Annotated in this window: 51 protein-coding genes and 1 pseudogene (1 of these 52 running past the window's edge); 32 read left to right on the top strand and 20 right to left on the bottom strand. The window is 46.3% G+C overall.

Annotated features, from left to right (window positions below):
• A protein-coding gene (locus tag EBI00_RS16195; RefSeq protein WP_241557052.1) for a helix-turn-helix transcriptional regulator crosses the window boundary here: on the bottom strand, positions 1–422 show its 5' portion. The gene continues 223 nt to the left of window position 1, outside the view; the window shows 422 of its 645 coding nt (coding positions 1–422); its start codon is at positions 420–422; the stop codon falls past the left edge of the window.
• 164 nt (positions 423–586) lie between these two features.
• A complete protein-coding gene (locus EBI00_RS14365; protein WP_123096646.1) occupies positions 587–1,045 on the bottom strand; it encodes an Lrp/AsnC family transcriptional regulator in 459 nt (152 codons plus the stop codon).
• A 162-nt stretch (positions 1,046–1,207) separates the two neighbouring features.
• On the opposite strand from EBI00_RS14365, the gene EBI00_RS14360 reads away from it, so the two are divergent.
• The 3 genes from EBI00_RS14360 to EBI00_RS14350 all read left to right on the top strand — a co-directional run bounded on the left by EBI00_RS14360 (position 1,208) and on the right by EBI00_RS14350 (position 4,195).
• Positions 1,208–2,152 (top strand): DMT family transporter, encoded by a 945-nt coding sequence (locus EBI00_RS14360; protein WP_123096645.1) that lies wholly within the window; start codon positions 1,208–1,210, stop codon positions 2,150–2,152.
• Between the two features lie 39 nt (positions 2,153–2,191).
• Positions 2,192–3,391, top strand: coding sequence for an amino acid aminotransferase (locus EBI00_RS14355; RefSeq protein ID WP_123096644.1), 1,200 nt, complete (start codon positions 2,192–2,194; stop codon positions 3,389–3,391).
• Between the two features lie 120 nt (positions 3,392–3,511).
• The gene (locus EBI00_RS14350) at positions 3,512–4,195 is read left to right on the top strand and encodes a hypothetical protein (RefSeq protein ID WP_123096643.1); all 684 of its coding nucleotides are present in this window, start codon (positions 3,512–3,514) and stop codon (positions 4,193–4,195) included.
• 82 nt (positions 4,196–4,277) lie between these two features.
• On the opposite strand, the gene ettA is transcribed toward EBI00_RS14350, so the two are convergent.
• Together ettA and EBI00_RS14340 are read right to left on the bottom strand one after the other, a co-directional pair.
• Positions 4,278–5,939, bottom strand: coding sequence for an energy-dependent translational throttle protein EttA (gene ettA / locus EBI00_RS14345; protein WP_123096642.1), 1,662 nt, complete (start codon positions 5,937–5,939; stop codon positions 4,278–4,280).
• Between the two features lie 112 nt (positions 5,940–6,051).
• Positions 6,052–6,957, bottom strand: a complete 906-nt coding sequence (locus EBI00_RS14340; RefSeq protein ID WP_123096641.1) for a DMT family transporter — start codon at positions 6,955–6,957, stop codon at positions 6,052–6,054.
• Positions 6,958–7,118: 161 nt separating this feature from the next.
• Between EBI00_RS14340 and nrdR the strand changes: the two genes are divergently transcribed.
• The 12 genes from nrdR (at position 7,119) to EBI00_RS14275 (ending at position 18,588) form a co-directional block, all read left to right on the top strand.
• Positions 7,119–7,631, top strand: a complete 513-nt coding sequence (gene nrdR, locus EBI00_RS14335) for a transcriptional regulator NrdR (RefSeq protein WP_123096640.1) — start codon at positions 7,119–7,121, stop codon at positions 7,629–7,631.
• Positions 7,628–8,782 carry a bifunctional diaminohydroxyphosphoribosylaminopyrimidine deaminase/5-amino-6-(5-phosphoribosylamino)uracil reductase RibD gene (gene ribD, locus EBI00_RS14330; RefSeq protein ID WP_123096639.1) on the top strand — a complete coding sequence of 385 codons (1,155 nt, stop codon included), beginning with the start codon at positions 7,628–7,630 and terminating at the stop codon, positions 8,780–8,782. Before nrdR ends, ribD begins: the two co-directional genes overlap by 4 nt.
• Before the next feature lie 293 nt (positions 8,783–9,075).
• Complete coding sequence (nusB, locus tag EBI00_RS14325) at positions 9,076–9,576, top strand: transcription antitermination factor NusB (protein WP_123096638.1); 501 nt, start codon at positions 9,076–9,078, stop codon at positions 9,574–9,576.
• 448 nt (positions 9,577–10,024) lie between these two features.
• On the top strand, positions 10,025–11,071 hold the full coding sequence (locus EBI00_RS14315) for an ABC transporter substrate-binding protein (RefSeq protein WP_123096636.1): 1,047 nt from the start codon (positions 10,025–10,027) through the stop codon (positions 11,069–11,071).
• Between the two features lie 50 nt (positions 11,072–11,121).
• Positions 11,122–11,901 carry an ABC transporter ATP-binding protein gene (locus EBI00_RS14310; RefSeq protein ID WP_123096635.1) on the top strand — a complete coding sequence of 260 codons (780 nt, stop codon included), beginning with the start codon at positions 11,122–11,124 and terminating at the stop codon, positions 11,899–11,901.
• Between the two features lie 12 nt (positions 11,902–11,913).
• The gene (locus EBI00_RS14305) at positions 11,914–12,699 is read left to right on the top strand and encodes an ABC transporter permease (RefSeq protein WP_123096634.1); all 786 of its coding nucleotides are present in this window, start codon (positions 11,914–11,916) and stop codon (positions 12,697–12,699) included.
• 220 nt (positions 12,700–12,919) lie between these two features.
• Positions 12,920–13,990, top strand: a complete 1,071-nt coding sequence (locus EBI00_RS14300) for a CNNM domain-containing protein (RefSeq protein WP_123096633.1) — start codon at positions 12,920–12,922, stop codon at positions 13,988–13,990.
• 129 nt (positions 13,991–14,119) lie between these two features.
• The gene (locus EBI00_RS14295; protein ID WP_241557051.1) at positions 14,120–15,583 is read left to right on the top strand and encodes an FAD-dependent oxidoreductase; all 1,464 of its coding nucleotides are present in this window, start codon (positions 14,120–14,122) and stop codon (positions 15,581–15,583) included.
• 93 nt (positions 15,584–15,676) lie between these two features.
• Positions 15,677–15,970 (top strand): DUF6172 family protein, encoded by a 294-nt coding sequence (locus EBI00_RS14290; protein ID WP_123096631.1) that lies wholly within the window; start codon positions 15,677–15,679, stop codon positions 15,968–15,970.
• A 152-nt stretch (positions 15,971–16,122) separates the two neighbouring features.
• On the top strand, positions 16,123–17,073 hold the full coding sequence (gene thiL, locus EBI00_RS14285) for a thiamine-phosphate kinase (RefSeq protein WP_123096630.1): 951 nt from the start codon (positions 16,123–16,125) through the stop codon (positions 17,071–17,073).
• 64 nt (positions 17,074–17,137) lie between these two features.
• Positions 17,138–17,620, top strand: a complete 483-nt coding sequence (locus tag EBI00_RS14280; RefSeq protein ID WP_123096629.1) for a phosphatidylglycerophosphatase A family protein — start codon at positions 17,138–17,140, stop codon at positions 17,618–17,620.
• Between the two features lie 275 nt (positions 17,621–17,895).
• Positions 17,896–18,588 carry a hypothetical protein gene (locus EBI00_RS14275; protein WP_123096628.1) on the top strand — a complete coding sequence of 231 codons (693 nt, stop codon included), beginning with the start codon at positions 17,896–17,898 and terminating at the stop codon, positions 18,586–18,588.
• A 37-nt stretch (positions 18,589–18,625) separates the two neighbouring features.
• On the opposite strand, the gene EBI00_RS14270 is transcribed toward EBI00_RS14275, so the two are convergent.
• Together EBI00_RS14270 and EBI00_RS14265 are read right to left on the bottom strand one after the other, a co-directional pair.
• Positions 18,626–19,432, bottom strand: coding sequence for an amino acid ABC transporter permease (locus EBI00_RS14270; protein ID WP_123096627.1), 807 nt, complete (start codon positions 19,430–19,432; stop codon positions 18,626–18,628).
• A gap of 98 nt (positions 19,433–19,530) precedes the next feature.
• A complete protein-coding gene (locus EBI00_RS14265; protein ID WP_123096626.1) occupies positions 19,531–20,319 on the bottom strand; it encodes a transporter substrate-binding domain-containing protein in 789 nt (262 codons plus the stop codon).
• Positions 20,320–20,533: 214 nt separating this feature from the next.
• Here EBI00_RS14265 and EBI00_RS14260 point away from each other — a divergent pair, with 214 nt between their 5' ends.
• The 7 genes and pseudogenes from EBI00_RS14260 (at position 20,534) to EBI00_RS14230 (ending at position 28,703) form a co-directional block, all read left to right on the top strand.
• The gene (locus EBI00_RS14260) at positions 20,534–21,379 is read left to right on the top strand and encodes a hypothetical protein (protein ID WP_123096625.1); all 846 of its coding nucleotides are present in this window, start codon (positions 20,534–20,536) and stop codon (positions 21,377–21,379) included.
• Between the two features lie 23 nt (positions 21,380–21,402).
• Positions 21,403–21,879, top strand: coding sequence for a GNAT family N-acetyltransferase (locus EBI00_RS14255; protein ID WP_123096624.1), 477 nt, complete (start codon positions 21,403–21,405; stop codon positions 21,877–21,879).
• A gap of 22 nt (positions 21,880–21,901) precedes the next feature.
• Positions 21,902–22,453, top strand: a complete 552-nt coding sequence (locus EBI00_RS14250; protein ID WP_123096623.1) for a DJ-1 family glyoxalase III — start codon at positions 21,902–21,904, stop codon at positions 22,451–22,453.
• Between the two features lie 273 nt (positions 22,454–22,726).
• The gene (gene carA / locus EBI00_RS14245; RefSeq protein ID WP_123096622.1) at positions 22,727–23,857 is read left to right on the top strand and encodes a glutamine-hydrolyzing carbamoyl-phosphate synthase small subunit; all 1,131 of its coding nucleotides are present in this window, start codon (positions 22,727–22,729) and stop codon (positions 23,855–23,857) included.
• 23 nt (positions 23,858–23,880) lie between these two features.
• Positions 23,881–27,096: a carbamoyl-phosphate synthase large subunit gene (gene carB / locus EBI00_RS14240; protein ID WP_123096621.1), complete on the top strand. Its 3,216-nt coding sequence runs from the start codon at positions 23,881–23,883 to the stop codon at positions 27,094–27,096.
• On the top strand, positions 27,096–27,572 hold the full coding sequence (gene greA / locus EBI00_RS14235; protein WP_123096620.1) for a transcription elongation factor GreA: 477 nt from the start codon (positions 27,096–27,098) through the stop codon (positions 27,570–27,572). Before carB ends, greA begins: the two co-directional genes overlap by 1 nt.
• Before the next feature lie 136 nt (positions 27,573–27,708).
• Positions 27,709–28,703: pseudogene (locus tag EBI00_RS14230) on the top strand (lipoate--protein ligase).
• A 169-nt stretch (positions 28,704–28,872) separates the two neighbouring features.
• Here the strand turns inward: EBI00_RS14230 and EBI00_RS14225 are convergent.
• Positions 28,873–29,502 (bottom strand): DUF1349 domain-containing protein, encoded by a 630-nt coding sequence (locus EBI00_RS14225; protein WP_174714933.1) that lies wholly within the window; start codon positions 29,500–29,502, stop codon positions 28,873–28,875.
• Between the two features lie 258 nt (positions 29,503–29,760).
• Here EBI00_RS14225 and EBI00_RS14220 point away from each other — a divergent pair, with 258 nt between their 5' ends.
• Positions 29,761–30,900: a Fic family protein gene (locus tag EBI00_RS14220; RefSeq protein ID WP_123096618.1), complete on the top strand. Its 1,140-nt coding sequence runs from the start codon at positions 29,761–29,763 to the stop codon at positions 30,898–30,900.
• 26 nt (positions 30,901–30,926) lie between these two features.
• Here the strand turns inward: EBI00_RS14220 and EBI00_RS14215 are convergent, their stop codons facing one another.
• A complete protein-coding gene (locus EBI00_RS14215) occupies positions 30,927–31,571 on the bottom strand; it encodes a hypothetical protein (RefSeq protein ID WP_123096617.1) in 645 nt (214 codons plus the stop codon).
• 823 nt (positions 31,572–32,394) lie between these two features.
• Between EBI00_RS14215 and EBI00_RS14210 the strand changes: the two genes are divergently transcribed.
• The gene (locus EBI00_RS14210; RefSeq protein WP_123096616.1) at positions 32,395–32,616 is read left to right on the top strand and encodes a type II toxin-antitoxin system Phd/YefM family antitoxin; all 222 of its coding nucleotides are present in this window, start codon (positions 32,395–32,397) and stop codon (positions 32,614–32,616) included.
• Positions 32,617–32,845: 229 nt separating this feature from the next.
• Here the strand turns inward: EBI00_RS14210 and pgi are convergent, their stop codons facing one another.
• From pgi to dksA, 8 genes are all read right to left on the bottom strand, one after another.
• Positions 32,846–34,492: a glucose-6-phosphate isomerase gene (pgi, locus tag EBI00_RS14205; protein ID WP_123096615.1), complete on the bottom strand. Its 1,647-nt coding sequence runs from the start codon at positions 34,490–34,492 to the stop codon at positions 32,846–32,848.
• 10 nt (positions 34,493–34,502) lie between these two features.
• Positions 34,503–35,369, bottom strand: coding sequence for a pantoate--beta-alanine ligase (gene panC, locus EBI00_RS14200; RefSeq protein ID WP_123096614.1), 867 nt, complete (start codon positions 35,367–35,369; stop codon positions 34,503–34,505).
• Complete coding sequence (gene panB / locus EBI00_RS14195) at positions 35,366–36,193, bottom strand: 3-methyl-2-oxobutanoate hydroxymethyltransferase (protein WP_123096613.1); 828 nt, start codon at positions 36,191–36,193, stop codon at positions 35,366–35,368. The genes panC and panB overlap by 4 nt, the downstream gene beginning before the upstream one ends.
• Before the next feature lie 3 nt (positions 36,194–36,196).
• Positions 36,197–36,679, bottom strand: coding sequence for a 2-amino-4-hydroxy-6-hydroxymethyldihydropteridine diphosphokinase (gene folK / locus EBI00_RS14190; protein WP_206612594.1), 483 nt, complete (start codon positions 36,677–36,679; stop codon positions 36,197–36,199).
• Positions 36,680–36,693: 14 nt separating this feature from the next.
• Entirely contained in the window at positions 36,694–38,157 is a 1,464-nt protein-coding gene (pcnB, locus tag EBI00_RS14185) for a polynucleotide adenylyltransferase PcnB (protein WP_123096611.1), read from the bottom strand.
• Positions 38,158–38,724: 567 nt separating this feature from the next.
• Positions 38,725–40,119, bottom strand: a complete 1,395-nt coding sequence (locus tag EBI00_RS14180) for a sigma-54-dependent transcriptional regulator (RefSeq protein ID WP_123096610.1) — start codon at positions 40,117–40,119, stop codon at positions 38,725–38,727.
• Between the two features lie 112 nt (positions 40,120–40,231).
• Positions 40,232–41,107 (bottom strand): tRNA glutamyl-Q(34) synthetase GluQRS, encoded by an 876-nt coding sequence (gene gluQRS / locus EBI00_RS14175; RefSeq protein WP_123096609.1) that lies wholly within the window; start codon positions 41,105–41,107, stop codon positions 40,232–40,234.
• A gap of 10 nt (positions 41,108–41,117) precedes the next feature.
• The gene (dksA, locus tag EBI00_RS14170; RefSeq protein WP_123096667.1) at positions 41,118–41,552 is read right to left on the bottom strand and encodes an RNA polymerase-binding protein DksA; all 435 of its coding nucleotides are present in this window, start codon (positions 41,550–41,552) and stop codon (positions 41,118–41,120) included.
• Between the two features lie 168 nt (positions 41,553–41,720).
• Between dksA and EBI00_RS14165 the strand changes: the two genes are divergently transcribed.
• A complete protein-coding gene (locus EBI00_RS14165) occupies positions 41,721–42,887 on the top strand; it encodes an aminotransferase class I/II-fold pyridoxal phosphate-dependent enzyme (protein ID WP_123096608.1) in 1,167 nt (388 codons plus the stop codon).
• Between the two features lie 21 nt (positions 42,888–42,908).
• Here EBI00_RS14165 and lptG read toward each other — a convergent pair whose 3' ends face one another.
• Both lptG and lptF read right to left on the bottom strand, forming a co-directional pair.
• The gene (lptG, locus tag EBI00_RS14160; RefSeq protein WP_123096607.1) at positions 42,909–43,994 is read right to left on the bottom strand and encodes an LPS export ABC transporter permease LptG; all 1,086 of its coding nucleotides are present in this window, start codon (positions 43,992–43,994) and stop codon (positions 42,909–42,911) included.
• Positions 43,991–45,118: an LPS export ABC transporter permease LptF gene (lptF, locus tag EBI00_RS14155; protein WP_241557054.1), complete on the bottom strand. Its 1,128-nt coding sequence runs from the start codon at positions 45,116–45,118 to the stop codon at positions 43,991–43,993. Before lptF ends, lptG begins: the two co-directional genes overlap by 4 nt.
• A gap of 118 nt (positions 45,119–45,236) precedes the next feature.
• On the opposite strand from lptF, the gene EBI00_RS14150 reads away from it, so the two are divergent.
• The 4 genes from EBI00_RS14150 to EBI00_RS14135 all read left to right on the top strand — a co-directional run bounded on the left by EBI00_RS14150 (position 45,237) and on the right by EBI00_RS14135 (position 50,633).
• The gene (locus EBI00_RS14150; protein ID WP_123096605.1) at positions 45,237–46,697 is read left to right on the top strand and encodes a leucyl aminopeptidase; all 1,461 of its coding nucleotides are present in this window, start codon (positions 45,237–45,239) and stop codon (positions 46,695–46,697) included.
• A 268-nt stretch (positions 46,698–46,965) separates the two neighbouring features.
• Positions 46,966–47,355, top strand: a complete 390-nt coding sequence (locus EBI00_RS14145) for a hypothetical protein (RefSeq protein WP_123096604.1) — start codon at positions 46,966–46,968, stop codon at positions 47,353–47,355.
• 141 nt (positions 47,356–47,496) lie between these two features.
• Positions 47,497–50,280, top strand: a complete 2,784-nt coding sequence (locus tag EBI00_RS14140; protein WP_123096603.1) for a valine--tRNA ligase — start codon at positions 47,497–47,499, stop codon at positions 50,278–50,280.
• 104 nt (positions 50,281–50,384) lie between these two features.
• Positions 50,385–50,633 carry a cold-shock protein gene (locus EBI00_RS14135; protein WP_123096602.1) on the top strand — a complete coding sequence of 83 codons (249 nt, stop codon included), beginning with the start codon at positions 50,385–50,387 and terminating at the stop codon, positions 50,631–50,633.
• A 4-nt stretch (positions 50,634–50,637) separates the two neighbouring features.
• Here EBI00_RS14135 and EBI00_RS14130 read toward each other — a convergent pair whose 3' ends face one another.
• Positions 50,638–51,060, bottom strand: a complete 423-nt coding sequence (locus EBI00_RS14130) for a CBS domain-containing protein (protein WP_123096601.1) — start codon at positions 51,058–51,060, stop codon at positions 50,638–50,640.
• A gap of 95 nt (positions 51,061–51,155) precedes the next feature.
• Here EBI00_RS14130 and tadA point away from each other — a divergent pair, with 95 nt between their 5' ends.
• Both tadA and purL read left to right on the top strand, forming a co-directional pair.
• Positions 51,156–51,653 (top strand): tRNA adenosine(34) deaminase TadA, encoded by a 498-nt coding sequence (tadA, locus tag EBI00_RS14125; protein ID WP_123096600.1) that lies wholly within the window; start codon positions 51,156–51,158, stop codon positions 51,651–51,653.
• Positions 51,654–51,762: 109 nt separating this feature from the next.
• A complete protein-coding gene (purL, locus tag EBI00_RS14120; protein ID WP_123096599.1) occupies positions 51,763–55,662 on the top strand; it encodes a phosphoribosylformylglycinamidine synthase in 3,900 nt (1,299 codons plus the stop codon).
• Positions 55,663–55,721: 59 nt separating this feature from the next.
• Here the strand turns inward: purL and EBI00_RS14115 are convergent, their stop codons facing one another.
• The gene (locus EBI00_RS14115; protein WP_123096598.1) at positions 55,722–56,573 is read right to left on the bottom strand and encodes a LysR family transcriptional regulator; all 852 of its coding nucleotides are present in this window, start codon (positions 56,571–56,573) and stop codon (positions 55,722–55,724) included.
• A gap of 107 nt (positions 56,574–56,680) precedes the next feature.
• On the opposite strand from EBI00_RS14115, the gene EBI00_RS14110 reads away from it, so the two are divergent.
• Positions 56,681–57,544 carry an urea carboxylase-associated family protein gene (locus EBI00_RS14110; RefSeq protein WP_123096597.1) on the top strand — a complete coding sequence of 288 codons (864 nt, stop codon included), beginning with the start codon at positions 56,681–56,683 and terminating at the stop codon, positions 57,542–57,544.
• Positions 57,545–57,671 lie beyond the last annotated feature (127 nt).

The following is a 57,671-nucleotide window of genomic DNA, read 5'->3' as shown; positions in this document are numbered from 1 at the left end:
GTCATTTCATTTAACAGCAAACGTTTGATGATGTGGTTAATGGCGATGAGCTGCTCATCTTTGGTCATCGGCATAAGACGCTTTGAGGCGCGCTGTCGGTTTCCCTTGGCGATATCCGTCTCCTGAGTAAGTGCGGCATTGTCTAAAGTTGCTTGAGACGTGTTTTGCAGAGCGCTGAGCTTAGTGAGATGTTTCGGTTTGCCTGTCGACTTATCCGTCGCGTCTTTATCGACTTTTTTGAGCGCTTTTGTCTTTTTTTCAGCACCGTCTTTAAGTGCTTTTTCCGTCGCGTCAGGGAGCACTGCAATGTCTTTTTGAGCCTCTTGTTTGGCTTTTTTCTTTTTTTTTGAGCCGGATTTCTTCGCTTTGGGTTTGTGTTCTTTTAGTGGGCGAACACTGTCTAACTGTCCTTTCATCTTCATGTCATTGGCTCCATGGTCTGTATTCTTGCAAAACGGTTTGTACACACTAAAAAATTAATATGACAGATAGGTAACAATAGAAGAGAAATGCTACTTTATCCATCAAATACCTCCCATGAGTAGTGTATTTTCATTCCATTGCTTTTCTAGCGCCTTGGTATTGTTTAGCTTTTCTTTAAAGGCAAGGGCGCGTCGCTTTTAATGGCTCGTATGGCAAAGTTGCTGTGAATGTCTTTTACATAAGGCAGGCTTTGAATCGTCTTTAGTATGCCTTCGTAATCGACAAGGTCGCGAGACACAATTTCGAGCCTGTAGTCGGCGTACCCCGACACCAAGTAAGCGCTAATCACATTGGGTAAACTCGCCACACTTTGTTCAAAAGCATCACTGGCATCACCGGTGTGGTTGTTTAAACGTACTTCAATAAATACCGTCATGGATAATCCCACCTTGGTACGCTCTAAACTGGCTTTGTAGCTTTTGATGACACCAAGCGTTTCGAGTTGTTTGACTCGACGTAGGCAAGGCGAAGCCGATAAATGTATCTGTTCTGCCAGCTCCACATTGCTTAAGCGGCCATTGTCCTGCAGTAAGGTGAGGATTTGAATGTCTGTATTGTCCATCTTTAAATTAGCATACCTTGTAATTTATTTTCTCTAAATAAGCATACTGTGCCAAAAAATCTCTATTTCGAGGCGATAATGGCAAGGACATGCTCGTGATTCTCTTCCTATAATGAACGCATCAAAGACGATTTGAAACTGGTATTTTTAGCAGGATGGATCATGAATAATATTACCCACAGTAAAGCGGTACCCACGTCAGACTATCGGCGTATCGCCACAGGGGGCGCTTTCCAGCTTGGATTGCTTGCCGCCTTTGTGACGGCCTGTATTTGGGCAAGCTGGCTTGTGAGTGTCAAGATGGGGGCGCAGTCGATGCTGACCACTTTTGACCTCGCTTTGATGCGTTATGGTGTTCCTGCGCTTGTACTGATGCCGTTTTTATATCGTGCTCGCCATCGAATGCTTGTTGTCCCGAAATGGACCTTGTTCGGCATTGTATTGGGTGCTGGGGTGCCTTTTTTCTTTTTGAGCTCGGCGGGTATGAAGTATGCGCCGGTTTCGCATGCGGGCTTACTAATCCCTGGTATGTTTCCTCTGTTCGTGACGGCTATTGCCGTGGTGGTGTTTAAAGAGCCACTGAGTCGTCCTCGTTTAATGGGGTTGTTGGCGATTTTAACCGGCGTGAGCGCATTATTTTTGTTGTCTTTTTGGTCACTTGACGGTGAGGTCTGGAAAGGTGATTTGTATTTTATCGGGGCCAGTTTTTGTTGGGCGGTATTTACGATCAGTTTGCGAGTCGCAGGCCTTCCGCCATTGGCGGCCACGGGATTATTGGGGCTGGTCTCCACGACCTTGTTGCTTGTTCTATTAGCAACGGGCTTGGTGACCTCTGGAATGGGCGCCGTTAGCATGGGAGAGTTGGCGGGGCAGTTTTTTGTGCAAGCCGTATTAGTCGGGCTGTGTACGGGGTTTAGTTATGGCTACGCAATCAACTCACTTGGGGCAGAACGGACTGCGGCCATGGGAGCTTTAACGCCTGTAATGGCATCACTTCTGGCCATTCCTTTACTGCACGAATCCATTGGAATCGCGGCCGCTGTGGGTCTGTGCTTTGTTTGTGTCGGTGTGGTGTTTGCCAGCGGCATTGTGAAGTCGTCACGTTAATCGACACTCTCTTTTCATCAACGTTTAATGGAAAATTTTATGTTTAATACGCTCAGTCCTGCTGCTATTGACCCCATTTTGTCTCAAACACTCGCCTGTCTGCAGGACCCGCGACCTAATAAATTGGATTTGGGTGTAGGCGTCTATCGCAATGAAAATGGCAAGACTCCTGTGTTGCAAGCGGTTAAGACGGCTGAGATTCGCTTAGTTCAAACTCAAGAAAGTAAAAGTTATGTTGGCATGGCGGGTTGCGAGCGTTTCAACCAAGCCATGATATCGCTTTTACTAGGGGAAGAGCGGCAGGCACAAAATCAACGAGATGCACGGGTTGTTGGTGTTCAAACACCGGGTGCGAGTGGGGCGTTGCGATTAATGGCGGATGTTATTGCTATCGCTAACCCTAATGCGACCGTATGGATGAGTGATTTAAGTTACGCAAACCATGCACCTATTATGAGAACTGCTGGTCTTAATGTGGCGTATTATCCTTATTTTGACCCAAAAACAAAAAGCGTCAATGAGCCCATAATGCTGTCTGCTTTATCAGCATTAGGCACAAATGACGTCGTACTATTACATGGCTGTTGTCACAACCCAACTGGTGCCGATCTCAGCTATGGTGCTTGGCAAGCATTAACGGATATGGCCAATCAACAAGGCTTCTTGCCCTTCATAGACATGGCATATCAGGGTTTTGGCGATGGCATGGAAAAAGATGCGGCGGGCTTTCGTTATCTTGCTGAGCGTGTGCCCGCGTTTTTGGTTGCCAGTTCCTGTTCTAAAAACTTTGGCTTGTATCGAGAGCGTACTGGCATTGCCGTCGTGGCGTCAGACAGTGCCTCAAAAAGTTTGTGCATTAAAGGCCGCATTATGGAATGCGCACGCAGTACCTATACCATGCCACCAGATCATGGTGCGGCGGTTGTGCGTACCATTCTTGAAGACCCAGCGCTCAAGGCTGTCTGGTTATCGGAAGTCTCAGAAATGAGACAACGAATTCATCGCGTGCGGGCGGCTCTAGTGGCGTCTTTACAGCATCAAACAGGTCACCATCATTTTGACTTCATCGGTCAGCACAAAGGTATGTTTTCTGTGATTGGTGCGAACAAAGAGCAAGTTATGCGATTAAGGGAAGAGTTTGGTGTTTACCTTGTGGATGGAGGACGAATCAATCTCGCAGGATTAAAAGAAAGCGACATTCCTTTCCTAGCCAAAAGCTTGTCTGTGGTGATGGTGTAGATACGCATTAACGCCTAAGCGATCGACAAGTTTGCTTTTCCTCAATGAAAAATCTTGTATATTAGCGACTTTATTTGCCGTCACTCTCTTGTGTGGTGACTCTTTTTAAAGGGCTCCTTGATGAATTTTTCAGAATATTCCGCCGTTCTCAACGCATTTAAACACGGTGCTTTTGTGTCTATTCAAGAGAGTTATGACGCGATTTGTCATGCGCAAGATCAGTTGATTGCAGAATTAACGAGTAAAGGTGCGGTAATTAAAGGATGGAAAGTCGTTGAAGATTCTGGTGTTTTTATCCTTTCGCCTATTTTTGATTTTCAGATTTTTCAGCATCAAGGGACGCGGATATCGAAAAGTGACCTATCCGGTATTGAAGTGGAAATCTGCTACCAGTGCAGCGTCCCACTCTTGGCAGGTGATATTGACTACGCTGTTCGTGGTTGTCAGCCATTTGTCGGCATTGAAGTCATACGCCCTAAAATTAATCCCCACAGTTACCCATCCTGCGATTTTTATTTTAACTATGGCATCCTTGTTTCCGATCTCCCCGTATCGGGGGACTTTTCGCTAAAAAGTGGTCATCAGAGCCATACTTATCAGTACTCGACCAGCGCTACCGATTTTTTCGAACAGAAAAAGGCGGTGCTGTTGAAGGGTGTACAAGAATGTGTTCGTCGAGGCTACATTGACGAATTCTTCTTCATGACGGGTAGCTTGAACGGGTTGATTGGAACCGATATCTGCGAGGGTAAAAATGAAGTGATTGGAACAAATGGCACACTAATTAGCGTGGACATTGTGTAGCGCTTTTTGATTTTTAAAAAACCGCTTACCTTCCGGTAAGCGGCTTTCCATTCTCAAAACCAACCAATTCTATCAAATAGAATTACGCATCAATACGTTTGTATTTGATACGTGTTGGTGTGGCGTCGTTGCCGGTACGTTTTTTGTAGTCGGCTTCGTATTCAGCGTAGTTACCTTCGAAGAAAACGGCTTTAGAATCGCCTTCGTATGCAAGGATGTGTGTTGCGATACGGTCTAGGAACCAACGGTCGTGGGAAATAACAATCGCAGAGCCTGGGAAGGCCAGTAGCGCGTCTTCCAGTGCACGTAAGGTTTCAACGTCTAGGTCGTTGGTTGGCTCATCCAGTAGCAAGACGTTGCCGCCTTCTTTAAGCAATTTTGCAAGGTGCAAACGGTTACGCTCACCACCAGACAAATGTTTAACCAGTTTTTGCTGATCTGACCCTTTGAAGTTAAAGCGACCAATGTAAGCACGAGATGGCACTTTGTAGTTGTGCACCGTGATCATGTCTTGGCCGTCAGCGATTTCTTCGAAAACCGTTTTGTCGCCATCTAGTTCACGCATTTGATCAACGTAGGCAAGTTGCACCGTTTCACCTAATGTCACTGTGCCAGTGTCTGGTTTTTCGATACCAGCGATCATTTTGAATAGGGTTGATTTACCCGCACCGTTACCACCGACAACACCGACGATCGCGCCTTGTGGCACCACCATGTTGAAGTCTTCTAGTAGCATCTTGTGCTCGAAGCTTTTGCTTACGCCTTCGATTTCGATGACTTTATTACCAAGACGTGGTCCTGGTGGAATGTACAACTCGTTGGTTTCGTTACGATCTTGGAACTCTTGAGAGTTCATTTCCTCGAATCGAGCCAAACGGGCTTTGGATTTAGACTGACGCCCTTTGGCCCCTTGGCGAACCCATTCAAGCTCCGATTTAATGGCCTTTTGATGAGACGCTTGCTGTTTCGCTTCGGTTTGTAGTCGAGCGTCTTTTTGCTCTAACCAAGACGAGTAGTTACCTTCGTATGGAATACCGTGACCACGGTCCAATTCCAAAATCCAGCCAGCAGCGTTGTCTAGGAAGTAACGGTCGTGGGTAATCGCCACAACAGTGCCTGGGTAATCTTTCAAGAAGCGCTCTAGCCAAGCAACGGATTCCGCATCCAAATGGTTAGTCGGCTCATCGAGAAGAATCATGTCTGGCTTGTTCAACAACAAACGACAAAGCGCCACACGACGACGCTCACCACCAGAAAGGTGTTCTACTTTGGCGTCCCAAGGTGGAAGACGGAGCGCATCGGCAGCCACTTCAAGGGCACGCTCTAGGTTGTGACCTTCTTTCGCTTCGATTAAGGCTTCAAGTTGACCTTGCTCTTTTGCGAGCGCATCAAAGTCCGCATCGGGTTCCGCGTATTCTGCGTACACGGCATCCAAACGCGCCATGGCTTCGATAACGTCAGAGAAGGCTTCTTCAACAATACCACGCACGTTCTTTTCTGGATCAAGATGCGGTTCTTGCTCAAGGTAGCCGATTTTGATGCCCGGCATGGGGCGTGCTTCACCGTTATGCTCGGTATCCACACCCGCCATAATGCGTAGTAGCGTCGATTTACCAGATCCGTTAAGACCCAATACACCGATCTTAGCGCCTGGGAAAAATGAAAGAGAAATGTCTTTTAAGATTTCGCGTTTAGGTGGAACAATTTTCCCAACGCGGTTCATGCTGTATACAAACTGAGCCATAAAGAATCAACTTATCCTATGATTAAAAAACACCCTGTGTCTCGTCAAAAAAGAAGGCTGACGACCACAGAGCCGATTACAAATGAGTATGCTAAGAATAGCACAGGGATTGTCATTTCAGAATAATCAACGCGGCGCCAGCGACAACGAAAAACGCCCCTACCCAAGCACCAAGCGCAGGTCGTTGTCCTGTGGTCAGCCATAAACCGGGCAGAATCAGTACGGGCACAACCGCCGACAATGTGGTGACGATGCCGACGTTGGCGTTACCGACTCCCCAAACGAGAACGCTCATGCCAATCACCATACCAATAGTCGCTAGGGTAGCAATGCCCATAAAGTCGATGCGTGTGAGTTGATCAAAGGGGATGGCACCGACAGGGCGCTTGTGTCGATAGAAAATGCCATAAGCCAGTATCAGTGCCAGCGCCCCCGTTCCCACTCGTAGAGCCGAAACCGCAATGGGGTCAGCGCCGTCGAGCAAAGCCGGCTTGCTAAGCAAGGCGCCACTGGCTTGCCCAAGAGCGGCACCAAGCGCAAGCAAAATGCCGATACTTAATTTGCCTTTGGTTTGTTCCCAAGCATGAAGACTGTTTCTACGGCCGAATAAAATGGCAATCACTACCCCTGTTAGCACTAAACTGCAGGCAAATAGCTGACTAAACGACAGGTTTTCCCCTAAAAGCAACCAGCCTAATAAAATCGACATGGGGGCATTGGTGGCAAACAGTACCCCAGTGCGTCGCGGGCCAAGGCGGTGTACCGCCGAGAACAGCATGGTATCGCCGATAAAAATACCCAACAGCCCCGACAACATAATCATCTCGGTATGTTGCCATAAAGCCAAGCTGAATCGTTCCGTGATCAGACAAATCAACAGCAGTATGACGCTGGCAATGACAATACGCACCGTATTGAAAAGCATGGTGCCGAAACGCTCAATTAATCTTGGGGCCATCAGGCTGGAAATGGTCCAGCAGAGTGCGGCAACCAAGCCCGATAATTCTGCAAACGGCATAGATATCCTTATGATCCAATTCTTGAGACAAGCGAAGAATAGACGCCTGTGCGTCGTGTCCCTCGGTAGCTATCTTGCAATGGGGTTGGTATGATTTGTTGCAAAATACGATGGCCTAAACTCAGGCATTCTTACACCAAGTTAGTAATATTGGAAGCGCCATGCGATGCCCTTTTTGTGGAACCCTAGATACTAAAGTAGTGGACTCTCGGCTGGTGTCGGAATCCGCACAAGTGCGCCGTCGGCGTACTTGTATTCACTGTCATGAACGCTTCACCACCTTCGAAGTCGCCGAGTTACAAATGCCCAAGCTGATCAAGAGCGACGGCAGTCGAGAAGTGTTTGATGAAGACAAACTGCGCAACGGCATTTTAAAAGCCATTGAAAAACGCCCTGTCAGCATCGAAGCCATTGAAACGGCGATCACGCGCATCAAAGAAAAAATGCAAGCGACTGGCGAGCGAGAGTTGCCTTCTCGCTGGACGGGGGAAGCTGTGATGGAAGAATTGCAGCGCCTCGATCAAGTGGCTTATGTTCGCTTCGCTTCGGTATATCGTAGTTTTAAAGACATCAGCGAGTTCCGTGAGGCGATTGATCGTCTAGAAAACCACAGCGCCACTGTTTTAGACACAAAGCAAACTCCTTCAGAATCCATCAAAGAAGACAAAAAATGACCCTTAATAACCACGAGTATTGGATGGCAAAAGCGATTCAACTGGCACAGCAGGGTCTTTATACGACTCATCCCAATCCACGAGTAGGCTGTGTTTTGGTAAAAGATGACCAGCTAATCGGTCAAGGTTTTCATGCCAAAGCGGGCGAGGGGCACGCGGAAGTGAACGCCTTAGCGGATGCCAAACAGGCCGTAGACGGCGCAACCGCGTATGTCACCTTAGAACCTTGCAGTCATCAAGGTAAAACCCCGCCGTGTGCTGACGCCTTGATCAAGGCCGGCGTGGCGCGTGTTGTGTACGGCATGCAAGACCCAAATCCTGAAGTATCTGGTAAGGGCTTGGCAAAACTAAAAAAAGCGGGGATTGAGATTATCGGCCCCGTTCTAGAAGCGGAATGTGAGGCGTTGAATCCGGGTTTTATCAAACGCATGCGCGAAGGGCTGCCTTTTGTTCGCGTCAAGTTGGCCATGAGTTTGGATGGTCGCACGGCGATGGAGTCGGGTGAAAGCCAATGGATTACCGGTCCTGAAGCGCGTCTTGATGTGCAACGCTTGCGCGCGCAAAGTGATGCCATTGTCACCGGTATAGGGTCTGTTTTGGCGGACAATCCGAGCATGACGGTTCGTATCGATAATAACGACCAAGACGCAGACCCTAAAAGCGTGCGTCAGCCGTTACGTGTGATTATGGACACGGCTTTGTCTATTTTACCGGAAGCGAAAATCCTCTATCCAGCCCATCAGGTTTGCGTGTTTTCTGTGGCAGAAGAGGTCGAACCAGAACATCAAGACGTTCTTTGTAAAAAAGGCGTGACGGTACGTTTTGCGCCACGGGGTGAAGACGGTCGACTTGATTTACTTGATGCGATGGAGCAGCTTGCCGATCTTGGGATTAACGAAGTCTTGTTAGAAGCCGGGGCCGAGCTGGCTGGCGGTTTTTTGCAAGCCGGATTAGTGGATGAAATTGTCGTGTACATGGCGCCGAAATTACTGGGTTCCAGTGCTCGGCCATTATTCACACTGCCTCTTGAGACGATGAGTGAAGCGGTGGAGTTAACCCTAACATCCGTTAGTCAAGTAGGCCAGGATGTGCGCTTGGTGTACTTGCCAAGCTACCTAGACGAAGATAGTGAAGAGGACGATGACGAATAGTCGAGCGCTGAGTCATTGCTTTTTCGGTGTTTTTTAATAAAACCGCGAGAAATCGTTTTTTCTTGCGGTGATTTAGAAAACTTTGCCGAGAAACCTAGAATAAATGTTGCTATAATCGCCGCCCAAGAGAAAGAACATATCTGTACTTTTGGCCATCATGACCGTAGGTACTGCCTAGTAATCCAAGTCTAATCGTCAAGTTAATAGGCAGCTTTCTTACCAGCAAAAGTACTTCCAAGCAGGCGAAAACGTGAGCCCATATGGCTGCGTAGTCTGGATAATTGAGGCAAAAAATGAGCGAAGTGGAAACAACAAACGACCAAACTCCAGCACCAAAACGTAAGGAAAAGAAGCCTTCACGTTCGCAAATGCGCAGTGCTTCTCGTCGTTTGGCATTGCAAGCGGTCTACCAATGGCAGATGAATAAATCGGCCGTGAGTGAGATAGAAACCCAGTTTGTTATGGATCAGGATATGGATTCGTGCGACAAGGTTTACTTTCGTGAGCTCCTGCAAGGCGTTACGGCCAGTGCTAAGAAGCTGGACAACTTATTTGAAGAGCTATTGGATCGCCCACTGAGTGAGCTTGATCCGATTGAATTGGCGGTTATGCGCCTTGGTGCATTTGAATTGTCACAGCGTTTAGATGTCCCATACCGCGTTGCCATCAATGAAGGTGTGGAACTGGCGAAAGGCTTTGGCGCTACCGAAAGCCATAAGTATGTTAACGGTATTCTAGACAAATTGGCGCAACGCGTGCGCCGCGAAGAAATCGCCGCACGTCGTAACAGCTAAACAGGCAGTTAGCCCGAAAAACGCCGTCGTAAGATAGCAAGTAGCCCCCGTTTTATCAGCGATAAAACGGGGGCTTTTTTATGCCTACTGTATTCCTGATGCTTGTCTTGAGGTGTTTGGCGAGTTCCAGCATTTAATGACTTGCTTCAAATCCTAGCTAGATTGTCCCTGACGTTCGTGTGATATGGCTGCACTAAATTAAAGCATCCTAGCCTGGTGTGTGGCTCTAAATGGCGCTGTTTCGAATGCGATATCTCCTCCTTGTTACTATTTTCTATTACTAGCACATGGCTTTCTTTTAATGGCGTGTATTTTGCTTTGTAAAGATTGACTGAGCGGTCAATTAAAACGGCCGCCTCTTTGCCACGAAAAGTATTGCGTTCTTTCATCTACGGTTCCCAATAAGGCGTTCCCTTGTTGGGTGTTTAATGTGACATAAGGATAAGCCATGAATATTGCAAAACGTCTGTCTATCAAAAAACTGGTTGCACTCTGTGGTGCGGCTGCGCTTCTGAGTTTGCCGAGTTTAGGGTTCGCTCAAGCCTCAACAACAAAAATTAATTTCACGTTAGATTGGCGTTTTGAAGGGCCGTCTGCGCCTTTTTTAATGGCCTTGGACAAGGGGTATTTTTTACAAGAAGGTTTAGAGGTCACTATTGACTCGGGTAATGGCTCTGCTGGCGCGGTAACTCGCGTCGCGACGGGGGCTTACGACATGGGTTTTGCTGATTTTAGCGCCTTAGTAGAATACGCGGCGGCTAACCCAGAGTCAGGCATGCAAGCGGTATACATGCTTTATAACCAAACGCCTGCCGCGGTGTTTACACTCAAAGAATTCAATATCAATACGCCTGCTGATTTGGTTGGTAAAACCTTGGCCGCGCCTGTGTTTGATGGTGGGCGCAAAGCATGGCCTGCTTTTGCAGCGAACAATGATTTAGCGGTGGACTCGGTTACTTGGCAAAGTGTTGATCCTGCCATTCGTGAAACCTTGTTAGCGCGTCGACAAGTAGACGCCATCACGGGATTTTATTTTACCAGTTTATTAAACCTAGAAGCCCGCGGTGTATCGTTAGACGACATAGTGGTCATGCCTTACGCCGATTATGGTGTGGCCCTGTACGGGAATGCCATCATTGCCAGTCAAAAGATGCTGATAGAAAACCCAGAGGCCGTGGCAGGGTTTAATCGAGCCTTCAACAAGGCGCTCATTGAAACCATAGCCGACCCAGAAAGTGCGGTGAAATTTGTGTCTAAGCGCGACCCTTTGGTCAAAGAATCGTTAGAACTGCGTCGTTTAACACTAGCGTTAGACGCGCAAGTGATTACCGATGAGACGCGTACCGAAGGTTTGGGCGTGGTGACCATGGAGCGGTTAAAACGATCCATTGATGAAGCCGTATCGTCGTTTAATTTGAGCCGTACGCCCACCCCAGAGTCCTTATTTAATATGGCGATGCTGCCCGAAAAAAGCACTCGCATGATGCAAAACTAATCTTCGCCGTTCGGCATGGCCGAACGGCTTTTTTTCGCTGGGGAGTTGCTATGGTGTTTGTAGAGTTTGAAGACGTCAGTTTGGCCTATGAAGAAGGGGGCGATCTGGCCATTAAAGACATTTCTTTATCGGTTAAGCAGAACGAATTTATCGCCGTCGTAGGGCCTTCGGGTTGTGGCAAATCGACTCTAATGAAGTTGGTGTCAGGGTTAACCGAGCCAACCTCAGGTTATGTTTATATTGATGGGCGTCAGATTGGTGGCCCGCAAAAATGCATTGGCATGGCGTTTCAGGCGTCGAACCTTTTACCGTGGCGTACCACGTTAGAAAATGTCATGTTGCCCTTAGAAATTGTACAGCCTTATCGTTCACAGCTCAGACGCAAGCGTCAAGAATTTGAAGCCATGGCGATGGCTTTGTTAGAGCGGGTTGGATTAAAAGGCTGGGAGCATAAATACCCATGGGAATTGTCAGGAGGCATGCAACAACGAGCTTCTATTTGTCGCGCCTTGATTCACAAACCACAGCTGTTGATGTTGGACGAGCCTTTTGGTGCTCTGGATGCGTTCACACGGGAAGAGCTGTGGTGCATGTTGCAAGAGCTGTGGCAAGAGCAACCCTTTACCGTCATTTTAGTGACACATGATCTACGTGAGGCGGTGTTTTTAGCCGATACCGTGTACGTAATGAGCAAAAGCCCTGGCCAAATATTGGTGAAACGAGACATTGATATTGAGCGCCCGCGACCATTATCGGTGACCTATACCGAGCCTTTTGCTGCCCAAGTGCATGTGTTGCGTGAGCATATTGGCTCTATTCGTCAATCCTAAGAGGCAAGAAAGATGATGGTTTTTAATCGCAGAAAATTTTTAATTAAGCATGCCAGTTGGATGCTTATTGTGTTCTTGTTGTTGGTGTGGGAAATGATTTGTGTGGGCTTTAACGTGCCTGAGTATTTGTTTCCAGCACCGTCGTCAGTGTGGGCATCGGGCGTCGATCGTTGGCAACCCATTATGATGCACGCTTGGCAGACGTTTTTTACCACCTTGGTGGGGTTTGCCATCGCCGTAGTGGTGGGTGTTGTTCTGGGCGTGGCGGTCGGGACCTATCCTATTGTCTATAAGGCATTTTATCCGCTTTTAGTGGGATTTAATAGTATTCCCAAAGTGGCATTTGTCCCTGTGTTAGTGGTGTGGTTTGGTATCGGAACGGTGCCTGCCATATTGACGGCCTTTCTTATTTCGTTTTTTCCTGTGTTAGTGAATGTGGCAACGGGCTTGGCAACCCTAGAGCCAGAGCTGGAAGATGTGTTGCGTTCGCTTGGCGCCTCCAAGCTAGATATTCTTCGTAAAGTTGGTTTGCCGCGAGCCTTGCCCTATTTCTTTGCGTCACTCAAAGTTGCCATTACGCTGGCGTTCGTTGGTTCGGTTATATCCGAAACCGTTGCTTCTAACATGGGCATTGGCTATTTGATGATGGCCGCCAGCTCGTCAATGGACATGGCATTGGTGTTTGCTGGTCTTATTGTCATTGGCATAATGGGGGTGGTTATGTATGAATTGTTTGCTTGGACAGAAAAGCGTTTCACCCGTTGGGCTAATAGAGGCGTGAATAACACCGCAATATGATAAAGTGTCACCAATAGACAGCAAGCGATTTCGGTTTGTCTATTGGTGGTTTTTTCTATCGATTGAAAATGGCAATTTAAGGCATTGTTAAAAATTAGCGCTAATCCAAATCACGAATTTATGTTTCCACCTTATGACAATAACGGAACTTTGTATTTCACTTACAGACTAACCTGATAAGTTTAGTGTTATTTTTTTAACGTGAGTACAAGGATAGAAAATGAACTCAGACGCTGTTCTGTTAATCGTCTATATAGTTTCTGCAATTGGTTTTTCGTTTCTCTGCTCGATAGCGGAGGCGGTGTTATTAAGTATTACGCCATCTTATATCGAAGGACAAAAAGAAAAACGGCCAAGTTATGCTGTTCGTTTAAAACGGCTAAAACAAGACAATATCGATCAATCACTTGCCGCTATTTTAACGCTAAATACCATAGCGCATACAGCGGGTGCCATTGGCGCTGGGGCAAAAGCGACAGCCGTCTTTGGAAGCGCTTGGTTTGGCGTATTTTCAGCGGCTATGACGATGGCCATTTTGTTTTTATCGGAAATTGTACCAAAAACGATTGGCGCACTTTATTGGTCAAAACTCGTCATTCCAATGATGCATTTTGTACAAGGGCTTATCATTATTTTATACCCTATTGTGTGGGTGTCGGAAAGGCTGACAAAGTTAATATCGCATGGCAAAGAAATCCATCATTTTAGTCGAGATGAATTTATTGCGATGGCAGAACTTGGAAAAGAGGGAGGGCATATTCAAGACAGTGAGTCACGAATTATTGGTAACCTATTTCGCTATGGTTCGGTAAAAGCCGTTGATGTAATGACGCCTCGAAGTGTTGCATTTGCCTTGTCGGAAGACAAAACGGTGTCAGAAGTCTTTGAACTTATTAAAAGTAAGCCTTTTTCACGTATGCCAATTTACAAATCGGGATTTGATGAAATTACCGGCTTTGTATTAAGAGATGACATATTGTTGAGTAAAGCCTCCAATCGACACAGTGATACTCTTAGGTCTTTGAAACGTGACATTATGGTCGTTCCAGAGAAGGTATCTTTACCCATGTTGTTGGACAGTTTCTTAAAGGAGCGTCAGCACATCGCGCTTATTGTTGATGAATATGGCAGAGCAAAAGGTATTGTGACGCTTGAAGATTTGGTGGAAACTTTACTTGGAGTAGAGATTATGGATGAAATGGACCATGTTGAAAATATGCGTGTATTAGCACGGAAAATGTGGATGGAGCGAGCCAAGGCACTGGGAATTGAAGTGGAAAAAGTGGAATAGTTGATTTGATGTAAAACCGGCATCGTTTCGGGCATAACACACTCACCAATAGGCCGTGTTTTTCTGGGATGAATAGGGCGGTAATTTAAGTGATTTTTTTGAGCAGGACGGCAAGCTGGGGTAGCGGGCTTGTCGCCAAGAGGAAGTAAGACATTGCAAGGTGAGAAAACGAGTTGGACTGTGTGTCTGGATTGTCAGGGGCGAGGGCAAAAAAGCCGTCGATTACGCAAGAAGGTACGTTTGAGTTATCAGCGGGCGCTGGATGAATTTGAGCGCTTAAAAGGTGTAGGGCCTGCTCCCGTGCGGCCTAAAGGGCATCTGGACGACTGTGTCACTTGCGCTGGATCCGGATTGGTTCCAGCATCTTGTCCTCCTTTGCCAGATCATGACAACTACCCACATATTGCTATTATCGGTGGCGGTATTGGTGGGGTAGCGTTGGCCGTAGCCTGTTTGCATCGTGGTATTCCTTTCACGCTTTACGAGCGAGACTCTGGGTTTAATGCACGCTCACAAGGCTATGGGCTGACCTTGCAGCAAGCCAGCAAAGCGATTGAAGGCTTGGGCTTGTTTTCGCTAAAAGACGGCATTGTCTCGACACGCCATCTGGTTCACACCACAGAGGGCAAAGTGGTGGGAGAATGGGGTATGCGAAAATGGCGTCCGCCCGGTGCGGATGTCTCGTTGCGACGCACCAATATACACGTTGCGCGGCAGTCATTACGCTTGTCATTATTGGAACAGCTTGGTGAACAAGGTAGAGTCCAATGGGGGCATCAGCTGGTGGATATCGCTTCGACGAAAGATGGCTCAGCCTTGAGCTTCTTAGTGGACGGTGAGGTCGTATCCGCCCATGCGGATCTTGTGGTCGGAGCCGATGGTATTCGCAGTAAGGTACGCCAGTGGCTCATCGATGAAGATACGACGCCGTTACGTTATTTGGGTTGCATGGTGATTTTGGGGATCTGTCCGCTGGCCCAACTGGATGATCTAGACAGTCCTTTGCTCGATTCTGCTACCGTGTTTCAGACCGCCAATGGTACAGAAAGAATTTATATCATGCCTTATTCGTCCGACGCCGTGATGTGGCAATTAAGTTTTCCAATGCAAGAGAGTGATGCTCAGGCATTGAGTCGTCAAGGCGCTCAAGCGTTAAAAGCCGAGGCTTGCCGACGCACTCAATGGCACAGTCCTGTTCCGCAAATTTTGGCGGCCACATCTGAGGCTCTGGTTTCGGGTTATCCGGTATACGATCGCGCCTTGCTTGATCCAAGCCAGCTAGCCCATGGGCAAGGCGTCACTTTGATTGGTGATGCAGCGCATCCGATGAGTCCGTTTAAAGGGCAGGGCGCGAATCAGGCTTTACTGGACGCATTGGCATTGGCTCGCAGTATCATGATAGGTTGCCGACCTTCATCGAACTGGCGGGAAGTGGGGATTCGCCAACAGGTGTTAAACGATTTTGAAAGCGAAATGCTGGCTCGTAGCGCGCCAAAGGTAGAAGGCTCAGCGCTGGCCGCGCAGTTTTTGCATTCCGATATTGTTTTGCATGAAAGTGACGAGCCTAGAGGCCGTTGTTTGCAACGGCGCTGAGCATATCGGTGGCTGATTGGCTTACAACCCGCTATCATAGGCGGGTACTAAGGCGGTGGTTATGCTGTCTTACCCAATATTTTTAGGATCATAATGAAAAAGACGTTTGCTCTATCCCACCCCAAACTTTCATACCAGCGCATTATCGAAGCGGCGAAAAACGAAGTGAAGCAATACATCAAAGCGGAGCGCAAAAAAGCTTTGCCAGAAGGCATGGATTTTTGGGGATTTAATTGCAAGTTCGGTCAAACCGCAGACAAAGCCAGATCCATTCATGAAGGCGACATCAACACCAACATTAGCTCGGCGCAAAGCCAGCATTGGAAATCGTTTTACCTAGAAGTGATCCCAACGCCTAAGATGCGTGCTAAGCGTACAGAAGACTAACGCTTTCCATTTCGGTAATAAGAAGCGGTAACAAGACATTCAAAAAGGGCAGATTGTGCTAAGCAATCCGCCCTTTTTGCTTCTGACATCGGGTTAACAATGCGGTATCCTCATTGTTATAACCCTTTTAATGCAGGAAAAAGGATCATCGGTTGAAAGAATTCGAGTTGATACAACATATTTTCCAAGCGTCTGTCATGGCCAGTACGCAGGGGCGTGGGGATCTTTTGTTGGGCATTGGGGACGATTGCGCTCAAGTGATGGTGCCACAAGGTCAGAGCTTGGTGTTTTCCATGGATACTTTGGTGGAAGGGCGGCATTTTCCGTTTGATGCAGACCCTGTTGACATAGGTTATCGCGCGGTAGCCAGTTGTGTGAGTGATTTGGCGGCGATGGGCGCAAAACCCGCGTTTTTTACCTTGGGATTAACCATCCCTGAGTCCGATCCGCAATGGTTAGCCGGTTTGGCCCAAGGCATGGCGGAACTGGCTGAGCCAATTGGTTTGGCGTTAGTGGGTGGCGATACCACCAAAGGACCACTGACGATTACGTTGCAGGTGCATGGTTATGTGGAACCAGAGCAAGCGCCTTTGCGCTCCCGTGCGAAAGTGGGCGATGATATTTATGTCACCGGATTACTGGGTGATGCCGCGGCGGCGGTGCCCATTGTGACCGGCGAGCTACAGGTGTCTAGTGAACGCTTTGATTATTTTTATGAGCGCTTTTGGCGTCCTCAACCTCGATTAATTGGTGGTATGGCACTCAAACGAGTTGTCCATGCCATGATGGATATTTCCGATGGCTTGGCTCAGGATCTTCAGCATATACTTAAAGCTTCTGGCGTTGGGGCAAACATTGATACCACTAGTCTACCTATTTCTGCGCAATTGAAGCAGTGGCAGCCAGAGTCTGCCGTGGCGTTGGCGTTAACCGGTGGCGACGATTATGAATTGTGTTTTACCGCACCGAAAGAGCAGGCGGCTGAGATTGCTTTAATCACGCAAACCCTCAGTCTGCCTTGTACCAAAATAGGCGAAATTGTTAGCGACGGCTTTAATCTGCAAGGCTACGACGGTGAGATTACTGGCTTTCAGCATTTTTAGTGGCATTTTTTAATGTTTGATACTGAATTTTTAGTGTGTAACTTAATCAATAGGTAATGGTTTTATGGCGAATTCTGCCCCTGCGTCGGTATGGCGCAACCCGATACATTTTTTAGCATTTGGTCTTGGTTCTGGCGCCGCGCCGAAAGCCCCAGGCACCTTTGGCACTCTTGCGGCCGTGCCCATCTTTGTGTGGTTGTTGCAGGACCTCAGCAGCACTCATTACCTCATTATGCTGGTGGTGACGTCACTGGTGGGGATTTATCTGTGCGGAAAAACCTCCAAAGACCTAGGCGTTCATGACCATTCTGGCATTGTCTGGGACGAATTTGTCGGTTTCTGGATCACCATGTGGCTCGCACCGGCGGGTTGGTTTTACATCGTGCTTGGCTTTGTACTGTTTCGCCTATTCGATATTCTGAAACCTTGGCCGATTTCTTGGATAGACAAACATGTACACGGTGGCTTCGGCATCATGCTAGACGATATTCTCGCTGGCATTATGTCTTTTGTTGTCCTACAAGCTTTGGTTACCTTCGTTTTATAGCGCTTAATTCCTTCCCCTTTTGTCTTCCAAGGGTAAGGTTAGGATGAGGTTGTTTATGTTACTTGAACTGCCTTGTTGCCATCGACCGAATAACATTTTTCCTCGAAACTACCGCCTCCCTCGTCGGAATGTTATTCGCCCATGACTTCTGGTTATTGGCTGCGGGGGGATTCTTGTTTCCATGTGCAGCACAAAAAAGCCAACTTCGTGTTGGCTTTTTTGTGTGTATCTGGATATTGTTTTGACTGCATGGCAGTTTGAGTAAGGTATCAGTAATGGCAGGGTTAATTAGGAAAAATGAAGATGGCAATTGGTATCCAAGGCCTATTGCTCAACTTGAGGGTTTGTTAGGGAATGCTATTTATTCTGGTCGAGGTTATGAACATTGTTATGCTTTAAAGAAAAACCTTGCATACAATCTGCAATATATTGAGTTCCAAGACAGAGTGTTACAGGATCTTAAGTTAAGTTCTGTGCTGCAAACTCAGACGATAAAAACAATTGTTCTTGTAGGTGCTGGTATTGTCGAATCGGTTTTACATTTTATGCTTATTGTAAATAATGCACATTCAACCACTGAGTGGAAAGAGAAAACCAAGTTTAAAGGTAACTCTAAAAAAGTCGGTGGCGTCCAAGTAAAGATTGATACGATCTTATATGAAAAATTAGATAGTCCAAAATTGAAGCATATGACCTTTGACGCAATGATAAAAAGTGCAAAAGCTAAAAAGATTTTTGGATATGAACCAATTATTTATGAAAAACTCGAAGCATTAAGAACTTTAAGAAATAAAGTTCATTTACAAATAATAAATGAACATACAGATACTGATTGGAACTCATTTGATTTAATTAATTTATCAGATATATGTAAGCTATTATTTGTAATTCTGAGTAATGTTTTTACCCCAAGCGAAAACCAAAAAGCTTACTTTGACTATTTAAAGAGGAATTTTATAAATGAGTAGTTTCAATTGAACTACTCATTTTAGTCGTGGCTTTTAATCAATGATGATCATTGCGTCTTAGGTGGCTTTCAAAAGCTCGTATCATGAGCGATAAGCTGAGTGTCAGTACGAGGTACATGAAGGCGACGACGTTGTAGGTTTCGAAGAATTGGAAGGTGGAGGAGCTGTATACCTTGCCAAGTTGGGTGATGTCTTGCACGCCGAGTACCGAGACGAGCGCAGAGTCTTTGATCATGGCGACGAAGTCGTTGCCAAGGGGCGGTAAGATTTTGCGCATGGCTTGGGGTAGGGTGATCAAACGGAATCGATGCCAGTTGGATAGCCCTAGTGCTTTGGCGGCTTCTATTTGGCCTTTGCCCACTTCTTGAATGCCTGCGCGGAAGACTTCGGCAATGAAGGCGCTGTAACTGATGGCAAGGGCGATAATAGCGCGCCACAGTAGGGTAAAGTCACGTGTACGGGCCTCATCTATCCAGCCAGCTTGAATGGGTATCTGTAAAACCCAGTTGTAAGCTTTGACCATTTCCGGTGCGCCGACAAAGGCGATATAGAATAACAGCACGAGCACGGGAATACCGCGGAAGATTTCCACATAAAAACGTGCAAATTCTCGTAGTAGGCGATGACGAGAAAATCCAGCCAGTGCGATAAGCAATCCGAGCAAGCTGGCGAGTACAAAGGCCGAAAATGTCACGCCTATGGTGGTGAGTAGTCCTTGGCTTAGGGCGCGGGCGATGCGTTGATAGCTTTGGTCAGCGACCATGTTCCATAATAGAACCAATGCAAGAATAATAATGGCGACTAACCACCAGGGCGTACGTTCTACGGTTTTTTTAAAGGGCATAATCAATTCATGGCAAGACCATTCCTTGGTCGTCTTCAATAAAAAAACGGAAGATCTAAACAGTAGACCATCCGTTACTGTGTGCTAATGACGTCAGGTTACTGGTTATAGTCGAAAAACCATTTTTTGTTTAGTGCATCCAGCGTACCGTCGTTTTTCATACTGGTGATGGCCGCATTAATAGGTTCAACCAGGTCAGATCCCGGAGTCAGGATAAAGCCGAAGTCTTCTGAACCTAGTGGGCCACCAACGATTTTAAACGATCCTGGGTTGGCGCCTATGTAGCCGCGGGCTGATGTGGCATCCATTAATACGCTGTCTACATCGCCAGACTTCAGAGCTTGAACGGATGCGCCAAAGGTGTCCAATAGAGTAATGCGTGGGTTGCCCTCGTCACCATCAAGCACATCGTATACTGCGACATAGAAGTTGGTGGTGCCGGGTTGTGCGCCAAACTGCAGGTCTGGGTTGGCGGCAAAGGTTTTGGCATCCTGAAAGCGATCTTCATCAGCACGCACCAACATGAATTGCTGAGACGTCATGTAAGGAATGGTGAAGTCAATTTGTTGGGCGCGTTCTTCATTAATAGTAATGCCGTCCATGCCAACATCGTATTGGCCTTGTTTGACGGCTTGGATCATGGTGTCCCAGCTACTGAGGTGCCATTCAATCTTGGCGTTTAAGCGTTTGCCAATTTCGTTCATGGCGTCGTATTCCCAACCAATGCCTTTGCCGGTGGCTGGGTCAACAAAGTTAAGGGGGGTGTAGGCATTTTCAGTGACCGCTAAAATAGTGCGACCTTTAAGGTCTGGCAAGCTGTTGGCGAAGCTGAGGCTGCTTATTGAAACTGCAGCGATAACCATTAAACGAGATAATAAGGAGATCATGCTTTTTTTACCTTTTTAAAATGTAGAAAGAGCCTGGAATGAGGCGATAGTCAATGCGCTGCGATTATACACAGGCGTTGAACAAAGATCTCTAGCAAGCATCAGGCCATCAAGTGGCATGTCGGCGCATAAACGAGTATATTTACTCACCAAGATTTAAACCGATGAATGTGCCTATTTAAGGCCGCAACTTAAGCCTGACACTAAGGTTATTATGTCCCGTGAACTCCCCCTTCAACAGGCGTTTCAAACTCATTGCTTAGGGCAAATAGGTGTCGTGTCTTGGTTGTCTATTGAGAAAAATGGGTCTGCCACGGACAGTGTCACTGGAACGATTTTTATGCCAGTTCACCCTTGGCCTGTCGATGTGGCAACGTCGTCTGATTCTTCCTTGTCCAGTTCTTCAAGTTTCCCGTCATCAACGGGGTTTAGGTCCGCTGAACCAGCGCCGGAGCCAATCGCGACATTATTGTCAGAAGAAAAAGCTCCTTTGGTTCACAACCTTCGTGAGCAGTTAAACGCTGGGCCAGAAATCCTTGTTGAGGACTTGCAGCCCATTGAAGAATTGGCCGTGGATATTGTGGTTGAGCCGGATCCTGTCATCCATAATCAAGTGGCTCGTCTTGATGTCCGTGCCTATGCGTTGTCGAATAAACTCTTGATTATCAGCGATGTACCGAGCGTCTTCTCGCAAGAACAGGACGTTGAGCGTTTGGTGTTGAAAATGGGCCAAGCCTTGCTAAAACAGCCAATTGATGAGTGGCAAGGCAGTGCTTTTACTTGGCCTGGCGCATTAAAAAATCCGTATTTTATTGGTCGCACGGATTGGTTGCTCGGTGCTTTAGAAAGCTACCTTACTCGATTGATTAAAGGGTTTTCTACAGAGCCCATGTTAGTGCTGGCGGGTGCTCAGGTTACTCAGTTGGTTGATGACTTGCCGGCTGAGAGTTCATTAAAGCAATATCCCGCCGCACGCATTGTCAGCTTGTCTGAACTACATCGTATTCCCGAATTGCGCAAAGAGGCGTGGGACATTATGCAATCGAGCCTTTTCCGTTAATCTCTTTTGAGGCAGAGAAAATTATGACCTTGCCTATTTTGATTCGTCCGGCTATTGCGTCTGACTTACACGCCATTATTCAGCTTGATGTCACATCTAATCCTCACCCTTGGAGCGAAAATCTCGTAGCGGACGCTTTGCAAACTCGCAAGAATTGGGTCATTGAGTCACTTGATGCCGCCTCTGTAAACTTGTTAGGTTGGCTGACGGCGTCGGTGGTGCTTGATCAGTCCGAATTAGAATTAATTGTGATTGATTCCTCTGTCCGTAGACAGGGGCTGGCCAGACAGTTGATCATGGTTTGGTCGCAAACCGTCGCACAGCAAGGCATTCGTGAGCTATTGTTGGAAGTGCGTGAGTCGAACCTGGGTGCTATTGCGCTTTATGAGTCTTTGGGGTTCGAGTTGGTTGGGCGTCGAAAGAATTACTATCCAATAGAGAAAAAAGGACAAACAGGGCAGGGTCATGAAGCGGCCTGTCTGTTTACGTTAAGAATCTAATGTATTTTTAAAGAGGCAAAGTATGAGCAAAGTATTAGTTCCTATTGCCAATGGCAATGAAGATATTGAGACGATTACCATTATTGATGTGCTGCGTCGAGGTGGCCTGACTGTCACGGTAGCGAGTATTCATGATACCAAGCCAGTAGTGTTGGCGCATGGCGTTAAGTTAGAAGCGGATGTTTTGTTAACGGATGTGGCAGATCAAGTATTTGACGCCATTGTCTTGCCAGGTGGCATGCCGGGCGCTGAGCATTTGCGCGATTGTGAGTTGCTGATCGACATGCTGGAAAAACACGACATTCAAGACGCCTTGTTGGCGGCTATTTGTGCCTCCCCAGCGGTGGTCTTCGGCACCCATGGTTTTGTGGTAGATAAACAAGCCACCTGTTATCCCGGTTTTGAAGCGGGGTTAATCGGTGCTGAGTATTTGGCTAATGAACCTGTGGTAATGGATGGAAATATTTTAACCGGCCGCGGCCCTGCGGTGGCTATGGTCTTTTCGTTGACTGTGCTGGGTAATTTGCAAGGCTATGAAGCGGCACAAAAAGTGGCTGATGGCTTATTGTGCTAAAACCTGATACCCAGTGAGTCACCGAACATGGTTATTCCTGACTAAAAAGTCAAGAAAAAACTGGGCTTAATCGTGTGTTTTTGGCCCTTTTCTTGGCAATTCGGTGGACGCTAAAGGCGTATCAGAGTAGAATTAGGCAGATTTTTTGAACGCGAGATCTCTTGATTATCGATCATTAGATGAACGGCAAAAACGCAATTTCTTAAAAGCGAGATGAGCCGCCGGTTTGTCTCGCTTTTTTGCAACCTGATAGGCTCTAAATGGGAGGTTCCTTTGGCAACATCAGCGATTCTGGCTCTGGAAGACGGCACGATTTTTAAAGGGGTGTCGATCGGAGCAGATGGCTCCTCAACCGCCGAAGTGGTTTTTAATACTTCGATGACTGGTTATCAAGAAATTCTTACTGATCCTTCCTACGCTCGACAAATGGTCACCTTGACTTATCCCCACATCGGCAACACCGGTGTTAACTCTGAAGACGAAGAATCCGACAACGTGTGGTGTGAAGGCCTAATCATCCGTGATCTGCCTTTGGTGGCGAGCAGCTGGCGCTCACAAGAGTCTCTAGATTCTTATCTTAAGCGTAAAGGCGTGGTGGGTATTGCTGACATAGACACACGTAAGTTAACACGTATTCTGCGTGAGAAAGGCGCGCTAGCGGGTTGCATCATGGCAGGTGAAAACCTCGATGAAGCGGCAGCGGTCGCAGCGGCTAAAGCATTCCCTGGCTTGAAAGGCATGGATCTTGCGAAAGAAGTGACGGTTGAAAAAGCGTACGAGTGGACGGAGTCGACTTGGGATCTTGTGAAAGGTCACACAACGCCAGACGCTTTCGATTTCCACGTGGTTGCTTATGACTACGGTGTAAAACGCAATATTCTGCGTATGTTGGTTGAACGTGGTTGCCGTTTAACGGTTGTGCCTGCGAAAACACCAGCAAAAGATGTCTTAGCCATGAATCCTGACGGTGTTTTCTTATCCAATGGTCCTGGTGATCCAGAGCCATGTGATTATGCCATTCAAGCCATCAAAGAAATTTTAGAAACCGACATTCCTGTGTTTGGTATCTGTCTTGGCCACCAACTTTTGGCTTTGGCTTCTGGCGCGAAAACCAAGAAAATGAAGTTTGGTCACCACGGTGCAAACCATCCGGTACAAGCTATCGAAAAAGGCACTGTGATGATCACCAGCCAAAACCACGGTTTTGCGGTAGACGAAGACACCTTGCCAGCTAACCTTGTGATGACTCACAAATCTTTGTTCGATGGCTCTTTGCAAGGCATCGCTCGTACTGATAAGAGTGCATTCAGCTTCCAAGGTCACCCTGAAGCGAGCCCGGGGCCACACGATGTTGCGCCGTTGTTCGATCAGTTCATTGAAAACATCAAAGCCACTAAAGCCTAAAAGTAGGAGCGGAGCGAAATATTATGCCAAAACGTACTGACATAAAAAGCGTCTTAATTTTAGGTGCAGGCCCTATTGTTATCGGTCAGGCTTGTGAGTTTGACTATTCTGGTGCGCAAGCGTGTAAAGCGCTTCGTGAAGAAGGCATTCGCGTTATTCTGGTGAACTCAAACCCAGCGACCATCATGACAGATCCATCGATGGCGGATGCGACTTACATCGAGCCAGTTGAATGGAAAACCGTAGAAAAAATCATTGAAAAAGAGCGTCCAGATGCGGTTCTACCGACGATGGGCGGTCAAACTGCATTGAACTGTGCGTTGGATCTTGAGCGTCACGGCGTGCTAGAAAAATACAATGTTGAGATGATAGGTGCGACAGCTGACGCGATCGACAAAGCGGAAGATCGTAGCCGTTTTGATAAAGCGATGCGCTCTATTGGCCTTGAATGTCCACGTGCGGGTATTGCTCACAACATGGAAGAAGCGCTGAAAGTGCAAGCGGAAGTCGGCTTCCCATGTATTATCCGTCCTTCTTTCACCATGGGCGGCACTGGTGGTGGTATCGCGTACAACATGGAAGAGTTCGACGAAATCTGTACTCGTGGTTTGGACTTGTCGCCAACCAACGAATTGCTCATCGATGAATCTTTGATCGGTTGGAAAGAGTACGAGATGGAAGTTGTCCGCGACAAAAAAGACAACTGCATCATTGTTTGTGCGATTGAAAACTTTGACGCTATGGGGGTTCACACAGGTGACTCCATTACAGTTGCGCCAGCACAAACTTTGACGGATAAAGAATATCAAATCATGCGTAACGCTTCTTTGGCGGTATTGCGTGAGATCGGCGTAGAAACTGGTGGTTCTAACGTACAGTTCGGTATGGATCCAAAAACAGGTCGTCTTGTTGTTATCGAGATGAATCCTCGTGTGTCTCGTTCGTCTGCGTTGGCCTCGAAAGCGACGGGCTTCCCGATTGCAAAAATCGCCGCGAAATTGGCGATTGGTTACACTCTTGATGAGTTGCAAAACGACATTACAGGCGGCCAAACACCAGCGAGCTTTGAGCCTGCCATTGACTACGTTGTCACTAAGATTCCTCGTTTCACATTCGAGAAATTCCCAACCGCTAACGACCGTTTAACCACGCAAATGAAGTCGGTTGGTGAAGTGATGGCGATTGGCCGTACTTTCCAAGAGTCTTTGCAAAAAGCATTGCGCGGCTTAGAAGTGGGTTCTGATGGCTTCAATCCTCAGTTGGATTTTGCTGAAGAAAACAGCAAAGAGAAATTGGCTTACGAGCTTCAATCGCCTGGTTCTGACCGTATTTGGTACATTGGTGATGCCTTCCGTTCTGGTATGACAGTAGACGAAGTTTACGAAGCAACAGGTGTTGATCATTGGTTCTTGGTGCAAATCGAAGACTTGATCAAAGAAGAAGCTGCGTTGGCAGACAAGGGTCTGATCGACATGACTTACGACGTGATTCGTCGTTTGAAGCGTAAAGGCTTCTCTGATGCGCGTCTTGCTAGCTTGTTAAGTGTGACTGAAAAGTCTATGCGTGAGCGTCGTTATTTGATGAACGTTCATCCAGTTTACAAGCGTGTTGATACTTGTGCTGCAGAATTTGCCACTAACACAGCTTACATGTACTCAACGTATGAAGATGAATGTGAAGCAGCGCCAACGGATCGTGAAAAAATCATCATCCTTGGTGGTGGTCCAAACCGTATCGGTCAAGGTATTGAGTTTGACTACTGCTGTGTACACGCAGCGCTAGGTCTACGTGAAGACGGTTACGAAACCATCATGGTGAACTGTAACCCTGAAACCGTATCGACTGACTACGATACGTCTGACCGTTTGTACTTCGAGCCAGTAACGCTTGAAGACGTGTTAGAAATCGTTCGCAAAGAAAAACCAAAAGGCGTGATCGTTCAATTCGGTGGTCAAACGCCGCTGAAAATCGCTCGTGCTTTGCAAAACGAAGGCGTGCCAATCATTGGTACAACGCCTGAGTCTATCGACCGTGCAGAAGATCGTGAGCGTTTCCAAAGCATGATTCAGCGTTTGGGCTACAAACAGCCTCATAACGCGACAGTGCGTAGTGTTGAGCAAGCGGCTGCGAAAGCGGCTGATATCGGCTACCCACTTGTGGTTCGTCCATCCTATGTATTGGGTGGTCGTGCGATGGAAATCGTTTATAACGAAAAAGAATTGATGCGTTACATGACAAGCGCTGTGAAAGTGTCTAACGACAGCCCAGTATTGCTAGATCACTTCTTGAATGCAGCGATTGAAATCGATATCGACTGTATCTGCGACGGACATCAAGTAGTGATCGGCGGCATCATGCAGCACATCGAACAAGCGGGCGTTCACTCTGGTGACTCTGCCTGTTCTTTGCCTCCATACTCTTTGTCAAAAGAAGTGCAAGACGACATTCGTGAGATGATCACCAACATGGCCCTAGAACTTGGCGTTGTTGGTTTGATGAATACTCAGCTTGCGGTTCAGGATGGCGAAATTTATGTGATCGAGGTTAACCCTCGTGCATCACGTACAGTGCCTTTCGTTTCTAAGTGTATCGGTCGTTCTTTGGCGCAAGTTGCCGCCTTGGTTATGGCAGGTAAAACACTGGAAGAGCTTGGTTTCACCAAAGAAATCATTCCTTCTTACTACAGCGTGAAAGAAGCCGTTTTCCCATTCAATAAGTTCCAAGGTGTCGATCCGATTCTTGGGCCTGAAATGAAGTCTACGGGCGAAGTGATGGGCGTGGGTGATACCTTCGCAGAAGCGTTTGGTAAAGCGGTTCTTGGCGGTGGTACGGAATTGCCAACATCTGGTCGTGCTTTCATCAGTGTTCGCGATATGGACAAAGAAGGTGCGGTAGACGTTGCTCGTCGCTTGGCTGAACTAGGCTTTGATCTTGTCGGCACCGAAGGCACAGCGAAATACCTAACTGAGCGCGGCGTTGAAGTTCGTAAAGTGAACAAGGTGAATGAAGGTCGTCCACATATCGTTGATATGATGAAAAATGGCGAAATTGATTACATCATCAACACCACGTCTGGTACGCAAGCGATTGCCGATTCTTCTGTCATTCGTCGTACAGCTTTACAGCGTAAGGTTTGTTACACTACGACATTGGCTGGTGCTGAAGCAACGAGTATGGCGATTAGCCTAACAGGTGAAACGAAAGTTAGAAGACTGCAAGATTTGCACTTGGGGAAATAATGAAAAAGGTACCAATGACAGTAGAAGGTGAGGCTCGTCTTAGAGAAGAGCTTAATCACTTGAAAACTGTCGTCCGTCCTCGCGTGATTGCGGATATCGCAACCGCGCGTGAGCATGGCGACTTAAAAGAAAACGCAGAGTATCACGCCGCTCGTGAAGAGCAGGGATTTGCTGAAGGTCGTATTAAAGAGATCGAAGGCAAACTTGCTGATTCACAAGTGATTGACGTTAAAGCTTTGCCAGTATCATCTAAAGTAATTTTTGGTACTACCGTAACGCTTTTTAACGTTGATACGGAAGAGACAGTTACTTACAAAATTGTCGGTGATGATGAAGCTGATGTGAAAGAGAAGAAAATCTCTTATGCTTCTCCAATCGCGAAAGCCATCATCGGCAAGGAAGAGGGTGACGAGGTCATCGTCAAGATTCCAAGTGGTGAAGCCACTTACGAAATCGAAAAAGTCGAATATCTTTGATTTAATCGGAATGTTTCTAAATGGAATGTTTCTAAAAACCACGGCGTGAAAGCACCGTGGTTTTTTTATACCTGTAAACGCGTTATAAAGGTAGCTGATTGTTAAGTTTATCCTTTTTGTGACAAGAGAAAACGCCATGGCTAGCCGAATTCTACTTTCCCATTCCAATAACCCCCACTTTAATCTTGCTGTGGAAGATTGTATTTTCCGCACTATGCCTGCGAATCAACGGGTGTTATTTCTGTGGCGTAATGCCGATACGGTAGTGATTGGCCGCTTTCAGAATCAAACAGGATGGAGCAAGACAAGATTCACCTTGCTCGTCGCCAAAGTGGTGGCGGTGCGGTGTTTCATGACTTGGGCAATACCAATTTTACTTTCATGGCAGGTAAGCCTGAATACAACAAAGAAGTGTCTACTGAGATCGTGTTACAAGGCTTGAAGAAGCCTCGAATTGAAGGCTACGCAAATGGTCGCAATGACTTAGTCGTCGGCGAAGGTGAAGAAATGCGAAAACTCTCTGGTTCCGCCTACAAAGAGACTAAGGGTCGCGGCTTTCATCATGGTACTTTGTTGCTGCATGCGGATTTAAGCCGCCTAGCCAATTATCTTAATCCCGATGTAAAAAAGCTCCAGTCAAAAGGCATCACCTCCGTGCGCTCACGAGTCACCAATTTAAACAGTTTGTATCCAGCAATTGATCATCAGCTCGTTTGTGACGCCATTGTCGAAGCGTTTTGTGAATACTTTGATGAAGTGCCAGTCATAGAGGAAATATCCCCCGACGCCTTGCCAGATCTTCCTGGTTTTCTTGAAAAATTTGAACAGCAGCAAAGCTGGGATTGGAATTTTGGTAAATCCCCGCAGTTTACTCACACCCTAGACGAACGCTTCAAATGGGGCGGCGTCGAAATTCACCTTGATCTGAGCAACGCTCACATTACCGCTGCACAAACCTTCACCGACAGCTTGTTTTTCGATCCAATAGAACAGCTTTCAGCAAAACTTGTTGGTGTAATGTATCGACCAGACGCCATCGCAGCTTGCGTCGATTCGCTCATTGAAAGCTTTCCAGACCATAAAATGGATTTAGAAGAAATGAAAGCGTGGTTAGTGAAGGCGGTTTCTTAGGGGTGGCTTTTGAGATTGCGACAATATTCTCTGGTAGGTCGTGGCTTTAGCCCGACAGGTTACGAAGCGGCTATATAAGCGTGAGCCGAATAATTCGCTTAATCGGCTCACATGATGAAAGGCAGTTGGCAACATCCTGATTGTCTAAGCTTTATCTTTGACGTTGGGTTTAGGCGGAGTGAGCTAGCCATTTACAAGGCTCTAAACTCATATCGGTGAACGTAGCGGTAAAAGATGAATTCTGAGGGCTGCACGCATACACACCGAATTTCACCGATTTCTCTGCGGGTTGTGGCGGGTTGCATTTACCCATTTCGACTGTTGTCTCACCAAGCTGATGCAAATGAAATACGCGCATTTGATTGAAAACGATACCATCAAATGATGATTCAATCAGGAAATCAGCTCCTCGACGGCTTAAGCGATACCAGATTTCTTTTGGTAAGGGAATATCTGAGGTGGCCCAGTCTGAGTAACCAAAATTCGTTACGACACTTCCTAGTCTTGAAAATGCTTGGTTTTCGTATTCAATGGAGGCTTTGAACCAATTCTCATTATCGAGGTAGATAATAAGACCACATTGATCAAATTGAGTGTGGTAAGTGAAATTGGCTTTGGCGGTAAAGGTGAAATTTTCTTCAGATTCGATCTGTAATGCGGGAGCATTGTCATTACGAAAGCCATAGTAACTGCGTTGCCAGAGATCTGTGTTTGGCTCAGTTGTTATAGAGACTGAGTCTGTGTTCACTTCACTAAATTTTGGCTCAAAAATCCATTTACCATTGGTGAAATCGACCATTTTAATTCTCTACGCTCCTTCTTGAATTTGTTTGTTGCTGGTGCTGCCCGTAAATTTATTGCTCTGGTGGTTTTTGTATCTTTTTTAACGTTTTTTGTCCAATCTATTAAGTGAAAAGATAGCATTGAAAAGTCAGGCGTTGTGTCTTGATGATTTGCACTGATGACTAAATAAAAGCCTGTGAGCCGGATAATAGGTTTATTCGGCTCATAAAATAATGCTATTCTGAGCCGAATGTTTACTTAATCGGCTCATACTATGAAATACAGCTGGCAACATCCTGATTGGCCAAATTTCACCTTTGACGAAACTCAGTGCCGAGATGCTTTGTATCAGTACGCGTTAGAGGCTGGTCGTTTGTCTGGCGGAATGGGCCAGCTTGAAAAAACCTTGCAGTACGATGCCTATATCGATCTCATGGTGAGCGAAGCTATCAACACCAGCCAAATCGAAGGCGAGCGATTGGATCGTGAAGATGTGCGGTCTTCTATTAAGAACTTCTTAGGCTTGAGTAATCCACCAACGCGAGTCGCCGATCCACGAGCTGAAGGTATGGCCGCTTTGATGGTCGACGTGCGTAATAACTTTGCTAGCGAACTCACAAAATCTACCTTGTTTCATTGGCATCAATTAGTTCTTCCGCAAAAAGAAAGTAATCTGCTGCCTCGTAACCTAAAAGTCGGTCAATGGCGAGATTCCGCAGAACCTATGCAAATAGTCTCTGGCCCAATTGGCTATGAGAAAGTGCATTACGAAGCGCCGCCAGCGCATCAAGTCAATACAGAAATAAACCGATTTTTAGATTGGTTTAACCGCTCTAACCCTTTAAAAGCAGAGAGAGAGATCGTTCTCTCTGGTCCTGTTCGCTCAGCGATTGCGCACTTGTGGTTTGAAACCATCCACCCATTTGATGATGGCAACGGTCGAGTAGGGCGAGCGATTGCCGAAATGGCATTGGCTCAAGATCTCAATCGACCGCCACTACTTAGCTTGTCGACAATAATCGAGAAAGATAAAAACGCCTATTACGATGGACTAAACAAAGCCAGCCAATTTACTTTAGATATCACCGACTGGGTAACATGGTTCGTCGACTCGGTTCTGCTGGCACAGCAAGAAGCCGCTCATAAAGTCGACTTTGTATTAAAAAAAGCCAAATACTGGGAAAAACATCAACATACCGAACTGAACGAACGCCAAAAGAAAGTGCTCAACAAGCTCTTTAGTGCAGGATCCGACGGCTTCGAAGGCGGACTTAGTGCCAAAAAATACATCAGCATCACCAGCAGCTCAAAAGCCACCGCAACCCGAGACCTCAGCGACTTGGTTGAAAAAGAGTGTTTGTACCGCTTGGAAGGCGGCGGCAGGAACGCGAGGTATGGGTTGGATCTTGGGTAAAAGTTTAAATTCTATTAAGCTTGTTATTAATATTCTGCATTAGTATATCTGTCGGAAAGATCTTGCTGTCTTTCAATCCAAGCATCAAATGTATCTGGATCTTTCGCTACCTCAAGCATTTCTTGTAAGCTTTTATTGTCCATGGCGAGATTGAGACTACTTTGAGCGAATTTCCAAGCATCTGGAAGTGCGGAGTCGGACAGATATTCATCAAAAGCATCGAGCTGTGAGCAGATATTTTCGAATATTTCTTTATCTATCGGGACATGATTGAAGTGGACGCTATCTTTTCTACCAGACATGCTGGCTGGCACAATTCCAATATTCCCAAGATGAAAGAAAAACGATTGGCTTTCCTTTTCAAAACCACCATGTGCAAATGTATTTCGATATTTCTCTTTTAATTGCTTCAATGTCTCATAATGTTGGTTTGTTTTAATGCTGAGGACTTTCTTAAGTTTTTCTGACCAGTTTTTGCTGACAAACTTTGTTAGATCATCTCGTTCTCTGTCGTAATTGGAAAAAGGAAGTGCAAGTACTAAGAAGTGCTCTAAACGACTAAAATAAGCATCAATCATCGCTAGTGCGTTATATCCTCCTTCGTGACTAGTGTTGCTTTCTGACCTTAAGAGTTCAACTATTTCTTTAATATCCTTTATATCGCCTTTCATTTCTTGTGGAGTGTAATTCGACTCTGCTTGTTCTCTAAAATAGTGATATCGATCATCAAGCTGGTTGAATTGGTTTGAGATGGTTATATTACCGTCTTTTATTTGTTGTTTAGCAAAGTCTTCAAGAATATTTTTTTCAGCTGATTTGAGGGCTTTTTCAAATTTTCCTAAAACTTCTTTTGACTTTGCTTCAGTATTTTTTACAGAGTAAAAGTATAAACCGAATTTCTCATTCGAAATTGCTCAGTCCGCCCCTTTATAGGTAAACGGGATTATCCAATGCATCTTTTCTTCAGGATATCCTAAGGGGAATTGACAGATTCCTTGTAAAAGAAACAGTAAAAGGTTTGGAGTAGGGAACTGGCTTCTTGAAATTGGGCAGCGTTCTGCATTATTACCCCATATCAATCCTGGAGCGCTTTCTCTTGCAGGTGAAAAGTCTTTCAATTGGCGTTTTATATGTTTGGTTGGAGTCATGAAGTGAGCTCTTGTCAGTTAATTGTGTCGGAATGTAGGTATATTTATCGATACTAAAAGGCTTTTTATTTATCTGCTAGTGAAAACATAAAAAGCGCTATATCAGAAAATATCAAAGTTTTCTTAAACTTGCCGTTCTAAGATATGAGCTACTCAAAAGCCAAGCGGCGTTTCGATGAGGTAGGCGGCAGTTTCGAAGAGAAACGCCGCTTGTCTTGGTCATGTGAGTTCGTGTCGGGTCGAAGCCGCCGCGACCTACAATAATGCCCGTTTCTCAGGCGGTTGTTGATTTGCTTGTGGTGTTTGACTACATTCGATTGGGTTTGATTAATAGTAAGTGTTGAGTATGGATACGATGGGCTGTGAAGAAGTACAAGCCAATTTAGTGAAAATGATGAAGAAGGTTTGTGATGATCATGCGCCAGTTATTGTTACGCATAAAAGTGGTAAGCCAGTTGTCATGATGTCGTTGGCGGATTATCAGTCTATACAAGAAACGGCTTATTTGTTGGGTTCACGAGCTAATGCTAGAGCACTGCTTGATTCTATCGATGAGTTAGAGACATAAGAAAGCCAAGCGGTGTTTCGATGAGGTAGGTGATAGTTTCGAAGAGAAACGCCGCTTGGCTTGGTGTCATGTACAAAAGTCTGTATCGGGCTGATGATGGCTTCATGTGGAGAGGTTGTCGGGCTGAAGCCGCGACCTACAATAATTGGCTCTTCTGATAGGGAAGGGGCAAAACAAAAACACCAGCCGAGGCTGGTGTTTTTTCTGGCGCTGTCAGAAAGTTTGGCGGTTAAGCTTGAGCTTTCTTGAACGCGTTGATCAGTGCTTGAGTAGAAGCGTCTAGTGCGCTGTTGTCGCTGTCGCTGACTAGGCGGTTGTAGATGTCGGTACCCAATACTTTGCCCAGTTCCACGCCCCATTGGTCGAAGGAGTTGATGCCCCAAATCGTGCCTTGTACAAAAGTACGGTGCTCGTAGAGGGCGATCAAGGCACCAACGGTCGCTGGTGTCATTTTATCCGTCAGTAGGGTGTTGCTTGGGCGGTTGCCTTTGATCACTTTGTGCGGTGCAATCTTGGCGACCTGTTCTGCGGTTGCGCCAGCATCACGAAGTTCTTGCTCTGCTTGCTCAAGAGTCTTACCAACCATCAAGGCTTGCGACTGGCTTAGGCAGTTAGCAAACAATTGTGTGTGGTGTTCGCCAATGGGGTTGTGAGACGCCAAAGGTGCGATAAAGTCCACTGGGACAAGGCGTGTGCCTTGGTGTAATAACTGGTGGTAAGCGTGTTGGCCGTTGGTGCCTGCGCCGCCCCAGATGATGGGGCCTGTGTCGGTTTCTACGCCATCGCCATTCAATAGATTCGCTTTACCATTGCTCTCCATGTCGAGCTGCTGAATATGAGCTGGCATGGCGCGTAGGTAGTGGTCGTAAGGAATCAAGGCGTGAGTTTGTGCGTTGTGGAAGTTGATATACCACACGCCAAGGGCGCCCATGATGACCGGCAGGTTTTCTTCAAATGGCGCGGTGCGAAAGTGCTCGTCCATTTGGTGAGCGCCGTCTAGCAAGGCGTAGAAGTTGTCCATGCCCACGGCAATGGCAACAGGTAAGCCAATGGCCGACCAAAGAGAGTAGCGTCCGCCCACCCAATCCCACATGGGGAAGATGTTTTCTTTTGCCATGCCGAAGTCGACGGCTTTTTTCACGTTGGAGCTGACTGCTGCAAAGTGTTTGCTGACGTTATCTTGTGAGCCGCCGTTGCTTAGGAACCAATCGCGCGCTGCGTTAGCGTTAGACAAGGTTTCTAAAGTGCCGAAGGTTTTAGATGAGATCACAAAAACCGTGGTTTCAGGGTTCACTTGCTTGAGTTTGCCAGTGATGTCTGAACCATCAATATTGGCAACAAAGTGAACCTTGATGTTGTCTTTTTTGTACGGTGTTAAGGCTTCAGCGACCACTTTTGGGCCAAGGTAAGAGCCGCCGATTCCGATAGAGATAACGTCGGTAATGCGTTTGCCTGTGTAGCCTTTCCATTCGCCGCTGTGTAGCTGGGCAACAAAGGCGTCCATTTGTTTCAGTGTCGCGCGGACTTCGGCGAGGACGTTGACGCCATCGACCAGCAGTATTTCTTGCGCTTGGCTAGCACGTAGAGCGATGTGTAAGACAGAGCGATCTTCGGTGTTGTTAATATGCGCGCCGCTGAACATACCTTTAATGGCGCTTTCTAATCCCGCCTCTTTTGCTAGATCCGTCAGTAACGACAGGGTTTTTTCATTGGCGCGGTTTTTTGCGTAATCCAATGTCCAGCCTGCCGCTTGCGCAGTGTATTTTTCCGCGCGTTGTGGGTCTGCTGCGAACAAGGATTTCATGTCGACAGACGCCATTTCTTGTTGGTGTGCTGTTAATGCCTTCCAAGCAGTCAATTCTGTGGGTGAGCCCATTACAATCTCCCTAGTGTGTTGAAAGTGAATCTAGTTCTACGCGCAAGTTATCGATTAAGCGTGCGCTGCCTAGGTGTGCCGCAGCCAAAATGACCAGGCTTTTCTCTTCCTCTGACGGTGTTTGTAAATTGTCTTGTGCGCGAATTTCAAAATAATCACGACGGAAACCAGCCGCTTCAAGCTTCTGCTGAGCTTGTTCGCGAATGTCCTCGTGACTCGCACGGTTTGCTAGAAGCGCCTCTTTCGCCCATAGCAGGGTTTGATACATCGTCGGTGCGATGCGTCTTTCTTCTTCAGTTAGATAACCATTGCGCGAACTCATGGCAAGGCCGTCTTCGTTGCGCGCTGTATCTATGCCAATGATACGTATATTAGAGCTTAGATCGCGTACCATGTCTTCAATGACTTTTAGTTGCTGAAAGTCTTTGTTGCCGAATATGGCACAGTCTGGCTGAACAATGTTAAACAATTTTGTCACCACGGTTGCGACACCCACAAAATGACCCGGACGTGATGCACCGCATAGAATGTCAGATAAACCCATGACTTCGATCTGTGTTTGGCTACGTTTGCCATCCGGGTACATTTCTAGGGCATCTGGCGCGAAGAGAAAGTGACAACCATTTGCCTCAAGTACTTTTTTGTCTTCTTCGAGGGTTTTAGGGTAACGCTCTAAATCTTCGTTGGCGGAGAATTGCATGGGGTTGACGAAGATGGAAGAGACGACCACATCGCCTTCTTCGGCGGCGCGTCGGATCAATGACATATGACCGTCGTGCAAGTTGCCCATGGTAGGCACAAAGGCAATGCTTTTGTCTTGTAGACGTTCTATTTTTAATGCCGTACGAAGCTCAGCAACGGTGTGGAATGTTTTCATGATTTGAATCCGTGCTCAGGTCCTGGGAAAGTTTGGTCTTTGACGTCTTTTACATACGCGGCAAAGGCTTCGGTCACATTGCGACCATCGGTTAAGAAGTTTTTCACAAATTTTGGTGTATGGCCTAGATTAATGCCAAGCATGTCGTGCATTACTAAGACTTGACCATCCGTGTGATGACCGGCCCCAATGCCAATCGTAGGAACGGGAACCGCTTCGGTGAGCGTCTTGCCCAGTTCTGTTGGGATGCATTCATAGAGGAGAATATCCGCCCCTGCGGCCACAAGGTCTAGCGACTCTTGCAGGAGTAAATCGGCGGCGTCTTGGCTTTTACCCTGTACTTTATAACCGCCAAATTTATGCACGGACTGGGGGGTTAGGCCTAAATGCGCGCAAACGGGAATGCCTCGTTGGCTAAGCAGCTTTACCGTGTCGGCGAGCCAGCTACCGCCTTCTAATTTGACCATATTGGCACCCGCTTGCATCAGTTTTGCGGCGTTATCGAGTGCTTGTTCCGGTTTGCTGTAACTCATGAACGACATGTCTGAGAGAATAAACGCATTGGTGTTACCACGCTTTACGGCGGCGGTATGATAGCACATGTCTTTGATGGTCACGGGAAGTGTGCTGTCTTGGCCTTGTATGACCATACCCAAAGAGTCACCCACCAAAATGGTTTCCACACCGGCTACGTTCATGACATTGGTAAAGGATGCGTCATAGCTGGTTAAGCAGGTAATTTTCTCTTTATCGGCCTTCATTTTTTTGAGCGTGGATAAAGTAACTGGCTTGGTAAGTGTTCGCTGAGAGTTATCTGAATACATAATTTATTCTTCTTTGATAATGACCAGATCGCTGGTATCAAGTTGCTGTAATTGCTCAATCACTGTATTGCCATTGTTTAAAAGAGTATCGGGCGCTAGGTCGCTCAGCGGTTTAATAACAAACCCTCTTTCAAGCATATAAGGATGCGGCACGGTTAACCGAGGAAGTTGAATCGTCTCTTGACCGTACAATAGCAGATCTAAATCCAAGGTGCGCGGCCCCCAATGACGTTCTCTAACTCGACGTTGTGCCTGTTCAATGCTTTGCAGCAAGTCGAGCAGTGCAAGGGGGGGGAGATCGGTTTGGAATGAAGCGACGGCGTTGACATAATCTGGCTGATCTTGAGGGCCAACGGGCTTGCTGCCATAAATAGAAGAAACACGAAGATTTTTTACGTCGTCGTGTTTCTGTAAGGTGTCAATGGCGCGATCCAGTTGCGCCATTGGGGTGTCAAGATTACTGCCGAGGCCGATATAAGCGTGTATCAAGAGGCATCCTCTTATTCGTCAAAGTTTTCTCGTGTTTTGCCAGAGTTGTCGTTGGTGTCTCTGTTGTGGCTGTTGCTCTTTTTACGACGACGTGGGCGACGTTTTTTGGGGCCTTCTTTATCGCTAGCGCGAGCGTCTATGCTTTTAATCAACTCACGTTGCTGGCTTTCTGTGGCATGCTGGAACTCTTCCCACCATGCGCCTAGTCCGTCTAGCTCTGTGCCGCTTAGCTCGCGGATCAACAGGAAGTCAAATCCTGCTCGAAAACGTGGATGTTCCAACAATAAAAAGGCACGTTTGCCATAACGTTTTGGCAAACGATACTGCATGTCCCAGATTTCGCGCATCGGAGTTGAGAAGCGACGCGGAATGGCGGTCGATGCGACTTGATTGTCTAACACCATATTGGCCGCTTGATGCAATGCCGGTGTGGCTGGCATGCCTTGCGCTTGGAATTCTTCATGGCGTAATGCCACGCTAGGCCATAAAAGAACCGCATACAAAAAATAGGGTGCGGTGGTTTTGCCACTTTGGATGCGATCGTCGGTATTTCTTAAGCCCTGTAAAATAAAGGCTTCTGGATCAATGTCGTCTCTTTTCCAACCGCTTTGTAACAAGGCGTCAGTATCGGGAAATAGGTAACGAAATAAGCCGTATTGTCGCAGCAGTTCGAAGGTTTTTATGCCATTGCCACTGCCCAGTAATTTGAGAACTTCTTCAAAAAGACGTGCAGGTGGTATGTGATCCAGCAAGTGCGCCATTTCTTTTATAGGAGCGGCGGTTGCGGCTTCTATTTCAAAGCCGAGTTTTCCTGCAAAACGAATCGCGCGCAACATGCGCACAGGATCTTCTTGGTAGCGCTGACGGGCATCGCCAATAATGCGAATTTGTTTTTTCTCTATGTCTTTTAAGCCACCGCAATAGTCATGGATACTGAAATCTTTGACATTGTAGTAAAGGGCGTTAAACGTGAAATCGCGTCGTTCAGCGTCTTCTTCAATGTTGCCGTAGACGTTATCGCGCAAAACAATACCATGGGTGGAACGAGCTGAGTCTTTGCCTTTTAGTGAAGAATTCGGTGTTTCGTCATCGTCTTCACTTTGGGCGGAGCCAGCTCTAAACGTCGACACTTCAATCATTTCACGGCCAAATGTCACGTGAACCAATTTAAAACGTCGTCCAATCAGGCGCGAGTTAGAGAAAATACTGTGGACTTCTTCTGGCGTGGCATTAGTTACCACATCAAAGTCTTTAGGTTCGATGCCGATCAAATGGTCTCGAACACACCCACCCACTAAAAAAGCGTCATAGCCGGCTTTGTTAAGGCGATACAGTACTTTCACGGCGTTGGCGCTTAAATTGGTTCGAGATAAGCTGTGATCGCTGCGAGGGATGATAATAGGGTAAGTCTGTACCTTCGAAGAGGCAAGCAGAGAGGTAGCTTTACGTACCAGAGATTTTAATCCTGTAAGCATTAGACAACAAATTTTAAAGTTAACGAAAAGGACATTCTACACGTGATGGATTTAAAGTTACACGAATTATAGTCTGTTTTGAGAATTTGGTAAGTTAGAGCAGGGTAGGTGAAAGCGATTGCGAATTTACTGTGGAGTAAATAAAATAATCGCTTTGGATACATGAAGATACTAGTCCCGAAAACAAAGTGGGTGCCGCTTTTGCGGTTCTACTCAGGTTTTATTTTTATTATTGCATTGTTTTCATCGCCCGAAGGCTTACATATCTAAAAAAATCAATTATCCAAAGCGATTTTCCATCCATGACCTCATGTTTTTATTTTTATTTTTTGAGGTCACGGTGTTCTTGTTTGTTATTTTTATTTTTAAGAACCTAACACACGACGATTAACTTATTTTTATTTTTGGTCAATCTATTATTATCGTTGTGACCCATATAAGGCATTTGTTGTGCCAAAATTAATAAAGTGCTGATTTTGTTAAGTTTTCATTATCTTTTGTACACTTTTTTTACAATATTGTAATAAAATTATGGGTAATATGGTAACAAGTGTTACTTTTTATTTGTTACTTTTTTGCTATTCCTAGCTTCTGTCGCCTTTCCCATAAGCTTTTTCTTGATATGCCCAAACAATGTGCAAGTTCTGTTTCTGTCTTTGTGTGTTGGTGCGTCAATACAAAATACTTTAAATAATCGTCAAGGGTTGTGCCCGTCGGTGGCGTCGCAAAAGAGGTCTGGGTGTTGTTGCTGTGGTTGCTTCTATTTGTGGCGCCTTGCTGATTAGCCAGTTTCAAATTGGCGGCTTCTATTCGTTCGGCTGGGCTTAGAATAACGGCTCTTTCGATGGCGTTTTCCAATTCCCTTACGTTCCCCGGCCAATGATGGCCACGGATCGCCTTATCAAAGGCTTTGGAGTAATGGTAGGGCGCTTTGTGGTGTTTTTGGCAGGCTTTTTTGAGTAAAACCTCAGCCAATACAGACAAGTCATCGCCTCTGTCCCTGAGAGGGGGCAGGAGCAGTTCCATCACATAAAGGCGGTAATAGAGATCTTCCCGGAACAATCCCTTTCTAATCATGTCGACAAGGTGTCTGTGCGTGGCGGTAATTAAGCGGATATTGACCTTGGTTGAGTGAGTTGACCCTACTTTACGAATTTCACCTTCTTGAAGTACACGCAGTAGCCTAGCTTGTGCTTCAAGCGGTAGCTCGCCTATCTCGTCTAGAAACAAGGTGCCTTTGTCTGCGGCGTAAATTAAGCCGTCGTGAGAGGTGTTGGCACCGGTAAAGGCGCCTTTTTCATGGCCGAAGAGTTCCGATTCGATCAGGTTTTCTGGGATGGCGGCACAGTTAACGCTCACTATCGGATGAGCATGGCGCTGGCTGAGGTTGTGCAATGCTTTGGCGACCAGTTCTTTACCTGTGCCGGATTCACCGCGAATCAGCACGGTCACATCGGTGCCAGCAATTTTACGCATGTCGCTAAACAAGTCTTGCATTAATGGTGATTGGCCGATAATGCCACTGCCGGGGGTGCCAAGTTCTATTGTGCCTTCTTGAGTGGGCGGTGTTGGTGTGTTTTTAGGTGTGTTGTCTACGAAGTTGCTTGTTTGATCACTCTGGTCAATGGCGTTGACGACGTGTTTTAACAGTGTTTCAGAGTCGGTGGGCAAGGGGAGGTAGTAAATGGCACCCTGCGCCATGGCGTTAACGCCGGTGGTTAAGCTGGGTCTGGCATCCAGGATAATGTGCTTGGGTGTTTCTGGGAGCTGCGATTGACTGTTTTCTTGTTGTGACAGGCTTGCCTGATCAACGAGCAGTAAATGAAATTCGCTCAGTTCATAGTAATGGTTGGCTTGTTCTAAGGTGTGGCTAGTGTTGACTTGAAAGCCGTATCGAGAAAGCCATTTTTCAGCGGCTTTTAGCAAAGAATGGTCTGGACAAATGATCATAATACTGTGCATGAAGTGTCACCCCTTGTAACGTATGTAACGATTATACACACAGGATCGTGTTGGTCGAGGCGGTTGGGATGGGATGGTTCGAATAGAGTGATGGGCCAAATAATGTGGCGGTTTAAATAAAGTGCCGGTCGGCTGCTTCGAGGGGGAGGTGTTTGATATTTTTGAGTTTGTCCGGATGCCAGGCGTCGATGGCCTGCGTTAAGGCTTCTGGAATGCTTGTTGGTGATGTTAAATCAATTGTTAAGTAATGAAGTGCTCGTAACAGTGTCGGTAGATGACCGTTCGAAATAGGCTTGGCGTGATTTTGTTTGCTGATTTTATCCCCAGCATGATTGGTAATAAGGGGGATGTGACACACACTAGGCGGTGTCCATGAAAACAAATCATAGAGATACAGCTGCTGGGCTGTGGTTTCAATTAAGTCGGCGCCTCTCACAAGATGAGTGATGTTTTGTAGGTGATCATCAATAACAACAGCCAGTTGGTAAGAGAAAAAGCCGTCTTTTCTTTTTAGTGCCGGGCTGTTTTTCAGATCGTCGGTGAAAACCAGTCTATCCTGAATGCGATCTTGGCATTGGTAGAGGGTTGAGCTGGGTTTTAAGCGCCATGAATGGGGCTGTGTTGTCGTGCTGTCGCACACATGTGGGTGAACGCCGTCGTATTGAGTGAGAGACTGTCGTGTGCAGTTGCATGGAAAAACCATTTGCTGCCGTTTTAGTTGAATTAAATAGTGTTCGTAAGTATCACTGCGCTGGCTTTGAATGAGGATCTCTTCGTCAGAAAAGAGTTGGTAGCTGTTAAGAGTGTTGAGGATTTGTTCAGTAAACGCGGGTTGACAGCGACTACCATCCACATCTTCGATGCGAATGATCCAGCTACCATGGTGCTTTCTTGCATCCAAATAGCTCGCTAATGCGCTGACTAGCGAGCCAAAATGGAGTGGGCCTGTGGGAGAAGGTGCAAAACGTCCTCGATAGGCATGAGACACAATTAATCGCCTACTTGCCTACTTGTCTCTCTTTGATTTCAGCCAACGTCTTACAATCAATGCACATAGTAGCGGTCGGACGGGCTTCTAATCGACGAATGCCGATCTCAATGCCGCATTCTTCGCAATAACCATAGTCGTCATTGTCGATGAGTTCGATGGTTTGAGAGATTTTTTTAACCAGTTTACGTTCACGATCTCGTGCACGAAGCTCTAGGCTAAACTCTTCTTCTTGGCTCGCGCGATCATTAGGATCCGCATAGTTAACCGCCTCTTCTTTCAGATGATGCACCGTACGGTCAACTTCTTCCATGAGGTTTTGTTTCCAGTTGAGTAGGATGCTCTTAAAGTGCGCCAACTGCTTCTCGTTCATGTATTCTTCGCCATCCTTAGCAATGTAAGGAGTGAAGTCTTTCATTAATGACTCAGGGTTCATTTTTGGCATACGCATTGCCTCACTTCGCAGGTTTCCATTATGGTAGCCTGTAACCGATAAAATTAGGGGTGTATTTTCGGGCGGAAACTTACCAGATAATCACCTCGTAAACCACATTTTTTGCGCAAAATGTCGCGATATTTTTGAAACAGGCTAAGAAAAGGCAGAGAGAGCGGGATGAAAAAACACAGGTTGGCAGCAAGAGTGGGGCAGATTGCGCCGTTTCAAGTGATGGCGATTTTAGCGAGAGCCAAAGCCTTGGCATCACAAGGGGAGGATGTCATTCACCTGGAAATTGGTGAGCCAGATTTTGTCGCCGTAGAAGACGTTGCTAATGCGGGGGTGCTGGCTATTCAGCAGGGTAAAACGGGCTATACGTCCGCCACTGGTCTGCCAGAGCTAAAAAGTGCCATTAGTGACTATTACCAGTCTCGTTACCAAGTCAGTGTGGCGCCTGAGCGAATCATTGTTACACCGGGTGCGTCTGGAGCCTTGTTATTAATGGCGTCGCTGATGGTGAATCCGGGTGAAGAGGTGATGATGCCAGACCCTTGTTATCCTTGTAATCGTCACTTTCTGATTCAAGCGGGAGCGAGTGCCAAGTTAATCGAGACTAAGGTAGAGCAAGGCTTTGAAATGGATCTAGGTGCTTTGTCGGAGCATTGGCAAGATAACACATCCGGTTTATGGCTGGCCTCTCCATCGAACCCGACAGGCGCGGTATTAAGTAAGCAGTATGTTACAGAGGCTTGGCAAAAGGTGTCTGAATTAGGTGGGCATCTGTTGGTGGATGAAATCTACCAGGGGTTAGTTTACGAGGGTGAAGACTTCTCTGCGCTGTCGATTGCTGATGATATTTTTGTGATTAACAGTTTTTCAAAATATTTCGCTATGACAGGTTGGCGTTTAGGTTGGCTGGTGGTGCCGGAATGGGCGATTGAGGGTGCCACAAAGCTCGCACAAAACTTATTTATTTCGGCTCCTAGTGTATCGCAATATGCGGCTGTTCATGCTTTTTCACCAGAAGTGCTTGCTGAGTGTGAGAGGCGCAGGCAAACCTTGGATGCTCGTCGTATGGTCTTACTTCAAGGGTTAGAAGCACTTGGTCTACCGGTTGTAGCGCCTGCTCATGGTGCTTTTTATGTCTATGTGGATGTGTCGGCTATTACTCAAGATGCGATGGCTTGGTGTCTGGCTTTGTTAGAGTCAGAAAAAGTGGCGTTAACTCCGGGCGCCGATTTTGGCATCAAGAATGCTCATAAGTACGTTCGTTTTGCTTATACTTGCGACCAGGACCGGCTTCAAGAAGCCTTGGTTCGAATTGCCCGTTTTATAAAGAATTGACAAATCTCGTTAGACGTCGAATTACCCTCGTCGTCTAACGAGTATGATTCCGGCTAATAAACAAATAATAATCGGGATGCTGACCCCAATCAGAGGTGGAAAGCCGACGGCGACGCTCATCCTGCCAAACAAATTGAGTGCGTTTTGAAAAGCCAAGCCGATGATGACGCCAGTAAAGATTCTCCCTCCCATAGTAGACGACCGAAGCGGGCCAAAGACGCTGGATAATGCCACCAATACTAACGCTAGAGAGGCCACTGGCCGCAATGCTGTGATCCAGAACTCTAATTCATACTGGGAGGCGTCGAGCTCTTCTTTTTGAAGATACGTTTGGTAACGTAATAGCTGGCTGAGTGACAAGGTTTCCGTCTCTTGTGATGACAAAAACAAATTTTCTGGCGTGATGCTGACATTCCACTCTGCACTTGCTGTGCTGTTCGTTTCGATACGATCGGGGAAGAAATAGGTTTCTGTTACTTCGTTTAGCTGCCATGTCGAGCCTTCGATGTGTTGGGCTGTGGTGGCGCTTTTGGTGTATTTTAATTGTTTCTGATCTTGTGGTGCGCTTTCATCTTTGTTAGGTGAAAAAATCTTAATACCGTAGAGTGTGCCATTGCTGTCAGCGGCATCGATGTAAACAAAGTCATTGTTGGCTTTTAGCCAAACACCACCGGTCAATGAAAAAGCCCCACTTTTTTGGTCTTTGAACTTTTCGATTAGGTTGGCTCTTTGCTCTGCTATGGGCGCAACAAATTCCGAAATCCCCATGCCCATTAATGAAACTAATAAGATAGGTTGGCAGGCAGCCAAGCCAATGCGCCAAATGGGCATGCCTGCAGCCCGCATGACGGTTAATTCTGATGTGGCAGCCAATGTGCCCAGCCCCATCAAGGTGCCGATGAGGGCGGCTATGGGGATGTACTCAGCCAACTTGCCAGGCAAACGGTACAGGATGACTTGCAACAATGACTGAATAGTGTAGTTGTCGTTTACTTTTTTAATTTGCTCAATAAAGGTGAGAGCAAAATCCAAACCAAGCAATACGACCGAGACAATGAGAAAAGCCCACAGCACACTGCTGGCAATATATTTATCAATTTTCTTCATAGTGAAGGCTCGTCTGAATCCGTGTGGTTGGGAAGTCTGGCTTTACGGCGTGCAAATATCTGATTGTACTGAAGAAAAAGAGCTGCCGCGATAAGCGCAAAGACACCGTGTATCCACCATAAACCAAGTTGCATGGGTAATTTGCCCTTTTCAAGGCCTGTTCGGCCCCAAATAAGCAGGGCGATGTAAAGTATCATCAGCAGAATGGCAGGCAACATTTTGAAAAATCGGCCTTGCCTTGGATTTACTTGACTAAGTGAAAGCCCGATGATGGCTAGAATCGGTATCATCACAACGAGGGAGATACGCCATTGTAATTCAACTTTATCTAGTTGGTCTGAGCTCGTTATTAGAGCAAGAGTGGTTTTAGTGAAAGCCTCATCAATCGTGCTGATGCTTTGGTTAGCCATGCGCACCGCATAGGTGTCAAAGTGGGTGATGCGATATTCGGCGCTGCCAGGGTGGCCTTCGTATCGAGTGCCGTTTTTAAAAACAAGATAGTTTTGGTTGCCTTCTGCGCTAATGCGTATTTGTTCGGCGTAGGCGGCAAGGACTTGAGTGGGGATGTTGTTGCCATTGCTACGAGTGACATCAGATATAAAAATGTTTTCCATCCATCCGTCGACTTGGGTGAAGTTTTCAATGTATGTGGTGCGCTGCCCACTGCCTTCGAATCGTCCTGGAATTAAAAAGTCATAAGCCGATAGCTGGTTTTGAGCTTGAGATGCTTCCGCTGCACGATATTCACTGGCGGGGGCAACCCAGAAGCTGATGGTAGCGCTTACGGCACTAATAATAAAAGCGATGCCCAAAGTGTAAGCGGCTAGTTTGACCTTGCTAATGCCGCTTGAGAACAAAACGGACATTTCATTTTCTATGTACAGTCGCCCAAACGCTAGTAGCAGAGATAAGAAAAAAGCCAGTGGTAGGATCATTTGAACGAAGCTAGGAATATGATAAGCAAGAATAACGAAGAGAAATTCGAAGGTCATTTTCCCTTCAGCAATACGGCCTAGATAAGAAGAAATGCGGCCACTTAGGATGACAAGTAACAGTATCAGTGTCACACCAATGGTTGACACAAGCACTTCTTTCGCTAAGTATCTGAATAGTCTCAAAGTCACCTCTGGATGAGTATTGCTTTTCAAGCGTAGAGTTGTTTACACATCTAAAGCCCCCATTATCTCGTGGTAAGAAGGTTATTATCCAGTTTTTTTTAAAGTTATCGTTTGAGGTTCTTTCATGAATATGGCGTTATTTGATCGTATTTCTTCAGCGCAAGCGGACTTGCTTGTGGTTTTTGTACCAAGTGAAGGCGACTTTGCTGAATCGACCGCTTGGGTGGATGCGAATAGCAATGGGCAGGTGTCCCAGCTTCGTGATACAGGTATTTTTAAAGGTAGCGTTGCACAGACGCTACTGCTTCCAGGTATGTCACAAGATTTTGCCCAAGCTGTGCTTTTGGTTGGTATTGGTAAAGAGTCTCAGCTGAGTGATATGCAGGCGCGTAAAGTGGTTGCTGCGGTAGCGGCGCAAATTAAAGGTTTCCCATTCGCATCGGTTGCGGTTGCCAGTGCTGGTCTGGTATTGAAAAATCGTTCTCAGGCAGATGTGCTTGCTCTGGTTGCCCAATGGTTGAACGAAGGTTTTTACAACTTCCTCGGCTTTAAGAAAGATGATGCTGAGAAAGCGACAAAAGTTACGTCCTTGTTGTTAGAGGGCACAGATGAGGCGGCTTTGACAATTGGTACCGCAACGGCCAAAGGGTCGGCTTTTGCTCGCCAGCTTGGTAACCTTCCAGGCAATGTTTGTACGCCAAGCTATTTAGCGTCAAAAGCTCAGCAGCTAGGTGAAGAGTACAGCATCGGTGTTGAGTTGCTAGACGAAAGCAAAATGGATGAATTAGGGATGCACTGTCTACTTTCTGTAGGTCATGGTAGTGATCAGCCAAGCTACTTAATCGTTATGAACTACCGCGGTGGAGAAGAGGGCGAAGCGCCTCACGTTCTTCTAGGTAAAGGCATTACGTTTGATACAGGCGGTATTTCCTTGAAGCCTGGTCCAAAAATGGACGAGATGAAATATGATATGTGTGGTGCAGCTAGCGTTTTCGGTACGATGAAAGCGATTTGTGAGTTAAAACCGAAGCTGAATTTTACAGCGGTGATTGCGGCGGCGGAGAATATGCCTAGTGGCCGTGCGACTAAGCCGGGTGATATCGTGAAAACCATGTCTGGCCAAACGGTAGAAATTTTGAATACCGACGCTGAGGGCCGTTTAGTGCTTTGTGATGCTTTGACTTACATTGAACGCTTCAAGCCAAAATCGGTTGTTGATATTGCGACATTAACTGGTGCCTGTGTCGTTGCCTTGGGTAGCGTTAACTCTGGTATGTATGCGAACAATGATGACCTAGCGTCAGAGTTGAAAACAGCTAGCCAAGTATCTGCCGATAAAATTTGGCAAATGCCTCTAGACGAAGAATATCAGCAACAACTAGATAGCAACTTTGCGGACATCGGTAATATCGGTGGTCCAGAAGCGGGCTCTGTAACGGCAGCGTGTTTTTTATCTCGCTTTACCGGTTCTTATCCTTGGGCGCATTTAGACATCGCAGGTACCGCATGGGCGGGTGGCGCAAGTAAAGGCGCCAGTGGTCGCCCAGTTGCCTTATTGACGCGTTATTTGTTAGCGAAAGCATAAGTCGTTAGCCAGCGCACTGGTTATTAAGAATAAAGTAGGTCCTTAATGAAAAGCAGCGCTAGTATTTGTCGCTGCTTTTTTTTGACTGAAAAAACCTTCATAAAAGGGTTTGACTGGTTTATGGCATCAGTGGAATCCATCGTTCAGTCGGCTTTTGCGTTAGAGGGTAGACTTTTGTGTTTTACAGTGCGAAAGTTAAGGGCTACATACAGGGGTTAAACAAGTTTGTTTAACGGTTCTATTCTGTTTTCTTACTAACGGTTTTTCTATGTCAGACCTAGCCACTTCGCATGACGATATTTTTGAGCCAGATGAAGAGGCGCTGATATCGGCACTGCGTAATCAGGATGATATTCCCATTTTGATGGATATTGTGGCCGATCAAGTGTCGAGTTCGGTTAGCCAAGAAGCCCATTTTGTTCAGTCGCTTGATGATCATAAGAACGCTACCCAAGACGATGAGAAAGGTATTCCTCCTGTTTTGGCGGAGAAAGTGTCAGCGTTAAGCGTCTCTTCTCCTTCTCAGGCGCAAATTGCCAAAGCGATTACCGATGTCCTCGAAAAGCGTTTACCCGAGCTGGTGGCTGAAGTGATACAGGCATTGCATCTTGCTGACGCGCAAAATGTCGCAGACTCTCCTCAAACAAAAGACAACTAATGGCTTCTTGTGCTGTGTCAATAAGTCGAGCAGCCTGATATAGATGCCTTAATTGTGTTCGTATTATTTTTTATCTGGTTACGACACGTTATAATCCTTGAAAACCTATTTACCGCCACATAAGAGCTTTAAGACACCATAATGGAAAAAATCTACCAACCTCAAAGTATCGAACAGCCTATTTATCAACGTTGGGAAGAGAGTGGATGTTTCGCACCTCAAGGCAGCGGTTCACCTTTCTCTATCATGATTCCACCACCAAACGTCACTGGTAGCCTGCACATGGGCCATGCTTTTCAGCATACCTTGATGGATGCCATGATTCGCCGCGAACGAATGAAAGGTCGCCGTACTTTATGGCAGCCGGGTTCCGACCATGCGGGGATCGCTACACAAATGGTGGTGGAGCGTCAGTTAGCTGCTCAAAACATTACCCGTCATGATTTAGGTCGTGAGAAATTCCTTGAAAAAGTGTGGGAATGGAAAGCGCAGTCTGGTGGTACGATTTCCGATCAAATGCGTGTCTTGGGTGACTCGGTTGCGTGGGAAAAAGAGCGCTTTACGATGGACCCCGGTATGTCTGCGGCGGTTCAGGAAGTGTTTGTACGTTTATTTGATGAAGGCATTATTTATCGTGGTCAGCGCCTCGTAAACTGGGACCCTGTATTACATACGGCCGTGTCCGATCTAGAAGTTATTTCAGAAGAAGAAATTGGCTTCATGTGGTATTTCCGTTACCCGCTTGCCGATGGAGTAACAACCGCGGACGGAAAAGATCACATTGTCGTGGCGACAACACGTCCAGAAACCATGTTTGGTGATGCTGCGGTGGCGGTAGCCCCAGATGATGAGCGTTTTATGGATCTTGTTGGTCAGTATATTGACTTGCCATTGGTGGGTCGTCGTATACCAATCGTTGCAGACGAATATGTGGATAAAGAGTTTGGTACGGGTTGTGTGAAAATTACTCCGGCCCACGATTTTAATGACTATGAAGTGGGTAAACGCCACGACATGCCATTGATCAATATTTTGACTGACGATGCGGCTATCAATGATACCGCACCAGAAAAATACCGTGGTATGGATCGTTTTGTTGCTCGTAAAGCGGTTGTTGCCGATTTTGATGCGCTTGGCTTGCTTGAAAAAGTCGTTGATCACAAGCTAAAAGTACCACGTGGTGAACGTGGTAATACCGTGATTGAACCTTATTTAACGCAGCAGTGGTATGTGGCGGTCGAGTCCTTGGCGAAGCCCGCAATTGAAGCGGTTGAAAATGGCGACATTCAATTTGTGCCTAAGCAGTGGGAGAATACCTACTTTGCTTGGATGCGTGATCTTCAGGATTGGTGTATTTCTCGTCAACTTTGGTGGGGGCATCAAATTCCTGCTTGGTACGATGCCGATGGCAAACATTATGTTGGTAAGAGTGAAGACGAGGTTCGCGCGAAATATGGTTTGGCAGCGGACCTTGAATTGACTCAAGACGAAGATGTGCTAGATACCTGGTTCTCTTCAGCGCTTTGGACTTTTGCAACGCAAGGTTGGCCAGAAGAAACGCAAGATTTTAAAGATTTCAGTGAATCCGATGTATTAGTCACGGGCTTTGACATTATTTTCTTCTGGGTAGCCAGAATGATTATGATGACGTTGAAGTTTACGAATAAAGTACCTTTCAAAACCGTCTATATTACGGGGTTAATCCGTGATGAACGTGGCGATAAAATGTCTAAATCCAAAGGCAACGTAATCGATCCATTGGATTTGATTAATGGTATTGACATCGAGTCTTTAGTGGCGAAGCGCACTTCTGGCATGATGCAGCCTCGTTTGGCTGAAAAAGTTGAGAAGAATACTCGCGAAACTTACCCTGAAGGCATTCAAGCATACGGTACCGATGCATTGCGTTTTACGCTTTGCTCGTTGGCGTCTGGTGGTCGTGATATTAAGTTCGATCTTAATCGCTTGGAAGGGTACCGTAACTTCTGTAATAAGATTTGGAACGCCACGCGGTATGTCTTGATGAACACAGAAGATCAAGACTGTGGTCAAAATGGCGCAGAAGTTGAATTGTCTTTAGCGGATAAGTGGATTATTTCTCGTCTACAGCACGCGGAAGAGGCGGTGAATCGTGCCTTTGACACGCATCGTTTCGATTTGGCTTCTCAAGCATTGTATGAATTTATGTGGCACGAATACTGTGATTGGTATTTGGAGTTGTCTAAGCCAGTGCTTTGGGATGAAAACGCCACCGCCGCGCAACTGATGGGGACTCGTCGCACGTTAGTTCGTGTGCTAGAAGCCTTTTTGAGACTCGCTCATCCAATGATGCCATTCCTAACCGAAGAAATTTGGCAGCGTGTTGCACCGCTTGCAGGCGTGATGGGTGACACTGTGATGCTGAGTAACTACCCTGAAGCTGAAGAAGCGAAAAAAGACGCGCAAGCTGAAGCGGATGTGGAGTGGCTGAAAGGGGTTATCGAAGGCATTCGTAACATTCGTGGTGAAATGAACATTTCTCCTTCTAAACCCCTGACTATTTTGTTCCGTAATGGTTCTGATCAAGATAAAGCGCGTTTAGATGCGAACCTAACTTTCTTGCAAACGCTGGCGAAATTAGAGTCCGTGACTTGGTTAAATGTGGGTGATGAAGCGCCGATGTCTGCAACCGCATTGGTGGGTGACATGGAAGTGCTGGTTCCCATGGCAGGTTTGATCGACAAAGACGCTGAAATCGCTCGTCTGCAAAAAGAAATTGATAAGGCAACAAAAGACCTTGAGCGCATCCAAGGTAAACTTTCAAACGACAGTTTTGTGGCTAAGGCTCCTCCAGAAGTGGTCGAGAAAGAGCGTGCTAAATGCGATGACTTGCAGTTGGCGGTGAGTAAATTAGAAGAGCAAAAAGTCCGTATCGAATCCTTGTAAGCGTTCTTTTTTAGACGGAAAGCGGGAGGTCACTTTTGACTTTCTGCTTTTTGTTGATGTTAAAACGAATCAAACCATAAAAATAATAAAAAGAGGCGATGGCTATGGATCGACTGACTGGCAAGGTTAAGTGGTTTAATGACACGAAAGGAATGGGGTTTATTCAAAGGGATAAAGACAGTGATGTGTTTGTGCATTACAAATCGATTGCTTGCGAGGGTCATAAAACACTTAGAAAAGGACAGGCTGTTAGCTTTTCTTTGTCCAGCACGGAGTTTGGTTTGCAAGCGATAGATGTGACAGTAGAGAAAGAGGCGCAATCTACATCCTCTGACTCTAGTCAACGGTTCTAAATACTTAGGCCGATTCAGTCAGCATTTTATGAGCGAGCTTGACGAAGTCCACAGGGGTAAGAATGCCCACAAGCTTGTTGTCCTGAGTAACAGGTAAACAGCCGTATTTGTTTTCGATAAAAAATTCAGCGGCCAGATTGAGGTCTGTTTCAGGACTTATTGTTAATATGTCTTTATTCATGGCATTGGCGATGGGCGTTTGTTGTTCTTTTTTCGAGATTTGCTGCGTACCAAACTGACTCACTAGATGAAACGCATGACGTAAGTATTCACGCTGCGTCAGCATACCAACACACTCTCCCTCGTCATTCACTATGGGGATGTTTCTGATATTCTTCTCTTGCATGAGTGTTTTTGCCGTCGCTAGAGAATCGTTTTCTCTTAAGGTAATTAAGTTGGTAATCATTAAATCTGCCACTGTGCGCATGAAGTAAGTCTCCTTGTGAGTATGTATTCTTTAGATTTGAGTGTAGAGCGGATTGCCTAGCAAAGGCAATCTATTCGCTTTGAGGTAGATCAATAATGAAAGACGATGTCTGGATGGCAAGAGCTATTGCATTGGCCGCTAAAGCTGGATCAGAAAACGAGATTCCGGTTGGTGCCATTGTGGTGCTCAATGATGAGATTATCGGTGAAGGCTATAACTCGCCCATTTCCCTTTGTGATCCAACCGCTCACGCGGAGATTCAGGCAATTCGTGATGCGTGTAAACGAATGAATAATTACCGGCTTCCTGGTGCGACCTTATATGTCACCTTAGAGCCTTGTTCAATGTGTGCGGGTGCTATCGTACATGCTCGTATTGATCGAGTCGTTTATGCGGCGACGGAGCCTAAAAGTGGCATCGTGGAAAGTCAGGGGCAGTTTTTTCAGGCCCCATACCTTAATCACAAAGTGACAGTGGCGTCTGGTGTGTTGGCTGAAACAGCGTCGACGCAGCTTTCTCAGTTCTTTCAATATCGTCGTGAACAAAAAAAGAAGCTCAGAGAACAGGCAAAAAGAGGCTATTTAGGCGATTAATTCCGTCATTTGGTGTAGAAATTTCATACTCTGCTAGCCTCTATTTGCCTCATTGATTTAAAATACCCGCACCATTTCCCCAAAACTACCAAGTGAGGCAATACTCAACATGCTAACTCTGCATGGTTCCGCAGCGCTATCGGCGTTTCGCAAGGCAAAGTTATTAGCCAATATGCAAGCATCTATCCCGTCTGTTACAGATGTTGATGCGCAATTTCTCCATTTCGTGGAGCTGGCTGATAATCAAACGCTTACTTCTGAGCAGGAAACTGTTCTTCAACGCGCTTTGGCCTACGGTCCTAAATCCTCCCAAGTCAGTTCATCTGATCAAAGTGTTTTAGTGGTTCCTCGTTTAGGCACTATTTCACCTTGGTCATCGAAAGCAACCGATATCCTTCATAACTGTGGCCTTGCGGCCGTATCTCGCGTCGAACGTGGCGTGGAATACTTTATTCATAGCTCAGCGCCTTTGTCGCTTGAAGAGCTGGATTTGTTGTCTGCTATGTTGCATGACCGCATGACAGAAAGCGTGCTTCCGGCATTGAGCGACGCGTCTGACATGTTCTCTCACGCAGAACCAGCACCCATGACAAGTGTTGATGTGCTGGGTGGCGGCCGTGCAGCCTTGGTTGAGGCAAACCAAACGCTAGGTCTTGCCCTTGCGGATGACGAAATTGATTACCTTGTTGAGTCTTTCATTGAGTTGGGTCGTAATCCAATCGATGTGGAGTTGATGATGTTTGCGCAAGCAAACTCAGAACATTGTCGTCACAAAATTTTTAATGCGTCTTGGACCATTGATGGCGAGGAGCAAGAGCGCTCCTTGTTTAAAATGATCAAGAACACTCACGAACATAATCCTCATGGCACCTTGTCTGCTTATAAAGACAACGCTGCTGTGATGGAAGGTCACTTTGGTGGGCGTTTCTTCCCATCCGCTGAAACCCGTGAATACGATTTCAGTCACGAACACATCGATATTTTGATGAAGGTAGAAACTCACAACCATCCAACGGCCATTGCGCCTTTCTCAGGTGCGGCTACGGGTTCTGGTGGTGAGATTCGTGACGAAGGCGCGACAGGTATTGGCTCAAAGCCAAAAGCCGGTTTGAGCGGTTACACAGTATCCGATCTTAAAATTCCAGGTTTTGAACAGCCATGGGAAAGCTATTACGGCAAACCGTCTCGTATCGTAACGCCTTTGGATATTATGATCGAAGGTCCTATCGGTGGTGCCGCATTTAACAATGAGTTTGGTCGTCCAAACCTATTGGGTTACTTCCGTACTTATGAGCAAAAAATCCAAGGTGCTTCTCAAGAAGAAGTACGTGGTTACCACAAGCCAATTATGTTAGCTGGCGGTATCGGTAACATTCGTCGTGAGCACGTTGAAAAACAAGAGATTAAAGTAGGTGCTAAGTTAATCGTACTTGGTGGTCCTGCGATGTTGATCGGTCTTGGCGGTGGCGCGGCATCTTCTATGGCGTCTGCTGATGGTAACGAAGATCTAGATTTTGCTTCTGTACAGCGCGGTAACCCAGAGATGGAACGTCGTTGTCAGGAAGTGATCGACCGTTGCTGGCAGCTTGGTGACAAAAACCCAATCAGCTTTATCCACGATGTGGGCGCTGGTGGTTTGTCTAACGCCTTGCCTGAATTGGTCAAAGACGGCGAGCGCGGTGGTAACTTTGATTTGCGCAAGGTGCTTAACGATGAACCAGGTATGTCACCACTAGAAATCTGGTGTAACGAATCGCAAGAGCGTTACGTTATGGCGGTTTCTCCAGATCGAGTTGAAGAATTTACCGCGATTTGTGAACGTGAGCGTTGTCCTTTTGCCATCGTTGGTGAGGCGAAAGAAGAAATGCATCTGCAAGTGGCGGATGAGCATTTCGATAACAATCCCGTTGATTTGCCAATGTCTGTTTTATTTGGCAAGCCACCAAAAATGCACCGTGAAGCTAAAAAAGCCATTATTGCGGGTGATGATTTTACCGCGATTGATGTAGACCTTGCTGAGGCAGCAAATCGTGTATTGAGCTTGCCAACGGTAGCGAGCAAAAATTTCTTGATTACCATTGGCGACCGTTCGATTACTGGCATGGTAGCTCGTGATCAAATGGTGGGGCCATGGCAAGTGCCAGTAGCCGATGTGGCGGTAACAACGTCCTCTCTTGAAAGTTACACCGGTGAAGCCATGACGATGGGTGAGCGTACGCCCATTGCGTTGTTGGATGCGCCTGCATCTGGTCGTATGGCCGTTGGTGAAGCGTTAACTAACTTGGCGGCAGCACACATTACTAAACGTAGTAGCATTAAGTTGTCTGCAAACTGGATGGCGGCCGCAGGTCATGAAGGCGAAGATGAAAAGCTTTACCAAACTGTAAAAGCGGTTGGTATGGAATTGTGTCCAGCATTGGATATTGCCATTCCAGTGGGCAAAGACTCAATGTCGATGAAGACCGTATGGAAAGAAGATGGCAAAGAAAAAGCGGTAACGTCGCCACTTTCTTTGGTTATCTCGGCGTTTGCCCCAGTAACGGATGTTCGTAAGACATTAACACCAGAACTGCAAAACAAAGCCGATACACGTTTGTTGTTGATTGATTTGGGCGCAGGTAAAAATCGTCTTGGCGGTTCTGTTATTGCTCAGGTTTACAATAAATTAGGGCAGCAAGCCCCAGATGTAGATGACGCAGCTGCATTGGCGGGTTTCTTCGATACCACTCAAGCGCTTAATGCGGAAGGCAAATTGTTGGCTTACCATGACCGTTCTGACGGTGGTGTGTTTGCAACCTTGGTTGAAATGTCGTTCGCGAGTCATTTGGGTCTGAATATCGATCTTGATGAAGTGGTTTCTAATCGTGCCCAAGTGGGACCTGCCTTATTTAGCGAAGAGTTGGGTGCCGTGATTCAAGTCAATGAATCCGATGTGACCGCTATCGTTGCTGCTTATGCAAAAGTAGGCGTCGCTGTCACTTCTATTGCCACCTTGTCTGGTGACGATAGCATTCGTGTTCGTTTTACTGGCGAAACGCTTCTTGAAGAATCTCGTATTAATTGGCAACGTGTGTGGTCAGAAACCAGCTACCGTATTCAAGCATTGCGTGATAATCCAGAGTCGGCACAGCAAGAGTTCGATAATTTGCTTGATGCAAAAGATCCCGGTTTATCTGCGGATGTTCGTTTCGATCAAAATGAAGACATTGTCGCTGCCTTTATTGCTTCTGGTGTTAAACCTAAGATTGCCGTCTTGCGTGAGCAAGGTGTAAACGGTCAAGTCGAAATGGCAGCGGCTTTCCACAAAGCGGGCTTCACTCCAGTAGATGTTCACATGAGTGATATCTTGTCTGGTCGTACGACGCTGGATCAATTTAGTGGTTTGGTTGCCTGCGGTGGTTTCTCATACGGTGACGTGTTGGGGGCGGGTGAAGGTTGGGCGAAGTCTATCCTTTTCAACCCAGTTGCTCGTGAGCAATTTGAAGCCTTCTTCAATCGTCCTGACACTTTCACCCTTGGTGTGTGTAATGGTTGTCAGATGTTGTCGAATTTATACGAGTTGATTCCTGGTGCGGGGCATTGGCCGAAATTTGTTCGTAACCAATCTTCTCAGTTTGAAGCGCGCCTTGTACAAGTGGAAGTTCAGCAGTCGAACTCGATCTTGCTTGCCGGTATGGAAGGTTCTCGTATGCCTATCGTCGTTGCTCATGGTGAAGGTTTGACTGAATACCGTGATGACCAAGATATGGCGACACTGGCTTCGGCGAATCAAATTTCGTTACGTTATGTAGATAACTACGGACAAGCAACCGAGCGTTACCCATTCAACCCGAATGGTTCAGCGCAAGGGGTAACGGGTTTAACATCTGAAGATGGTCGCGTGACTATTATGATGCCTCATCCTGAGCGTGTTTATCGTACGGTTCAGCACAGCTGGCACCCAAGCGAATGGCAAGAACAAGCGCCATGGTTGCGTTTGTTCCAAAACGCAAGAAAGTGGTTAGGTTAATTCGATAAATTAGTACAGATGAAACCCTTTAGCTAAAAAGCTAAAGGGTTTTTTTGTGTCTATGATTTGAGTAGGTGTTCAATAAGTAACTGGGTATTGGCATGAGCGTATCGATTCTGTTCGATAGCATAATAACGGCCAATGTTACCCTTCCGATGAGAAAGCGTAACTAATGTTCCATTTAGCAGGTCTTGCTGAATCAGTGCCTCTGGGCACAAGGCGACTCCTTGTGCCGCCAGCGTGGCCATTTTGAGTAAGTGGAAATCTTCGTAAATCACTTTTGCTGGTTGAATCAGTTGCTTGTTTTGCAGGGAGAACCAATCTTGCCAGCTAGCATCTGAGTGATCATGTAAGAGGTCTGCTTCCAATAACCCATTAAGAGATAGAAGGTTTGGATGCTGACTTAAATAGATCGGGCTGCAGACTGGTAGTGTTTCACCCGAAAAAATTGGCGTGAGTGAATAGTTCATGGAATCACAGTTTTCATGGTTGCCAATGCGCAAGCTATATTCATCTAGATAGTCAGGTGCTGAGGAGTAATATCGAATGGCTAAATCGTAATTCGGATTAGTTTTTTTGAATGCAAGTAACCTTGGTAATAACCAAGGTTCGATGAGAGAAGGTAGGCAATACAGAGTTATGGTGTGCGTGCTCTGCTTTTTTGTTAATAGTGCTTGGTCAATATGATCGAAGGGTTGAGATAATTCTGTTGAGAGTTTTGCACCTTCTGGTGTGACTTTTAATTGTCGTCCGGATTTATAAAAGAGGGCGTAACCTAATTGTGCTTCAAGGCGTTTGATTTGATGGCTAACGGCAGATTCGGTCAAGCTCAGATAATCTGCTGTTTGTTTTAGACTGCCGAAGCGAACTGCCAGATGAAAAGTGTGTAATGCAGTATAGGGAAGGCTCATAAACGCACTCTTGAATATTTGTCATGTATTTAAAATAAATGTCCATTTTTTTGAGTTTCCGTTTTCTCTAGTCTAAGTCAAATAGAAACTTAATTTGGAGAGACAATATGGCGAATGTGGAAGCAGCGTACAGGTCAGGTGAAGGCTCGAAACTGGCTGTTGATAAAGTGTTTTACGATTCTTTAAAAGAAGGGTATGCAAAGCGTACTTTGGTGGAAACCATAAAGGTTCCAATGCGATCTGGTCAAGCTTGGAAGGTGCCAGCGGGGCATGTGTTTCGGATTCGCGTTTCAGAAGGTCCGCAAGTTGGTGACTTCAATATGTGGAATCTACACGATCCAAGGGAGCGCATGTGGGCGTCGCGCACACGTCAGCTGCAGAGTGCACATATAAGTACATATGACAGGCTATGGTCTACGCTGCCTTTCTTACGCCCAATGGCAACTATTATAGAGGATACGCTGGACAATTATGGTAAGGATGGAGATGGCGGGCGAGTACATGATTTACTCGGTACGCGTTGTGATCCTTATATAAACTACCTATTAACTGGTGAAGACTTTGACTTTCATTGTCATTCCAATTTGGTTCGTGCCGTACTTCCACATGGATTAACTGAGTTTGATGTACATGATGTGTTGAACGTTTTTCAATGTACTGGTTTAAATGAAGATGATCAGTATTTTATGAAGCCGTGTCCTGCCCAAAAAGGGGATTATCTCGAATTTTTCGCGGAGATTGATTTGTTGTGTGCGATGTCTTGCTGTCCAGGCGGAGACCTATCTGTGGATTTCTTGGGTCGAGACGGCATAGACCCTTTATCAACATGCCATCCATTGGAAGTTGAGATTTATCGTTTAGATCCTGTAGCTCTTGAAAATTGGCAGTCACCAATGAGTCCTGAATATAAAGGAGCGCATGGTATGCGTGCTCCGAGCATTGATTGGAGTGTTATAAAGCAGGAAATTTAACGGTTTAGATTATAAAACAGTCAATTTTAGGGCGTGTTGATTAAGGAGTGATCTAAAATTGAATTAAATGCCATTAATTTAAATTTTCTTTAAAAAAGGGTTGCACAAAATCTGTAGATCCTTAATA

The sequence above is a fragment of the Marinomonas hwangdonensis genome, from assembly GCF_003721245.1.
Lineage (GTDB): Bacteria > Pseudomonadota > Gammaproteobacteria > Pseudomonadales > Marinomonadaceae > Marinomonas > Marinomonas hwangdonensis.
This window is presented reverse-complemented; position numbering and strand designations above follow the sequence as displayed.

Coding starts and splice junctions, on each gene's coding strand:
- EBI00_RS14365 (WP_123096646.1), bottom strand. CDS start 1,045: ATGGACAATACAGACATTCAAATCCTCACCTTACTGCAGGACAATGGC.
- EBI00_RS14360 (WP_123096645.1), top strand. CDS start 1,208: ATGAATAATATTACCCACAGTAAAGCGGTACCCACGTCAGACTATCGG.
- EBI00_RS14355 (WP_123096644.1), top strand. CDS start 2,192: ATGTTTAATACGCTCAGTCCTGCTGCTATTGACCCCATTTTGTCTCAA.
- EBI00_RS14350 (WP_123096643.1), top strand. CDS start 3,512: ATGAATTTTTCAGAATATTCCGCCGTTCTCAACGCATTTAAACACGGT.
- ettA (WP_123096642.1), bottom strand. CDS start 5,939: ATGGCTCAGTTTGTATACAGCATGAACCGCGTTGGGAAAATTGTTCCA.
- EBI00_RS14340 (WP_123096641.1), bottom strand. CDS start 6,957: ATGCCGTTTGCAGAATTATCGGGCTTGGTTGCCGCACTCTGCTGGACC.
- nrdR (WP_123096640.1), top strand. CDS start 7,119: ATGCGATGCCCTTTTTGTGGAACCCTAGATACTAAAGTAGTGGACTCT.
- ribD (WP_123096639.1), top strand. CDS start 7,628: ATGACCCTTAATAACCACGAGTATTGGATGGCAAAAGCGATTCAACTG.
- nusB (WP_123096638.1), top strand. CDS start 9,076: ATGAGCGAAGTGGAAACAACAAACGACCAAACTCCAGCACCAAAACGT.
- EBI00_RS14315 (WP_123096636.1), top strand. CDS start 10,025: ATGAATATTGCAAAACGTCTGTCTATCAAAAAACTGGTTGCACTCTGT.
- EBI00_RS14310 (WP_123096635.1), top strand. CDS start 11,122: ATGGTGTTTGTAGAGTTTGAAGACGTCAGTTTGGCCTATGAAGAAGGG.
- EBI00_RS14305 (WP_123096634.1), top strand. CDS start 11,914: ATGATGGTTTTTAATCGCAGAAAATTTTTAATTAAGCATGCCAGTTGG.
- EBI00_RS14300 (WP_123096633.1), top strand. CDS start 12,920: ATGAACTCAGACGCTGTTCTGTTAATCGTCTATATAGTTTCTGCAATT.
- EBI00_RS14290 (WP_123096631.1), top strand. CDS start 15,677: ATGAAAAAGACGTTTGCTCTATCCCACCCCAAACTTTCATACCAGCGC.
- EBI00_RS14280 (WP_123096629.1), top strand. CDS start 17,138: ATGGCGAATTCTGCCCCTGCGTCGGTATGGCGCAACCCGATACATTTT.
- EBI00_RS14275 (WP_123096628.1), top strand. CDS start 17,896: ATGGCAGGGTTAATTAGGAAAAATGAAGATGGCAATTGGTATCCAAGG.
- EBI00_RS14270 (WP_123096627.1), bottom strand. CDS start 19,432: ATGCCCTTTAAAAAAACCGTAGAACGTACGCCCTGGTGGTTAGTCGCC.
- EBI00_RS14265 (WP_123096626.1), bottom strand. CDS start 20,319: ATGATCTCCTTATTATCTCGTTTAATGGTTATCGCTGCAGTTTCAATA.
- EBI00_RS14260 (WP_123096625.1), top strand. CDS start 20,534: ATGTCCCGTGAACTCCCCCTTCAACAGGCGTTTCAAACTCATTGCTTA.
- EBI00_RS14255 (WP_123096624.1), top strand. CDS start 21,403: ATGACCTTGCCTATTTTGATTCGTCCGGCTATTGCGTCTGACTTACAC.
- EBI00_RS14250 (WP_123096623.1), top strand. CDS start 21,902: ATGAGCAAAGTATTAGTTCCTATTGCCAATGGCAATGAAGATATTGAG.
- carB (WP_123096621.1), top strand. CDS start 23,881: ATGCCAAAACGTACTGACATAAAAAGCGTCTTAATTTTAGGTGCAGGC.
- greA (WP_123096620.1), top strand. CDS start 27,096: ATGAAAAAGGTACCAATGACAGTAGAAGGTGAGGCTCGTCTTAGAGAA.
- EBI00_RS14225 (WP_174714933.1), bottom strand. CDS start 29,502: ATGGTCGATTTCACCAATGGTAAATGGATTTTTGAGCCAAAATTTAGT.
- EBI00_RS14220 (WP_123096618.1), top strand. CDS start 29,761: ATGAAATACAGCTGGCAACATCCTGATTGGCCAAATTTCACCTTTGAC.
- EBI00_RS14215 (WP_123096617.1), bottom strand. CDS start 31,571: ATGAAAGGCGATATAAAGGATATTAAAGAAATAGTTGAACTCTTAAGG.
- EBI00_RS14210 (WP_123096616.1), top strand. CDS start 32,395: ATGGATACGATGGGCTGTGAAGAAGTACAAGCCAATTTAGTGAAAATG.
- pgi (WP_123096615.1), bottom strand. CDS start 34,492: ATGGGCTCACCCACAGAATTGACTGCTTGGAAGGCATTAACAGCACAC.
- panC (WP_123096614.1), bottom strand. CDS start 35,369: ATGAAAACATTCCACACCGTTGCTGAGCTTCGTACGGCATTAAAAATA.
- panB (WP_123096613.1), bottom strand. CDS start 36,193: ATGTATTCAGATAACTCTCAGCGAACACTTACCAAGCCAGTTACTTTA.
- pcnB (WP_123096611.1), bottom strand. CDS start 38,157: ATGCTTACAGGATTAAAATCTCTGGTACGTAAAGCTACCTCTCTGCTT.
- EBI00_RS14180 (WP_123096610.1), bottom strand. CDS start 40,119: ATGCACAGTATTATGATCATTTGTCCAGACCATTCTTTGCTAAAAGCC.
- dksA (WP_123096667.1), bottom strand. CDS start 41,552: ATGCCAAAAATGAACCCTGAGTCATTAATGAAAGACTTCACTCCTTAC.
- EBI00_RS14165 (WP_123096608.1), top strand. CDS start 41,721: ATGAAAAAACACAGGTTGGCAGCAAGAGTGGGGCAGATTGCGCCGTTT.
- lptG (WP_123096607.1), bottom strand. CDS start 43,994: ATGAAGAAAATTGATAAATATATTGCCAGCAGTGTGCTGTGGGCTTTT.
- EBI00_RS14150 (WP_123096605.1), top strand. CDS start 45,237: ATGAATATGGCGTTATTTGATCGTATTTCTTCAGCGCAAGCGGACTTG.
- EBI00_RS14145 (WP_123096604.1), top strand. CDS start 46,966: ATGTCAGACCTAGCCACTTCGCATGACGATATTTTTGAGCCAGATGAA.
- EBI00_RS14140 (WP_123096603.1), top strand. CDS start 47,497: ATGGAAAAAATCTACCAACCTCAAAGTATCGAACAGCCTATTTATCAA.
- EBI00_RS14135 (WP_123096602.1), top strand. CDS start 50,385: ATGGATCGACTGACTGGCAAGGTTAAGTGGTTTAATGACACGAAAGGA.
- EBI00_RS14130 (WP_123096601.1), bottom strand. CDS start 51,060: ATGCGCACAGTGGCAGATTTAATGATTACCAACTTAATTACCTTAAGA.
- tadA (WP_123096600.1), top strand. CDS start 51,156: ATGAAAGACGATGTCTGGATGGCAAGAGCTATTGCATTGGCCGCTAAA.
- purL (WP_123096599.1), top strand. CDS start 51,763: ATGCTAACTCTGCATGGTTCCGCAGCGCTATCGGCGTTTCGCAAGGCA.
- EBI00_RS14115 (WP_123096598.1), bottom strand. CDS start 56,573: ATGAGCCTTCCCTATACTGCATTACACACTTTTCATCTGGCAGTTCGC.
- EBI00_RS14110 (WP_123096597.1), top strand. CDS start 56,681: ATGGCGAATGTGGAAGCAGCGTACAGGTCAGGTGAAGGCTCGAAACTG.